Origin of the sequence: Pseudomonas sp. efr-133-TYG-103a (genome assembly GCF_030209235.1) — a bacterium.
Lineage (GTDB): Bacteria > Pseudomonadota > Gammaproteobacteria > Pseudomonadales > Pseudomonadaceae > Aquipseudomonas.
Genome location: NZ_JARVSK010000007.1, coordinates 1 through 56,965, shown reverse-complemented (window position 1 = coordinate 56,965; position 56,965 = coordinate 1). Strand labels below are relative to the sequence as shown.

Genomic DNA, 56,965 nt, shown 5'->3' with positions numbered 1-56,965 from the left:
GGCCGACCCTGGCCCGACTGCTCGACAGTCTGGAGAACCAAGGGCTGGTTCGTCGTCAGGCAGTGGTGGAAGACCGGCGTGCGAAAAAGATCGTGCTCAGTGATACCGCGCGGCCGCTGATCGAGAAGATCGAAACCATTGCTACCGCCCTGCGCCACGAGCTGTTCGTCGGCATTGATGAAGAGGATTTGCGTGTGTGCATGCGCGTTCACTCGAAAATTCTGGCCAATCTGGAAAAATCCTGACGCCGGCGCCGGGCGCCCGCGACAAATACGTTGAACCTGTCGAAACATCCTGTTCTATTTGCACCCATACTGATTCTGCCGGACACGCTGTCCGTGCGCGTAAACGAAAGTGCAGGGAAGCCTGCCTTGTTCTCTATAAGGGTTCGCATGCTGAAGAGTTTTCAGGCTGGTAGTCGGCGCGGGGCTTTTGCACCAGATCGCGTTCAGTCGGGTCTTCGCTCGGGGTTGCTGACACTGGCGATCGCCTCGGCTTCGCTGCTCCACAGTTCAATGGCCGCGGCATTGGGTCTGGGCGAGATCACGCTGCATTCGGCGCTGGGGCAGCCTTTCAATGCCGACATCGAACTCATCGAAGCAGGCAGTCTGACGTCGGACGAAATCGTTGTCAGCCTGGCCTCGCCCGAGGCGTTCGCCAAAGCGGGCGTCGAGCGGGTGTTCTTCCTTAACGATCTGCGTTTTACCCCCGTGGTGCGTGGCAACCGCAGCGTGATCCATGTCGAATCGCGCAAGGCGGTCACCGAGCCTTATCTGGATTTCGTCGTGCGACTGGTGCGCCCGAACGGCGACCAGCTGCACGAATACACCGTTCTCCTCGACCCGCCGACCTCGGCTTCCGGGCTCGCCGCGACGCGCAGCCGTACCCAATCGCCCGCCTCCGGGGCGAAGGACAGCGACTCGCGTTTGCCGGTCGCGCCGCCACAGGCCAGGCAAGGCAAGCGGTACACCGTGGTGTCCGGTGACACGCTGGCGGGCATTGCCCGGCAGATGCAGGCCCCCGGCAGCAAAGTCTCCTCCAGCGAGTTGATCAGCGGCATTCAGTCCCTCAATCCGCAGGCCTTTCCCAACGGCGAACGCAGTCAGCTGAAAGTCGGCCAGAGCCTGCTGTTGCCCGACAGTGCCGCCGAGCCCAAAGCCGCGAACAGCGCGCCAGCCGGTGGGCAGAACGCGTCGAACGTCGCGCCCGCCCCGACTGCATCCGGCTCGGGAGCGGCAAGCGCTCGACCCGGTGCCAACGAGCAACTGACGGCCACTGCGCTGGAAAACCAGCAGCTCAACACCTCGCTGGAAGATCTCAAGCAGCAGGTTCAGGAGGCGTCCGTCGAGGAGGCCGACAAGGACAAGCAGATCATCGAACTGCAAACGCAGCTGGCCGAACTCAAGGCACTGGCTTCACGGCCCGCTGCGGCACCGGTGACGCCGGCCTCGGGTGCGCCTGCTGGTACGGATGCCGCGCCCGCCCCGGAACCGGGCCTGGTCACGGCCGCGCCGGCGCCGACCCCAACCCCTGCCGCCGCGCCGACACCTGCACCTGCACCCGTCGTCGTTGCGCCGGCGCCCGTTCAACCGGTCGAAGACGAGGGTCTGCCGTGGACCACCCTGCTGGCCGGTCTGTTAGTGACTCTGCTGTTGCTGGCGTTGGCCTGGTCGGTCCGTCGCAACAAGCTCAAAGACCAGATGGCCCTGCAGCCGGAGCCGGTCGAGCCGATCATCAAGCCTGCCCAGGCCACCGTCACGCCGGTGTTCGAGGTGCCTGCGGTGACAGCGCCGCGTCCGGCCACCTCGGCGCCCGCCGGGCAGCGTCTGGCAGGTGCCGCCACCGACGCGCTGGATGGCGCGAGCATTTATATCGCCTATGGCCGGTTCGCCGAAGCCCTGGCGATCCTGCGCGACGCGCTGGACAAGCAGCCCCAGCGCACCGATGTGCGCTTGCGCGTCCTTGAATTGCTGGGCGAGCAGGGTGATCTCGAAGGCTTCGACCGCGAAGAGCAGATCCTGCTGAGTCAGGGCATCGAAGCGCAGAAACTCCAGGAGATCCGCAGCCGCTATCCGAAACTGCACGTCGAGACGGCCCCGGTTGCCGCGCCTCCTGGCGAAACTGCGTCGCCCGCCATGACCGCGCCGGTCGCTGCCGCAGTGGTCGCCGGTGCCGCGGCAGCAGCCGCCGCTCCGGAACCGCAGGCGCAGCTCGACGAGAATGCAGCGGCAGCGCTGAATCCTCAGCCTGCCGCCGACGATTTCCAGCTCAATCTGGATGACCTGTCGATGGACGCCGACTGGGATCTGGTCGATCCGTTCGAAAATACCCCGGCCCCGCGCAAACCGGCGCCGGAGGCCGAGCCTGAGCTGGATCCGTCATTCGCCTCTAACCTGACCGAGTTGCCGGAAGTCTTCGAGATGCCCGAAGAGCAGTTCCTCAGTGATTTTGCCGAAGAAGAAGCGCCTGCACAGATGGATGTCGAGTTCGAGGCTGAGCCGGTGGTGGTTCAGAGCAACAGTGACCTGATCGACGATGCCTTCCTGGACAGCTTCATGGACGACGAAGGCGGCTTCGATCTGCTGGATCTGGACGAAGCGCCGCTGAGCAAAATCAACGAAGCCCAGGTGCTGATCGATGAAGGCAACGTCGAAGAGGCGCGTCGGCTGCTGCAGGAGGTGATCGACGAGTCCGACGACGGCCCACAGCAAACCGCCCGCGATCTGCTCGCAGGACTCAATTGACCATGTCGACGAAACTGGAAATCGCCATCACCTATTGCACGCAGTGCCAGTGGCTGCTGCGTGCGGCGTGGCTGGCGCAGGAGTTGCTGAGTACGTTCTCTGACGATCTGGGCAAAGTCTCGCTGATCCCCGGCACCGGCGGCGTGTTCCGCATCACCTGCAACGACGTGCAGGTCTGGGAGCGCAAGGCCGATGGCGGGTTTCCCGAAGCCAAAGTCCTGAAACAGCGTGTGCGTGACCAGATCGACCCCGACCGCGATCTGGGGCACAACGATCGCAGCGCCGATCAGGACAGTTGATCGAGCGCGTCGATGACGGGGTTGCCAGTAGCGATTGGACGCTGCTGGCGTAACACGCCTATGCTCAGTTGCCTTCCCAGCGCTCGTCAGCCGTAGACCCTTCCATGATCGTCAGACCTCATCCCAACCTCGTCAATGTGCTGCTCGCGCTCAAGGGCTCGATTGCGCGGCGCATCGCCATGCGCAGCCTGCTGGTCACGTTGCTGGCGGCAGTCATCGTCCTGATCGAAAACCTGCACCCGGACTACTTTGCCAAGGTCAGCGCGACGCCGTTCACGCTGCTGGGGCTGTCGCTGTCGATCTTCATGAGTTTTCGCAACAACGCCTGCTACGACCGCTGGTACGAGGCGCGCAAGGCGCTGGGGGAAATGATCACCGAAACGCGGTCGATCATTCGCGAAACCCAGGTGATGAAGGATGACGGTGTGCGCGGACCGATCCTGCGTGACCTGTGTGGCTTTGCTCACGCACTGGGCGCCGTGCTCCGGCGTCAGGATGTCCAGCGAGCGGCCGGGCCGTGGCTCAGCCAGATGCCGCCGGCCGGTGCGGCCAATCCCTGTGACCGGATTCTGCGCGAAGTCGGGCGCCAGTGTTCGCAGGCCGCCGACAGCGGGCAGATCAACGAGTGGCGCTACACGTTGCTGGCCAGTCATCTCAGCGCGCTGAGCCGCGTGCTCACCACCTGTGACCGGATCAAGACCACGCCGCTGCCGTTTCCCTACACCTTGTTGCTGCATCGCACGATCTACCTGTTCTGCATCCTGCTGCCTTTCGCGATGGCGGAACCGCTGGGGTGGATGACGCCGTTTTTCATCGCCATCGTCAGCTATACCTTCTTTGGCCTTGATGCGATCAGCAACGAACTCGAAGACCCGTTCGGCTATGACGAGAACGACCTGCCGCTGGATGCGTTGGTGCGTGTCGTCGAGCGCGACGTGCTGGATGCCTTGGGCGTCGAGCCGCTGCCGCCGTTGCTTGAACCGGTGGAGTTCGTGTTGACGTAACGGCTGTGTGCACCTGCTGAGTCCTCTGGCTGGCGCTGCCTCGATCGATCGCGGCCTTGTCATCAAATTTCAACAGCCTCGTCATGTTCATTTCACTGACCCGGTCCACCCTTGGGGAAACCAGTGTGGAGGTCATCCATGAGCATTGCCGAGAACGTGAAACCCAGTCGTAAGCAACGTGTCCGGACCTTGTGGATATCTGATGTGCATCTGGGAACCCGGGACTGCCAGGCCGAGCATTTGTCCGGCTTCCTCAAGCAGTATCAGGCCGACAGGATTTATCTGGTCGGCGATATCATCGACGGCTGGAAACTGCGCGGCGGCATGTACTGGCCGCAAGCGCACACCAACGTCATCCGCCGCCTGCTGACCATGAGCAAGCGCGGCACCGAGGTGATCTATGTCACCGGCAATCACGATGAATTCCTGCGTCGCTATTCCAGACTGATTCTGGGCAACATCCAGCTGGTGGACGAGGCGGTGCACACCACCGCCGACGGTCGCCGGATGCTGGTGATCCATGGCGATCAGTTCGACGTGATCACGCGCTATCACCGCTGGCTGGCTTTTCTTGGCGACTCCGCCTACGAATTCACCCTGACCCTCAACCGCTGGCTCAACCACTGGCGGGCGAAATACGGCTACGGCTACTGGTCGCTTTCGGCTTACCTCAAGCACAAGGTCAAGACAGCCGTGAATTTCATCAGCGATTTTGAGGAAGCCATCGCTCACGAATGCGTGAAGCGCGGGCTAGATGGCGTGGTCTGCGGGCACATTCACCACGCGGAAATTCGTCAGGTGGGCGGCGTGGAATACCTCAATTGCGGCGACTGGGTCGAGTCGTGCACCGCGCTGATCGAGCACTGGGACGGCACGATCGAACTGTTCAGGCTCGCCGATGCTCACGTGAAGGCAAAAGCTGGCGTCATCGAGCCTGCCGTGGGCGAGACGGTCTGAAGCCTGCACTTGTTCAGCTCATGATCGGGGGCAACGCTCAGCTCAGGGCAGGCGCCTTCATCAGAAGGGCACTCTGCCGATCAGCATGTCTTTGTACATGACGAAATCGCCCAGCAGGCTGTAGAGCGGATGCTTGAACGTGGCAGGTCGATTCTTCTCGAAAAAGAAATGCCCGACCCAGGCAAAGGTGTATCCCGCCAACGGCAACACCCACAGCAACACCCAGTTCGCGCTCAATAACGCGATCGCCATAATCGCGATGACCAGACTGGTGCCCACGAAGTGCAGGCGACGGCAAGTGCTGTCGCGGTGCTCTTGCAGGTAGTACGGATAGAAATCGGCAAATCGCTCGAACGTTCTCAGGTTTTCCACGGGGCTTTGCTCGGCTGCGCTGTGTCGACTCAGTTTAGTCCAGCCCTCGCTGCAGGCAGTGACAATGGGTGCCAACGTAGTATCCTTCGGCTATCAGTCGCAGGGGGCGATTGAGCATAATAAGAAGACGTGAGCATGGAAAAAACGACTTCTTCGAGCTGGGCCCTGGGCATCGTCAGGTCTCTGGAGATGGACGGGCTCGACTGCCAGGCGCTGTTCCGCGAGCTGGGCCTGATCTACGCGGACCTCGAGAACCCTGACGCCCGATTTGCCCAGGACTCCATGACTCGCCTCTGGCAGCGTGCCGTCGAGCTGTCGGGTAATCCGGCGATCGGTCTGAACATGGCTCGCGTCGTCAGGCCGGCGTCTTTCAGCGTGGCCGGGTATGCGCTGATGTCCAGCCAGACCCTCAAAGAGGGGTTCGAGCGTCTGGTGCGCTATCAGCGCATCATTGCCGACAGCGCCGATCTGAGTTTTCGGCTGATCCCGGAAGGTTACGCCCTGATCCTTACCGTGCACGGCGATCGACTGCCGCCGACGCGGCAAAGCGCCGAGGCCTCGCTGGCCTTTGCACTGGCGTTTTGCGGCTGGCTGACGGGCCGTCCGTTGCACCCGCGTCAGGTACTGATTCAGGGTGACCAGCCCAAAAATGTCGAGCCGTACAAGAAGTTCTTCCACGCGCCGCTGACCTTCAATGCGCCATACGACGCTCTGGTGTTCGAGCGCGCCGACATGGAAGCCCCCTTGCCGACGGCCAATGCGGCGATGGCTGAACTGCATGACCGTTTCGCCGGGGAGTTCCTGGCCCGCTTTGCCAACAACCGCGTCACCCATCAAGCGCGCCAGGTGATTTGCAGGCTGCTGCCTCAGGGGGAGCCCAAACGTGAGGCGGTCGCCCAGAGCCTGCACTTGTCGCAACGTACCTTGCAGCGGCGTTTGCAGGAGGAGGGCACCAGTTTTCAGACGCTGCTCGATGACACTCGACGCGAACTGGCCGAGCAATACCTCGCGCAACCGCAGATGACCTTGCTGGAGATCGCTTACCTGTTGGGCTTCGCCGACCCGAGCAACTTCTTCCGTGCATTCAGACGATGGTTCGACGAGACGCCGGGCGAGTACCGGGTACGTAAGGCGATCGACTAGTCACCCTCGATCCCATGAACGCGCTGCAAGGACGTGCCGTGTTCTGTCCGGCGGCGTTGTATCAATGCCGCCAGAATGCAGGGATGCACAGCACCAGCACCGTGATGATTTCCAGCCGGCCAAGCAGCATGCCGACCGACAGAATCCACTTGGCGGCATCGGGCAGTGTCGAGAAGTTGCCCGCCGGACCGATGGTTTCCCCCAGCCCCGGCCCGACGCCAGACACCGTACTGGCCGCGCCGGTGAGTGCGGTCATCCAGTCCAGCCCCAGCAACGACAGCAGCAGTGCGATCAGGCAGATGGTGATCGTGAAGAAGAACGAAAACGTCAGAATCGAACGAACGATTTCGTCGTCCAGACGATGGCCGTTGTACTTCTGTTTGAGCACCGCCCGAGGATGAATCAACTGATGCAGGTTGGCCTTGAGCAGGATGTACGCAACCTGGAACCGGAACACTTTCACGCCGCCCGCGGTTGACCCCGAGCAGCCGCCGATGAAGCCCAGATAGAAGAACAGCATCAACGCGAAGTTGCCCCAGAGGCTGTAGTCGCCAAGCGCAAAACCGGTGGTGGTCACCACTGAGGTCACGTTCAGCGCGACATGGCGCAACGCGTCGTACCACGGCAGATCGGTGGTCGCCCAATACCAGACGCCCATCACCAGCCAGGTGACCAGCAGCAGGCCGATGAAGCCCTGCACTTGCTGGTCCCGGAACAGCGCCTGGCGATGGCCGCGCAAGGTGGCGACGTACAGGGTGAAGGGCAGGCTGCCGAGAATCATCACCACGATAGCCACCCAATGCACAGCCGGTTGCGGCCATTTGGCGAGAGACAGATCGGAGGTGGAAAAACCGCCGGTGGAAATCGCCGACATTGAATGGTTGATGGCGTCGAACAGGCTCATCCCTGCCCACCAGAACGCCAGACTGCCCAGTACGGTGATGCCGACGTAAACCAGCACGATGAACTTGGCGACCATGTGCGAGCGCGGCATGACCTTTTCCGAGCGGTCCGACGATTCGGTCTGGAACAACCGCATGCCACCGATGCGCAGCAAGGGCAGAATCGCCACGGCCATGCCGATGAAGCCGATGCCGCCGAGCCAGTGCAGCAGCGAGCGCCAGATGAGGATGCCCGGCGACATGCTGTCGAGCCCGCTGAGGACCGTGGAACCGGTGGCGGTGATGCCCGACATGCTTTCGAAAAAGGAGTCCGTGTAGCTGATGTGCTGGGTCAGCAGAAACGGCAGCGCGGCGAAAATGCACACCACGACCCAGCTGCTGACCGTGAGCAGGTACATGTCTCTGGGCCGCAGGTGGACGTGTTCCGGCCGCCCTTGACCCACCAGCGCAAGGCCGCAGATGAAGGTGATCATGCTGGACCAGAGGAACGAGGGCATGTCCGCCGTGCGGTTGAAGATCAGCAGCGTGGCCATTGGCACGACCATGGCGATGGCCAGGGTGATGAGAAAGATGCCGATAATGAAACCGATGATGCGAAGGGTCGGCAACGCCATGCAGTCGCTCTGATCTAGGTGATGGAAAGGCGCTCATTCTACCCGTGGGCAGAGCCAAGTAAACCGAGGCACTTTCTGCGTGTCTTGTAAGTAAATGCCACCGCTGTTCGTTATTGAAGTTCAAGAATGTGTTTGCAGCACTACAATGCCCCATCAAATTTCAGGAGACGATTCAATGGAAGCGCTTGATGTATTGCTTAATCGCGTGTCCGTCCCCCGGCTGATCGAGCCTGCACCCGATGCGGCGCAACGCGAAATCCTCTTCAGCGCCGCCTTGCGTGCTCCCGATCATGGACAGTTGCGGCCTTATCGGTTTCTCACCGTAGAAGGTGAAGCGCGTCAGCGAATGGGCAATCTGCTGGCCGAGGCGCTGATCGAAAGCGGCAGCGGTGCCGATGAAAAAGCGCTGGACAAGGCCCGCTCCGGCCCCTTGCGCGCACCGCTGGTGGTGGTCGTCATCGCCAGGCTGCAAGACCATTACAAGGTACCCAGGAGCGAACAGCTGATCACCGCGGGTTGCGCTGCCCACGGCGTGCTGCTGGCAGCCTATGCGCTGGGCGTTGGCGCGGTATGGCGCACCGGCGAGTTGTCCTACTCCCCGCATGTGGCCAAAGGCCTGGGCCTGGCTGCGGACGAAGAAGTCGTTGCGTTCCTGTATCTGGGCACGCCGCTGAACCCACCGCGCGAGGCGGCGAAGCCTGAAGTCGTGGACTTCGTCAGCGAGTGGCAGGGGTAGGGTGGCACTGCGCATTTCCGCAGTCGCAGGCGGGCTCGCGATTTCGGTCCGTTAGCCACCTCGTCACCACCGGCTGGACCTGTTCGCGAGCCAGCCGGGGCCGACCGTTAGCTGTGCACGGTCGCCAGATCGTGCGGTACGACAATGCTGGCGATGAAGCCGCCCTGCGGATGATTTTCCAGCAGCAGATGGCCTCCGTGCTTTTCCGCTGCGCGTTTGGCGATGGCCAGACCCAGACCATAGCCCGGAGCGGTCTGGCCCGGCGCACGGTAGAACGGTTCTCCCAGCTGAGCCAGGTGATCCGCGCTGACGCCAGGGCCGTGGTCACGCACGCTGATGAACAGCGTGTCATCTTCGCTGCGCGCGCTCAGTTCGATGGGCTGACCTGCAGGATTGAAACGCAGAGCGTTGCGCAGCAGGTTGTCCAGCGCCCGTTCGAGCACGTTCGGCCAACCCTGCAGTTGAACATCAGCCTGTACCTGAACGGCGACGGTCTGGTCTGTGCTGCCCAGCTCGGTTTCCGCTTTCAGGTGATGCAACAGCCCGGGAAGATCGATCGCCGTGGCGCTGCCCATGTCCGCATCCAGTCGCGCCAGAGCCAGGATTTCACCGATCAACTCCTCCAGCCGGTCGCATTCGCGCGTCAGACGCGGCCAGAGCTTTTCCCGCTCGGCAGGTTCGGCCCGTTCGGCCAGTGCCAATGCGATGCGCAGGCGTGCGAGGGGCGAGCGCAGCTCGTGGGAAACGTCGCGCAGCAACTGTCGCTGGCTGCCGATCAGGCTTTGCAGGCGCGCACCCATGCGGTTGAAATCGTTGGCCAGAACGCCGAATTCATCCCTGCGATTGGCCAGCTGGGCCAGGCTGTTCTGTTGATAGGTGGTTTGACCAAGGTCATGCACGGCGCCCCGCAGACGGCTCAGCGGACGCGTGATCGACAACGTCACCAGCAGACTGAACAAGGTCAGCACAACCAGCGCAATGCCCAGTGCGCTGAGCGGCCACAGCAGGCTTTCGCGGTGCCAGGCATCGAGTTCAGGATGTGGGATACGGTAGATCAGCAGGTAGGTTTCTTCGGTCTTGGGGCTGGTGTATTCACTGGTCAGACGACGCCATGGCAGTTGCCGGGGATCGTCCTTCTGACGGGCTTCGAAGGCGGCCGCACGTGGGGGAAATGTGCCGGGAATCACCGCTTCGCCGCTGTCGTTGAGCACCTGGACGTCGATGTGATACTTGCGTTTGAGGCCTTGCAGAAAGTCCTGAGCGGCGCCTTCACCTTCGTTCTCGTAAAGCTGAGTCCATTTTTCCGGCAGGTTATGCAGGCCGGGATGACGGCTGAGAATCCAGGCATCCTGATTGAGCATATGGCCCAACAGGATCGACAGACCCGCCACCAACGCGATCGCCAGCCAGAAGCTTGCGAGAATTCGCCAGAACAATGAACGCACTTGAAGCCCTCGGTCACGCCCCTCAATCAGAAAACCCGACACGCCGGGGAGAGCGTGTCGGGTCAGGGAGTGTAATGCCGCGCCAGCAGCGGTGACCGCGAATTACTGGGTTTTTTGCGCTTTCTGCGCTTTCCAGGCTTCGAACTCGGCACGATCGGCCCGGCGCTGAGCCTGATCCTTCTGGATCTGATCGAAGGTCTTCTGCTGCTCAGGCGTCAGCATGGCGCGGATGTCGGCCTGGGTTTTCGCATGTTTGGCAGCCAGCTCATCCTGCATCGCTTTCTGATCGGCCGGCGACAGCTTGGCCAGGTACTTGTGGGTGATCTCGGAGCGGCCGCGCCATTGGTCGCCCATCAGTTTGCCGACCTGCTGACGCTGTTCCGGGGTCAGGTTCAGCTTGTCGAACGGACCTTTACGGTGATGCATGCCCGGGCCATCGAAGCCAGGACCGCCGGGACCTGCCATCGGGCCGCCTTCCGGAGGCATTGCCATTGCAACGGTAGGCAGGGCAGCAGCGAACATCAAAGCCATCAGAGTCTTGCGCATGGTGTATCTCCTTGTCTCGAATCCGGCTCTGTGCCGGTTGTGGCCAGTTTAGGGAGATCAAGGTCAAGCGAGGTCAGGTGTGGGTAAAGCTTGGGTAAAGAGGATTCATGATGCGGCTGACAGATCGATGTCGGCGCAGTTACCTGCAGGGGCGGGCTTGCCCGCGATGGCGATTCGTCAGACATTGCAATGTGGCTGACACACCGCCATCGCGGGCAATCGTGCTCCTGCATTTATTTCGTATGAACTACACCGCGTAGTAATAACCCCGACTGCGCAGCGCGACGATGCGCGGGCGGCCGTCGGCGTGCGGTCCGATCTTCTTGCGCAGGTTACTGACGTGCATGTCCAGGCTGCGGTCGTAGAGGGTAAGTTTGCGACCCAGCGCCAGCTGCGCCAGCTCCTGCTTGTCCAGAGGTTCGCCCGGCTGGCCGAGCAAGGCTTCGAGCAAGCGGGCTTCGGAGACGGTCAGGGTGAATTCCTGGTCGTCGATGGTGACGACGCCACGGGCCGGGCTGAAGCACAGGTCGCCCAGTTCGATCTGCGAAGAGACTGCCGTGGGGTGGCTGCGGCGCAGGACGGCGCGCAGGCGTGCGGTCAGTTCCCGAGGGTCACAGGGCTTGGCAAGGTAATCATCGGCTCCAAGCTCCAGACCCAGAATGCGGTCCAGCGGCTCCCCGCGTGCGGACAGCATCAGGACCGGAAGGTCGGGGTGATCGGTGCGCAGTTGCTTGAGCAGTTCAAGACCGCTGCCATCGGGCAGCATCACGTCCAGAACCACGGCCGCCGGAGCGGATTCGGCCAGTGCCTTGCGGGCGCTCTGGCCATCGTGGCAAGCCCTGACCACAAACCCTTCCTGGGTCAGCCAACTGCTCAGAAGCTCGCAGAGCTCCTGGTCATCATCAATAAGTAACAGCTCGCTCATGACTCACTCAATTTAGCCATTGCCGACGCTGTCTACGCCAGCCGCTGGCAAAGATACCGCACAGAAGGGCCGACATTGCAACGCCAGCCCCAGTGACGAACCATTGTTGTTGCTCGGTCAGCACCCGTGGAGGCATGACCGACTGAGCTTCTTTGAGCTGCAGTTTAAGCCTTTGGTTCTCCTGACGCAGGCGACCGAGCTGGATACTTTCGCGTTCGGCATCGGCATTCTGCATCTGCCGCGTCAGTTCTTCGCGTTGTTTCTCGCTTTCCGCCAGACGCTGGCGCAGATCGGTCAACTGGCTCGCCGCGCTGGGCAGCGGCAGTGCGTGGCTGATGGTGTCGCTCGTTTCCTCCGCTTGCACATCGAAACTGATTGCCGAAACGGCCAGCGCGGCCGTCAGTACACACCACAGACGTGGACGCATCTGAACTCCTGACTTTTTTGCGGCGCCTGGCAACTGCACCGTTTTTATTGGGCATTTGGCAGGTTATCGGCAGCAGGATGCGAATAATGAGCAATCAGAAGCGGGCGTGCGCAATGCCCGGTCTCAAGGAGCCGGGCACGGTGCGGCAGGTTACGGCAGGACTTGTTTGAAAGGCTTGACCACGACGTGGTCGTAAACGCCGGCCTTGATGTAAGGGTCGGCATCAGCCCAGGCCTGCGCGGCGGCGAGCGATTCGAATTCGGCGACGATCAGGCTGCCGGTGAAACCCGCCGCGCCCGGGTCGTTGCTGTCGACGGCCGGGTTGGGGCCAGCGAGGATGATGCGGCCTTCGGCTTTGAGTGCCGTCAGGCGCTCCAGATGCGCGGGGCGCGCTTCCAGGCGTTTTTCCAGCGAGTTGGCGACGTCTGTTGCGACGATTGCGTAGAGCATTTCAGTCCTCGGTCTTTTTTGTTGAAGGCTGGGTGGACGCATCGGCGTCGTGGATGTGTCGGGCCAGGAAAATGCCTTGGCCGATCAGGAACAGCAGGGTCATGCCCAGGCTGCCGAAGACTTTGAAATCGACCCAGAAATCCTGATAAGTGAACGCCACATACAGGTTGGCGGCGCCGCAGAATAGAAAGAACACGATCCAGGCGATGTTCAGTCTGGTCCAGATCGCCTGCGGCAGGGTCAGCGCGTGGCCCATGATGCGCTGGATCAGCAGACGGTCACCGATGAAATGGCTGCCGGCAAAAATCAACGCGAACAGCCAGTTGACGACCGGCGCTTTCCACTTGAGAAAGGTTTCGCTGTGAAACGCCAGCGTCAGGCTGCCGAAGACCAGACAGGCGATCAGGGTCAGCCACTGGCTTTTTTCAAGCTTGCCTTGACGCACATAAAGGATGCCGTAGACCACGATGGAGCTGGCGATCAACATCGCGGTGGCGCTGAAAATTCCGCCTACCATGAAGCTGTGGCCAAGAATGTCGACGGCTTGGGGACTGATTTTGTAGACGACGAAAAACAGGATAAGCGGGATGAAGTCGATGAATTGTTTCACAGTGAGAGCCAGAAGCTGGATGTGACGGCATAATAACAAACATCAATGACTGCGAAAGCGCCCCTATGAATGTCGACCTGCACTGCCACAGCACCGCTTCCGATGGCGCGCTTGCGCCTGCGGCACTTGTCGCACGTGCTCACGAAAACGGCGTCAGAGTGCTTGCACTGACCGATCACGACACCATCGAAGGCCTCGAAGAAGCCCGTGCGGCGGCGCTTGCGCTGGATATGCAGCTCATCAATGGCATCGAGTTGTCCTGCACTTGGGGCGGTGCCACCATCCACGTGCTGGGCTACGGCTTCGATGTCGATGCCCGGCCTTTGCTCGATGCCATTGAGCAATTGCACACCGGGCGGTGGTTGCGCGCGGAAGAAATCAGTCGCAAATTGGCGATGAAAGGTATGCCTGGCGCGCTCGAAGGTGCGCGGGCCGTGCAGCAGGCCTTGGGTGACAGCGGCAATGCACCGGCCAGACCGCATTTCGCCGATTTCCTGATCAATGAAGGTTTCGTGAAAGATCGCGCCGAAGCGTTCCGCAAATGGCTGGGCGCAGGCAAGCTGGGCGACGTCAAACAGCACTGGCCGACGCTGGAAGACACCGTGGCGACCCTGCGCGCGGCGGGTGCATGGGTCAGCCTGGCCCATCCCTGGCATTACGATTTCACTCGCAGCAAACGTCGCAAACTGGTCGCCGACTTCATTCAGGCTGGCGGCCATGCGATCGAAGTAGTCAATGGTCTGCAGCCTGCCGATCAAGTCGGCAGCCTGGCTATTCTGGCCCGAGAGTTCGGTCTGCTGGTCAGTGCCGGCAGTGATTTTCATGCCCCGGGCGCCTGGTCCGAAATTGGCGTGTATCGCCCGTTGCCGGAGGATCTGCCGCCGCTTTGGTGTCGGTTCAAACAAAATGACCAGCCTACTGCCGTCTGAACAGGAAGATACCGTGAGTCAATTTTTTCAGGTCCATCCGGACAATCCGCAGGCGCGCCTGATCAAACAGGCCGTGGAAATCATCCGGGCCGGCGGTCTGGTGGTGTACCCCACCGATTCGTCCTACGCGCTGGGTTGCCAGATGGGCGACAAGACCGCGGTGGAGCGTATCCGCCGCCTGCGCCAGCTCGACGACAAGCACAATTTCACCCTGATGTGCTGCGACCTGTCGCAACTGGGGCTGTTCGCCAAGGTTGACACCGCCGCGTTCCGGGTGCTCAAGGCGCATACGCCGGGGCCCTACACCTTCATCCTCGGCGCCACGCGCGATGTGCCACGGCTGGTCTTGCATCCCAAGCGTCGCACCATCGGTCTGCGAGTGCCGCAGCATCCCATTGCCCAGGCACTGTTGCAGGAACTGGGCGAGCCGCTGATGAGTGTCAGCCTGATCATGCCCGGCGAAACACTGCCGATGAGTGATCCGCTGCAGATGCGCCAAGTCCTCGAGCATCAGGTGGACTTGATCATCGACGGGGGCGAGGGCGGTATCTCGGCGTCTACCGTGATCAATCTGGCCGAGGGCGATCCACAAGTCGTACGCGTCGGCTGTGGCGATCCGACACCGTTCGGGGTCGAAGTCGAGTGACCGACGCGCAATCTCTGGATCCTCAGGCCGACGCTCAGCAGGAATTGCCGTTTGCGATGGTCTACGGTCAGGCCGTCACGCAGATGCCGGTCGACCTGTACATTCCTCCGGACGCGCTGGAAGTCTTCCTCGAGGCGTTCGAAGGTCCGCTGGACTTGCTGCTCTACCTGATCCGCAAGCAGAACATCAACATCCTCGACATCCCGGTGGCGGAAATCACTCGCCAGTACATGGGCTATGTGGAGCTGATGAAAACCGTCCGCCTGGAGCTGGCCGCCGAATATCTGGTGATGGCCGCCATGCTTGCCGAAATCAAGTCGCGGATGCTGTTGCCGCGCTCCGAGACGGCTGAGGAGGAAGAGGACGATCCGCGCGCCGAGCTGATTCGTCGTCTGCAGGAATACGAACGCTTCAAGGCCGCGGCGGAGGGCATCGACGGTTTGTCCCGTGTCGGCCGGGACGTCGTGGTGCCCAGGCTGGATGCGCCTGAAGCGCGGGCGCGCAAGCTGCTGCCGGACGTTGCGCTCGAAGAATTGCTGATGTCCATGGCCGAGGTCCTGCGGCGCGCCGACATGTTCGAGAGCCATCAGGTCAGCCGTGAAGCGCTGTCCACCCGCGAGCGCATGAGTGATGTGCTGGAGCGCCTGAAGGGCGCGGGTTTCGTGCCGTTTGCCGAGTTGTTCACGGCAGAGGAGGGGCGGCTGGGCGTGGTCGTCACGTTCATGGCGGTGCTTGAGCTGGTCAAGGAGCAGTTGGTGGAACTGGTGCAGAACGAACCCTTCGCTGTCATTCATGTGCGCGCGCGAGCCGAATAAAGAGCTGATCGATGAACCTGAACGAACCCCGCGAACTCGCGCCGCTGCTCGAAGCGTTCCTGCTGGCCTCCGGAAAACCGCAATCGCTGGAGCGGCTCTATGAGCTGTTCGAAGAAGGTGAGCGTCCGGAGCCTGCGGTATTCAAGAAGGCGCTGACCTTGCTGGGCAAGTCGTGCGATAACCGTGCGTTCGAGCTCAAGGAGGTGGCGACCGGCTACCGCCTGCAGATCCGCGAGAAGTTCGCGCCGTGGGTCGGTCGCTTGTGGGAAGAGCGCCCGCAGCGTTACTCGCGGGCGCTGCTGGAAACCATGGCGCTGATCGCCTATCGCCAGCCGATCACCCGCGGCGAGATTGAAGATGTGCGCGGCGTTGCGGTCAACAGCAACATCGTCAAGACCTTGCTGGAGCGCGAGTGGATCAGGATCGTCGGCTACCGCGATGTGCCGGGCAAGCCGGCGATGTTCGCGACCACCAAGGCGTTCCTCGATCACTTCAACCTCAAGAGCCTCGACGAACTGCCGCCGTTGGCCGATCTGCGGGAAATGGAGGCCGAGCCTGTCCTTGATTTCGATGACGCGCCCGTGCCGGCGCATCTGCAGGCGCTGGCCGATGCCAGCCTTGCGGACGAAACGGAGCAGGAGCCGGAAGCGCCGCGCGACGAAACCAGCTTCCGCAGCCTGCTGGCCGAGCTGGACACGATGGAACACGGCCTGAAAATCGACTTCGACGATTTATTGCTCGATGACGCCGATAAAGAGTCTGAATTGGAAGATGAGCGAACGGACGACGAAGATCCCCGGTGACGCGGCAAGGCTCAATTTGCCGTAGACCTGTAGGAGCGCGCTCGCCCGCGATACGGTTGGTCGCCACAGAACTGTCTCGGATGTTCATCCGCAGCCCATTGCAGGAGTGAGCTTGCTCGCGATTGGGGCGTGTCGGCCAGTACAAGGGTGACGGGCATGCCGCCCTCGCGGGAAAGCGCGCTCCTACAACGGATAAATCCACTCTTCAGGGCTTTTCATGAGCAGCAAAAACCCCTGCATCAGCATCTGCAAATTCGACGACGACATCTGCATCGGTTGTGGGCGCAGCAAGCGCGAAATAAAGTCGTGGAAGAAGATGGACAAGGACGAAAGACGCGCGGTATTGGCCGAGTCGGTGGCCCGCCTGAGTAAGCTCAAGCGTGCCGGTCGACGGAAAAAGAAGTGATCGCGATCATGCGGTCAGGGTTTTCGTCTAGTCTGTGATGCGCAACGCGTGACATGAGCGTATGATTCGCGACCTTTTGGCGATCCGCACTCGCCACTGGTTCCAGTTTTCAGCCCCGTTTCGCAACCGAGCGTCGCTTCGGTCAGCGAGCAGGGCAACAGGCCGTGCCCACTCCGCACGGTCTGATCGACACACCGGGAGGTGCCCAGATGAGTGAACAAGACAAGCAGGACAAAGAGATCGGCCCAGCAGGCGAGAAACTGCAAAAGGTCCTCGCCCGTATTGGCGTCGGCTCGCGCCGTGACGTCGAAGCGTGGATCGGCGAAGGCCGCATCAAGGTCAACGGCGTTCAGGCAAGCCTGGGTCAGCGCGTGGACCTGCACGACGCCATCAGCGTCGACGGTCGCGTGATCAAGCGCGAAGAAGCGGCCGAAACGGTCCGTCGCGTCATCATGTACAACAAGCCCGATGGCGAAATCTGCACCCGCGACGACCCTGAAGGCCGTCCGACCGTGTTCGACCGCCTGCCTCGTCCTAAAGAAGGTCGCTGGATCAATATCGGTCGCCTGGACATCAACACCACCGGTCTGCTGATGTTCACCACCGACGGTGAACTGGCCAACCGCCTGATGCACCCCTCGTTCGAAATGGACCGCGAGTACGCAGTGCGCGTCCGTGGCGAGGTCGACGACGACATGCTGCTGCGCCTCAAGAACGGCGTGATTCTGGAAGACGGTCCGGCGCGTTTCACCGACATCCAGCAAGCGCCGGGCGGTGAAGGCTTCAACCATTGGTATCACTGCGTGGTGATGGAAGGCCGTAACCGCGAAGTGCGTCGCCTGTGGGAATCCCAGGGTCTGGTGGTCAGCCGCCTGAAGCGCGTGCGCTTCGGTCCGGTGTTCCTGAACTCGGATCTGCCGATGGGCCGCTGGCGCGAAATGACCCAGCAGGAAGTCGATATCCTCAGCGCCGAAGTGGGCCTCAAACCTGTCGCCATGCCGCAGATGAACGCCAAGACCAAGGACAAACTGGAGCGCTTGCAGCGCCAGTCGTCGCGTCCGTTGGGCAAAGGCGAGCGCGTTCGTCAGTTGCGTCCGGCCAAGGACGCAGCGCCTGCCGAACGTCCGGCCCGTGAGCCGCGCATGGCCGATGGCGAACGTCCAGCCCGCAAGCCGGCTGACAGCAGTCGCCCAGCGCGCTCGCCTCGTCCGGCCGCCGGTGGTCGCAGCGACAGCCGCACGGACAGCAGCCGTGGCACGCCAGTGGCGGAACGTCCGAGCGAGATGAACAAGCGCCCGGCGAAACCAAAAACCACGCGTCCTGGCATCAAGCTGGCTGACGACAAAACGCCTTCGGGCAAGCGTCGTGGCGCACCGGCCGGCTCTGGCCAGCGTCCGGGCTTCGGTCGTCGCAAGCCCGAGTAAGGTTGGGGTGAACATGAAAGCGCCAGTCGAACGACTGGCGTTTTTCTTTGCGCGCGGTTTACAGATTCACGTATTGGGTGCCGTCGAATACGACCCTGCGATCGACCGCGAGCGCGCCATCGTTGAAGATCAGATCAAGGTGATGACTGCCTTTGGCGCCGCCGCCCAGCCCCAGGTGCAGGCCACAGTGACGCTCTTCGAAGCCGGCATTGCGCGCGTATAACTGTCTGACGCCCTCATTGGTGCCGATGCCCAACTCCTCGACCCGCCGGTTCGACGGATTGGCATCCAGATACTTGTTGAAGTCCTTCTCAAGCCCCGGCACTTGTGTTGCGACGCGCGTGATCGTCGAGTTTTCGATCCACAGTTCCAGTGGCGAGTCGATGACCCCGTACTTACGCGCGAACGGAATCGTGCTGAGGAAGGTACCGACGAACTTCACCTGGCCGTTGATCGAGTCGCTGTGAGTGGCAATCTCACCGGGTGCCAGGTCGTAATTGCCGACGCCGTTGATATTGGTCCACTTCTTCAGCTCACGCAGCGGTGCGTCGAAATGCGAGCCGCGTGCATCGCTGAAGGTCAAGGTCTGGCCCTGATTCATGGTGTCGATGAGCGCGGCGTTCAACTGGGCGATCCGCTCAGGTTTGATGCTGAAGGTGTCGTAGAAATAAAGGCCGTAATCCTTGAACAGCAATGATTTTTTCCACTGTTCCGACATCACGGTCTGCAAGGAACGGATGAACGCCGGGCCTTCCGCGCTCGGGTTGGGCAGGGTCGAGGCATCGTAGAACAGGACGTACAGGTCGGCGCGGGTGATGGCTTGCGTCAGCTCCTCGATGGGAGAATTGTCCAGAGGCATCGTGCTGAAGTGAAAGCTGTCGCGAGCCGTCGGGCTTTCGACGATGGCGCCGACCATGGCGCTGTACGCTTCGGTGTGGGCAAGCAGCACATTGGGCGAAGGCATGCCGGCGACTGCTGGATGATGGTGCAGGTAATAAAGAAAATGCTCGATGGCGCTGCTCTGTTCCGTCATGGGGCGCTCCCTTGCGAAGGCTGAAAACAAAAAAGGGCGAGCGCGTCAGCCGCGCTCGCCCCCGGTTGCCTTAGAACGGCCACATCGCGGTGCCGAACGCCACCACGGCGTCAGCTTGCATCATCTCCACAGCAGCATCATGAGTGGGTGCTTCAAACCAGTCGTCCAGTTGCAGTTCTTCTTCCAGAGTGTTTTCCACAGATTGCATAGGTGAATCTCCTGAGAATGACGTACTTGCCGAATGCGACGAGAACAGTCTGGCCGGCGCCTGCGACTGACTCGTCTAGGAAGCACGCTGACCTTCGTGGCCAGCAAGCGAGGAAAAAGCTAGTTCAATAGTCTGACTGTTGCAAAAGCGAATTTGCCCTGAAAATGCTGGCAATTGGCCTGTGAAAACAAAAACTTGCAGAAAAAACAACGCCTGAGCTGAAGCGTTTCTGCTGAAATTTTTTTTCCGTCGGTTTTGTGTCGGTTTTTGTACATTTCTCCTTCAGCGCATCCTTTCGAATAGTCGGACATTGACTTCCGAGCCCCGTATTCAACCGGCCCTGGCCTGACCGAATGCGCAGGTTTTCACGGCCAGCGGCGGCGCTGAGGGTGTACAATGCGCCGCGTTTTTTCTGTGATCCATCGGCGCATGGCCGCCAACCAGACTCGGGGTTTACCCACCCTGTCTTCCATTCCGGCGCGTCATGAGCGCGTCGGGTTCGATTCCGTCACAGACAAGAACAACAAGGTGACTATGCAATGAGTGAACACATGTCCCATTCGGGTGACTTGAAACGTGGTCTTAAAAACCGTCATATCCAGCTGATCGCCCTGGGTGGCGCCATCGGCACGGGATTGTTCCTGGGGTCGGCGGGCGTTCTCAAATCGGCGGGTCCGTCGATGATCCTCGGCTATGCCCTGTGTGGTTTCATCGCCTTCATGATCATGCGTCAATTGGGCGAGATGATCGTCGAAGAGCCGGTTGCCGGCTCGTTCAGCCATTTCGCACACAAGTATTGGGGCGGTTTCGCGGGCTTCCTGTCGGGCTGGAACTGCTGGGTTCTGTACATTCTGGTGGGCATGTCCGAGCTCACCGCGGTCGGCAAATACGTGCAGTACTGGTGGCCGGAAATTCCTGCATGGGCGTCGGCGGCCGCGTTTTTCGTGATGATCAACGTCATCAACCTGGCCAACGTCAAGGTGTTCGGCGAGGCCGAGTTCTGGTTCGCCATTATCAAGGTCGTCGCCATATTGGGCATGATCGCGCTGGGCAGTTACATGCTGGTCAGCGGCAACGGCGGACCTCAGGCGTCGGTCAGTAACCTGTGGGATCACGGCGGCTTCTTCCCTAACGGCGCCGGCGGGCTGGTGATGGCGTTGGCGTTCATCATGTTTTCCTTCGGCGGCCTGGAAATGCTCGGCTTCACAGCGGCAGAAGCGGACCAGCCGCGGACCATCATCCCCAAGGCCATCAATCAGGTTATCTATCGCATCCTGATTTTCTACATCGGTTCGCTGGTGGTGCTGCTGTCGCTGACACCGTGGGATGCCTTGCTCGCCGACCTCAACGCCTCTGGTGACGCTTACAGCGGCAGCCCGTTCGTGCATGTGTTTTCAATGCTGGGCAGTACGGTGGCTGCACACATCCTCAACTTTGTCGTGCTGACTGCGGCGCTGTCGGTTTACAACAGTGGCACGTATTGCAACGCACGGATGCTGTTCGGCATGGCCGAGCAGGGCGATGCACCCCAGTCGCTGGCGCGGGTAGACGGACGCGGCGTGCCGGTACGGGCCATTCTGGTGTCGGCCGCGGTGACGCTGATTGCCGTGCTGCTCAACTACCTGATGCCGCAGAATGCGTTGGAACTGTTGATGTCGCTGGTAGTGGCGACCCTGGTGATCAACTGGGCGATGATCAGCTATTCGCACCTCAAATTCCGTCAGCATCTGGCTCGCAAAGACCAGCAACCGCTGTTCAAGGCGCTCTGGTATCCGTACGGCAACTACATTTGTCTGGCCTTCGTGGTGCTGATTCTGGGCATCATGCTGATGATTCCGGGCATCCGGGTTTCGGTCTTTGCGATTCCGGTCTGGCTGGTGGTGATGTGGGTGTTTTACGTGATCAAGAACAAACGCCTGCCCAGCGGCGAGTCCATGGCGCAGCGCACGTCGATCATCAAATAGCTGAACGCGGCGCAGGGTGCGCCGCGATTTTCAGCAGGCTGCAACGTTTGTGGGCGAGCTTGCTCGCGAAGGCGTAACGTCAGGCTCATCAGTATCATTCGACCGGACGCATTCGTGAGCAGGCTCGCTCCCACAGGTTTGATAGTCGCCCCTCATAGGCTCAGGCAAGTCCCATGCTGATCATTTCCAACAACGTGCACCTGCCAGACAACGAAGTCGAACTGACCGCCATTCGCGCACAAGGCGCGGGCGGCCAGAACGTCAACAAGGTGTCCAGCGCGGTGCACCTGCGATTCGACATCAACGCATCGTCCCTGCCGCCGTTTTACAAAGAACGTTTGCTGGCGCTGCGTGACAGCCGCATCACCGGCGACGGCGTGGTGATCATCAAGGCTCAGCAATACCGGACGCAGGAGCAGAATCGCGCGGACGCGCTGGAGCGGCTGAGCGAATTGATCGTCAGTGCCGCGAAGGTTGAGAAAAAGCGCCGGCCGACCAAGCCGACACTGGGCTCGAAGACGCGCAGACTCGAATCCAAATCCAAGCGCGGGTCGATCAAGGCAGGGCGGGGCAAAGTCGATTTTTGAGCGTGTTGACAGGACTGCTTCGACCGACGGTCTGGCAGTCCTGCGTGGTCACACCGCCGCTGGTTTTTCCCGCATGACCTTGGCCTGCTTATACAGGTAGATGCTCAACCCCAGCCCGCCCAGCGATGCCAGGGCCGCGAACAGGAAAATCGACGCGAAGCCAAAGCCTGACGCCACCAGACCCGCAACCGGGCCCGTGATCCCCAGCGACAGGTCGATGAACAGTGAGTAAGCCCCCACCGCCGCGCCCCGACTGGCCGCAGGCACCAGATTGACCGCTTCGACCCCCAGCGCCGGGAACACCAGCGAAAAGCCGAATCCGGTCAGCGCTGCACCTGCCAGCGCGAGGTTAGGGTTGGGTGCCAGCCACAGCAATAACAGGCCAAGCGCCTCCACCGACAGACAGGCGATCGCCACGCGGAAGCCGCCGATGCGGTTGATCATGTTGCCGAACAGCAGACGCGCACCAATGAAACAGGCGCCGAACAGGCTCAGGCACAGCACCGCGTTGGGCCATGCATGGCTTGCGTAATAAAGCGTGATGAACGTTGCGATTGTGCCAAATCCGATCGAGCCCAATGCCAGCCCGGTGCCGTGAGGCAGGACACGGCCAAGCACATGCAGAAACGGCATCCGTTCACCGTGCACGATAGGCGCCGGGGTCTTTTTCCACGCCAGCGAAATACCCAGCGCGGCGAGCAGCATGATGCTTACACCCATGCTCCACAGGCCCATGGCATTGACCAGCAACACGCCCAGTGGCGCGCCGATTGCCAGTGCGCCATAACTGGCGATGCCGTTCCAGGAAATCACTTTGGCGGTATTGGCCGCCCCCACGCGGCCGATGCCCCAGCCAATGGAGCCCGAGCCTACGAGGCTCTCCGCACTGCCCAGTACCAACCTACCGATGAACAGGCTGATCAGACTGAGCATTGGCCATGCGTCCAGCCATCCCGCCAGCAGCATGAATACGCCGCTCAGGCCGCAGCCGAACAGGCCGATGATGACTGCCTTCTTGGGGCCTTTGTTGTCGATGATTTTGCCGGCATAGGGCCGACTGAGCAGTGTCGCGAGGTATTGAACACTGATCACGAGCCCGGCTGCGACGGCGCCGAAGCCCAGGTCGGTGTGGACGTAGCCAGGCAATACGGCCAAGGGAATGCCGATGTTCAGATAACCGATAAAGGTGAACAGCACAATGGAAACGACTTGCAGTGTCACGGCCATTGGGCGTTGAGGGGAGGCGCTCGAAGCGTCTGGCATGGGCATCTAATCCACGATTACGACAGAAGGGGAACAGCGGGGGTGAAACAGAATGAAGCGTAGACGCTTGAAGCCAAGCGATAGATCACATGATAACGAGGCAAGCCCGCTCATGGCAGCAGAAGGTTGAATCGGGACTGAATCAGGCGGCTTTATTGTGTGTCGTGTGGACTGACCTTGATCGAACAATTCAGCCCTTATGGAAGTACGCCTCAAAGACGCTCTTGCATAGGGGCTGAAAATCAGCCTTCAGCGTGGGCGTTGGGCTTTCTTGCTGTCATCACGTTTCCCGCTGGCTTGCATCTCGATCGGCTGACCGAGTTCCTGACGGGCTGCTGCGCTTTGCTGCGATTGGCTTGGGAAGGGGAAGTTTGGGATTTCATGCATAGCGTCGCTCCTCACAAGTTTTTCTGCTGATTTGAACAGCGCGTCCAAAAACGCTCAGGGAGGATACAGCACGCGACATGACAATCAGACTTTTAATGCTGGCCGTTGGTCATGTAGTGAGGACAGGGCGCTACAACAGGCGCGCGCCGGGTAGGTAGATGCCTGGCAGGACCGGCCTTCCCGGCTAAAGCCGGTCCTACGAGATTGTGAGTCGCTCCGGTAGGACCGGCTTCAGCCGGGAAGAGGCCGGTATGTGCAACATCAGTTTCGCGGTATGGCGACTGACGCCTTCCCGGCTAAAGCCGGTCCTACGGATTGTGCGTTGCTACGGTAGGACCGGCTTCAGCCGGGAAGAGGCCGGTATGTGCAACATCAGTTTCGCGGTGAGGCGACTGACGCCTTCCCGGCTAAAGCCGGTCCTACGGATTGTGCGTTGCTCCGGTAGGACCGGCTTCAGCCGGGAAGAGGCCATTTGGATGTCCTGATTATTCGTCCGTGCACACCGCCGCGAACGCTGCGGCCAGTGCGTCGAGCCGGGTTGCATCGATGCCTGCCACGTTGGCTCGTCCGGCCGCGACCATGTACACGCTGTGTTCCTTGCGCAGGCGTTCGACTTGATGGTCGTTCATGCCGGTGTAGGAAAACATGCCGCGTTGCACGCCGATGTGAGCGAAACGTTCGCCCAGACCCAGCGGCGTCAGTGCCTCCACCAGACCCTGACGCAGTTGCGCGATACGGCTGCGCATTTCTTCCACTTCGTCGGCCCACAAGGCTTTGAGTTCTGGATCGCCGAGGATTTCAGCCACCACTGCGGCGCCATGATCCGGCGGATTCGACCACAGGTTGCGCGCCGTCGCCGAGAGCTGGCTGCGCACGTCCGCGAGTTTTTCGCTGTTGTCGGCACAGACCAGCAATGCGCCGGTACGCTCCCGATACAGGCCAAAGTTCTTCGAGCAGGAGCTGGTGATCAGCAGCTCCGGCAGCTCGGCCGCGAACAGGCGCACGGCCCAGGCGTCCGCCTCCAGTCCGTCGCCGAAGCCCTGGTAGGCGAAGTCGATCAATGGCAGGAGGTTGCGGCGCTTGACGATTTTCAACACCTGTTGCCAGTCCTCATGAGACAGGTCGAAACCGGTCGGGTTGTGGCAGCAAGCGTGCAGCAGCACCACGTCGCCTTCCGGCACGGTGTTCAGCGTTTCGAGCATGGCCGCCACGTTGAGCGTGTTGTCGCGACCTACGTACGGGTAGTGACTGACCTTCAGGCCCGCTGCCGCATAGATGGTTTCATGGATCGGCCAGGTCGGATCGCTTAACCAGATGCCCTTGCCCGGCAGGCAATTGGCGATGAAGTCGGCGCTCAGGCGCAGGGCACCGGTGCCGCCCGGGGTCTGCGTGGCGCCCACGCGTTTGCTTGAAATCAACGGCGAGTCGGCGCCCATCACCAGTTCACAGATCAGCGTACCGAAGCGAGGCTCGCCATGGCCGCCGATGTAGGTCTTGGTCGGCTGCGAGTCCACCAGACGCTGCTCGGCCAGCTTGACCGCGCGCGGAATGGTGGTCAGGCCTTGCGCGTCCTTGTACACGCCAACGCCCAGATCGAACTTGTGCGGATTCGGGTCTTTGGCGTAAGCCTGAATCAAGCCCAGGATCGGATCATCGGGTACGCGCTGAATCTGTGAAAAGTGCATTTACTTACGGCCCTCGGCGCCTTTCGCCACCTCGTCGGTGCGGGCGGCCATGATGAAGTCGTTGCGGTGCAGCCCTTTGATCGAGTGGCTCCACCAGGTCACGGTCACTTTGCCCCATTCGGTCAGAAGACCCGGGTGATGACCTTCGGCTTCGGCAATTTCGCCGACCGCGTTGGTAAACGCCAGCGCAAATTTGAAATTCTTGAAGGGATACACCTTTTCAAGCTGCATCACGCCGTCGCGAACCTCGATATTCCAGTCCGGGATCTGGCGCAGCAGTTCTGGCAATTCGGCTTCGCTGACCTGCGGGGCGTCAGCGCGGCAGGCTTCACAGTGAGCCTGATTCAATGAAGGGTTAAACGTGGTCATAAAGGATGTCCTTGTTCAGGCAGCTTCTGGTTTAGGTGCAAAACGCGGCGCGTGCAGGCCGAGGCGGGTGGCGGTCTGGACCATGTCCATGATGTCTTCATGGGCGAGGTCGAACAGGCGCTTGAGGTCTGGCAGCACGAAATACAGGGGTTGCAGGATGTCGATTCGATAGGGCGTGCGCATGGCCTCGATCGGGTCGAAAGCCTGGTGCGTCGGCGCGGTCGAGAGGCTGTACACCGTTTCCTTGGGCGAGGACAGGATCCCCCCGCCGTATATCTTGCGCCCTTGTGGCGTTTCCATCAGCCCGAATTCGATCGTCATCCAGTAGAGGCGGGCAAGATACACGCGTTGTTCTTTGCTGGCTGCAAGACCGAGCTTGCCGTACGCGTGGGTAAATTCTGCAAACCAGGGGTTCGTGAGCAGCGGGCAGTGTCCGAATATCTCGTGGAAGATGTCAGGCTCTTGCAGGTAGTCCAGTTCTTCTTCGCTGCGTATGAAGGTCGCCACTGGAAATCGTTTACTGGCGAGCAGCTCGAAGAACGTCTGAAAGGGAATGAGTGCAGGAACCCGCGCGACTTGCCAGCCCGTGGTGGCCTCCAGAACCCGGTTGATTTCGCTCAGTTGCGGGATGCGATCATGGGGCAGATTCAGCTTCTCGATGCCGTCGAGGTACTCCTGACAGGCGCGGCCTTCGATGACTTTCAACTGACGGGTGATCAGCGTGTTCCACACGGCGTGATCAGCCTGCGGATAATCGATAAACCCTGTTGCGTCCGGCTCACGGGCAACGTACTTCGTACTCATGCTGCTCTCCTGAATGGCTTTTGTTTTCTGGAGCGATGGGTGCAGATCGACTGCTTGTGGCTATTGATAACCGATCCCTGGCCCTCAAACCGAGCCTGTGGGAGCTGAGCCGGGTGGCTGACAGGCGCCGGCTGTAAAGAAATCCTGACGGTTGCATGGAATTCGTCGCCAATCTGCGTGCGGGAAGGCCGGAACGTCGCTGGGCTGTCACGTATTCTTGACGGTAAAATCTGCGCAACTATAAAAATCGCCTGATCAGAGAGCCGAATCTTCATGCGCATCAAAGTGCACTGCCAGAACCGCGTCGGGATTCTGCGCGACATCCTCGAATTGCTTGTTGCTTACGGCGTCAATGTGTCGGGAGGCGAAGTCGGGGGTGAGCATGGCGATGCCATCTATTTACGCTGTCCGAACCTGATCAACCTTCAGTTTCAGGCGCTCGTTCCGAAATTCGAGACGATTCCCGGCGTATTCGGCGTGAAGCGCGTGGGATTGATGCCCAGCGAGCGCAGGCACATGGAGCTCAATGCGCTGCTGGGCGCGCTGGAATTTCCGGTGCTGTCCATCGACATGGGCGGCTCCATCGTCGCCGCCAACCGCGCCGCGGCGCAGCTGCTCGGCGTACGTGTCGACGAGGTGCCGGGAATTCCGCTGGCGCGTTATGCCGAGGACTTCGATCTGCCGCAACTGGTGCGCGCCAATCGCTCGCGGATCAACGGGCTGCGAGTTCAGATAAGAGGGGCAATTTTTCTCGCCGACATCGCGCCTTTGCAGTCCGAGCACGAAGACAGCGAGGCCATGGCCGGCGCAGTCTTGACCCTGCACCGAGCCGACCGTGTCGGCGAGCATATCTACAACGTGCGCAAGCAGGAGCTGCGAGGCTTCGACAGCATTTTCCAGAGCTCGAAGGTCATGGCGGCCGTGGTGCGCGAGGCCAGGCGCATGGCGCCGCTGGACGCGCCGCTATTAATAGAAGGGGAAACCGGCACAGGCAAGGAATTGCTGGCGCGCGCTTGTCATCTGGCCAGTCCTCGCGGGCAGTCGCCGATGATGGCGCTCAATTGCGCCGGGCTGTCCGAATCCATGGCCGAGACCGAACTGTTCGGCTACGGTCCGGGCGCGTTCGAAGGCGCGCGGGCCGAGGGCAAGCTGGGCCTGCTGGAGCTGACGGCAGGCGGTACGTTGTTTCTCGACGGCGTGGCGGAAATGAGCGCGCGCTTGCAGGCGAAACTGTTGCGTTATCTGCAGGACGGCTGCTTTCGCCGTGTAGGCAGCGACGAAGAAGTGTATCTGGACGTACGCGTTATCTGCGCGACGCAGGTGGACCTGTCCGAGTTGTGCAGTCGCGGGGAGTTTCGCCAGGACCTCTATCATCGTCTGAACGTCCTGTCGCTGCACATTCCACCGCTGCGCGAATGCCTGGACGGACTGGCGCCGCTGATCGAGCACTTTCTCGATCAGGCCAGCCGGCAGATCGGCTGTCCGCTTCCGAAGATCGGCCCCGAGGCGCTGGACCGGCTGCGCCGATACCATTGGCCCGGCAATGTCCGGCAACTGGAGAACGTATTGTTTCAGGCGGTTTCTTTGTGCGAGGGCGGGGTGGTCACTGCGCAGCACATCCGTTTCCCCGACTATGGTGAGCGTCAGCCCTTGGACGGTTTTTCTCTCGACGGGAGCCTGGAAGACATTGTCGGACGTTTTGAGAAAGCGCTGCTCGAGCGGCTCCATGCCGAGCACCCGAGCAGCCGCTTGCTGGGCAAACGCTTAGGGGTGTCACACACCACCATTGCCAACAAGCTGCGTCAGTACCATCTGGGCCCTAAGTCAGATCTTTCGTAGCGGCCCGCCGAAACAGGCTGAACCCGCGAACCTCAAGCATTGGCTTGAGATTCGCGGATCAACCTGGTCAACGCTCGGTGCTCAGCTCGGCGCGGTATAGGGCAAGATGTAACTGACCGAAAAATCGGCCTGTGGGTAGTCGAGTTTCAGACGCGGCAGAACGAATCCTCCGCACGAGTTGCAGGTATCCATCAGGGTGAAGAAGTGGATTTTGCTGATCGCCGTGTCCGCCGGCATGTCCCGTTTGAACGCCGTGACGATCAGGCGCTCGGCATCCAGGTAGCGGTCATGCTCGCGTATCTGGAGTTTTTTGGCAGTGCGCAGGACCGGCAGGCTGGTGAACGCCGGGTCCGGAGCCTGACCGCGCATACGTTCGCGCGCATCCACGAACCTGACCGGGGCGTCTTCACGAGGTTCGGGGGCTCGCAGCGTCAGGCCCTTGCCCCGTTTGCCGCCCGCCAGTGCGTAGAAGACGTGGTGTTTGCCGTCAGAAGTCTGAGCCAGAAGGAACGCCAGGTTGGTCGTGTTCAGATGTTTGCGGATCATCTCGCCGGTCGCTATCAAGCCGATGTCGGCGGCAGGCACTGGAGCCCAAAGGTGCCTGGAGGTGGAGGCGGGCAGAAGCCGATCGAGCACGACCGTGATGTGTTGACGCATTAACGGATCAGTCTCGGCCAGCTGCTTGAAGTTTGCGATGCTGCTCTTGGTCAGCGCGACGAAGTTCTCAAGCGCACGCGCCTGAGTGAGGATGTTTCGCGCGTAGCCCTCCATGATTGAGCTGTAGGAGCGATAACTGTGCTGCACGTCAACGCCGGGCCTTTCCAGCTCGAACAGCATGCGGGCAATGTTATCCATGTCCTGATCAAGGGTGCGTCGGCCCGCGCCAAGGCGGTAGCCCTCGCTCAGGGACAGATAGGCGTCAATTTCCTCATCGCAGATGATGCGCTCAAAGGTGAGTGGCGTGCTTTCCGGTCGCACCGTGGCTTTATAGAACTGGCCGGTGTCGGCCTCAACGGCCAGATACTCAACCTCCTCGAACGTCAGCCTGATCGCGCGCAGTTCACGCTGATCGTTGACCGTCCTGCAGATCGAATCCAGTTGCACTACGGGCAGTTCCTGATTGATCCGTACCCGCCAGTCGGCATCGAGGTTGTCCGGCAGGCCCAGGGTCTGGTCCTTCAGCAGTCGGCCCTGGACGGTTGGGCGGTACTGCAGCGGCGTGGCGATGCCCATGCGGAGGGCTGTTTCCTCGGCCAAGGGCGCGAGCTTTTTGCGCCCGGCGGTTTTCGCCCTGGATGCGCCTGCTCCCCCGGGCACGTCGTCGACCCAAGTGCCGACCTTGCCGTCGTCTACCAACAGGTGAGTCTCTTGAGGAGTCGTCTGCCCGCGCACTGGCGTAAACCGCAGTGCAGGTCTGAAGCGGCGGGTCATGAATGCGTGACTGGCCTGTTCGCCGAGCTTGAACGGCTCGAGCGCCGGATCGATCGCCGGGCGCGTCGTCGAAAGCAAGACCAGTGCGCCGGAGCAGCTTGCCTGCTCCAGCCCCCTGCGGACGACGCAGTGCGCGGGCACTTTTTCCCACTGTCTGAGCCCCGCATCGGTGGGTTCCAGTTCGACTTTGCGTAACAAGCCGGAAGGCTTCTGCTCGTCGAAGCGGTAGCTGACATCATCAATGATCAAGTCAGTAATCGTTTGCTCCCGACGTGCCACACGTATGTTTCGGCCACTGGTTACGGATAAGTCGTACCCATGCCCGGCGATTTCGTTCAGGTGCACGGCGCCCGGAAACTGACCTGGCAGCAAGTGCTTCTGGGTCGTGATGAAGACCGCTGGATCATTCATGCCGGTCGCTGGCTCCAGGTAGAGCCGGGGGCCGTAAGGCTTCAGATCGTGGGGATTGCACCAGCGGTAGTCCGGGCTCTGGGCGTCGGAGATGTTTCGGACGAGGACCTGATTGACGTTATCCACCTTTGCCAGCATCAAGGCTGAGTCGGCCGTTGCCTCGGTGTCAGGGATGCGCTGGAACATGCCGCTGCGCTGGGTGAATTTGCCAGTGACCACCGAGGCGCGGGCAGCATGCACCCGTTGCTCGAAGCTCACGCGCTCGGCTTCCAGACCGGCAAACCACTTGGCGGTCTGCTGGCGCGGACGGGCCGGCGAAGGCGGATGAGGCGACCACAGACGCATTTTATTGCCCAGCTTGATCAGCGGGCTGAGTGTGCGTCCGGCGATGTTCATCACCGTGCCGACCTCTCCGACAACGTCGGTCACGCAGGAGAAAGCCTCGCCACCGGTATTGACGTCAACGCACCCGACGAGGGGGATCACCGATTTGATCAGATTCCAGGCATATGAGGCGTCGGAGGTCGACTCGCGGTGCCGCTTGTAAGCTTCCCAACGGGTGGCGCCTTTGCAGGTGTCGCGCAATGCCTGGCTGTGGTGCAAGAAAATCCCTTCAACGAAACCCTGTACCAGATACGTCAGATTGTCGGTGTCCGGGGCTCGGTGCAGCGGCACGGCGTTTGGCAGGCCGGATTTCACATAGGGCAGAGGCACGCCGTTGTAGTGCTCATGATCCGGGTCGAGTAAAGCGTTCAGCGCTGCGGCGGCGAGGCTCGAATCATCAAGCCGCGTGGCCCAACTGGCATCGACAGCCATGCACTCAAATGTGTGGCGCTCCGGGAACAGTTCGTACACCCAATGTTCGCCCCGTCGAGCGACATGGACCAACCCGCCATGCCCGCCCCGGCAGGCCTGCCAGTCACTCGCAGGACTGTTGTCGACCGAGGGAACCGCGCCCTCCACCGGGCCGACGTACTGTCGCCATTCGACCGCGTAACAGACGATGTCCGCACTTGACAGACGATCGCGGTGAAGCGCGGGCAGTTCGTCCAGAAAAAGCGTCATCAGGTCCGTGTAGGTGCGGCGGGCCTCCTGTAAATACCGATCGAAGGCCAGATTGAATTGCAATGTGGCATCGGGCAGTGGCTGTGTCAGCGGATGTGGAGGGCGATACGCAGTGCCATTGTCCAGATAAGCTTCAAGTTCGGTGCTCTTTTCATGGGGCGACGTGCTGGCAGCGTCCGGGTCGATGCCCGCCTTGATCAGCAATCGTCGAGCCTCATTAAGACGGTCGGGAAGATCATTGAGGGCCTGTCGACCACATGCGGACTCGAAGTATCGGGTCATGCGAGCGATTTCATCGGCCGTGTACCGGGGATGTTCGCTGACGTTGTTCTGATAAACATTCCACACGAGGATGGCCTCAACTTGCGTCGTGGCGACGTGCAGCTTTTCCTCCGTCGTGACGGCCTGCGCAGCAAGACCGGCTGGCAGCGCTTCCCATTCAGCGAATGTGCGGGTGTCCGGCGCGGCGCGGTCCAGCGTCATGGCGTGGCGCAGGTTGGCCCAGCGCAGGTCGGGTTGGTAGCGGAAATCGTCGGGTGCGTCGGTCAGCAGCAGCTCCGGCGCAAAGCGCGCCGCCAGCAACTGCATGATGATCTGGGCGTCGGCGTGACGGCAGCCCAGCGTGCTGCGCAGGCTGTTGGTCAAATTGATGCGTATGTCGTACAGCGAACAGTCGGCGTTGTCTTCGGCAAACAGGTCAAAGTCCAGCACGTAGCCGATGCGTCGTTGACGGATGGGATAAATGCAGTCGATCAATGCCTGGATCGTCAGCTGCCGCGCCATCGAGTCCGACGCCTGACGTTTGTCCTGCGGGTTGTACCACTCCAGCGCCTCAATCAGCTGGTTTTGCAAGGCAGCAAACGGCGCGCAGTTGAGCACGGCATCAAGGGCGAGGTTCGCCGGGTGGGTCAAGGTAGCACCGGGGAAAAACGCCATTCTGTCCTGTCTGCCAGCAACCAGGTCCGCGCCTGCTGCGATTTCCTGGAGGCTGGCACAGCGAAATTCACCGCTGGCCACCCTCAGCAGGTCCATCGGCAGCAGGTTCAGGAGCTTGTCGCAGAGCGAGTCTCCAGGCGCCTCGGTCAGCAGGTGGCTCATCAATGCATGCAGGTCCTGATAACCGTGCAGATCGAGGGGCGGGGGTAGGGCTGGCGTCTCGGTTGTCGGCACACCATGGTTTAACTCGTCGTACAGCAGTAACGCCGCGGCCCATAAAGCGCCAACGCGGCGCAACTGCGGCAACGTTTTCCACAACCGGTCAGCCAGGGAAAACGTCTTGTACGTGCAAGCGCTCTCGCGAATCTCGGTCAAGGCCGCATCCAGTGTGCCCGGCACGCTATGCTCAATGACCAGGCGGCAGACAGTGCGGAAAAATGTCACACGGCTTTGCGGGTCAACAGGTTTGTCTGTATCGCCGTCGTACAGCACGCTACTGATATAACGGCCTGTCTCGTCGGCGGCGAGCCCGCGATTGATCAACGTCAGGTAGTCACGGTCGTGCAGCGTCTGCTCAACGACGTGATCGGCCGCCAGATACTGTTTGAATACATCGGCAAGAGAGACAGTGATGGATTGAGGGCCGGTGATGTCGTTGAGCACAACGATGTCCTCAGCCTTGAGACGTTGCAGTCTCGCGCTGATGTCGGCGGATGTATCGCGGGGGATGTTGGAACTCATGTATTGCGCTTCCTGTTTAATCTCGAACCTTCTGTCCCCAGTGACGACTGGCGACTGATGTCAGAAGATGTTCGTTATTTCAAGAAGCGCCGGGTATTACATATATATATTTAAAATAAACGTTAATGGGCAATCGCCACGCATCAAGCCTCGCGACGATTGTCTGCGAGGCATGAGGGTTGATGCGTCGGTCAGCCGTTGCTGCAGCCGTTGCCCATCACTTGGTATTCGAGGACGTGGCGTTTGCCAGCAGAGTCTTCGTAAGTCATGCGTTGCGGGACCACGGCGCAGACGTTGGGCACTTCGTCAACGGAGATGACTTTCGCGATGTCCAGATGAGTCGAGTAAGTGTATTGCTCGACCGGTTGTGCCTGGCTGGAGACTTCATTCGGTCCGTCCTGCGCCATTGCGGCGACGCTGAAACCACAAAGAGCCATTACAACCACTGCAGCTTTCATTACATGTTTCCTCTAAGTTGCTTCATCAACTCCGCGATGCAGGAAGTGCGATCGTCAGGGTGCACAGAACCCTTGTGGGGCTCTGCGTGAAGCCAGTTGATTACCAGGTTTGATGACATGATTGGCAAGCCGGTGTGGGGGGCTGTTAGTTGTCAATCATTTGCCGTGTTGGCGGAATGAATTCTATGCCGCTGCCCAAAGGTTATATAGAAACCATTCTGATAAAGACTATTGAGTGAATCGGCAACAATCGGTGTTTTCGCGGCGGATGGTTACAATCGTCTAGTTCTTTGGTCGTAGTGCCTGCATGAAGATTTGCTGAAAACCGGGCACTTCAGCGGAATTCGGCGTTATGCTCTGATCCGGTAAGACCATCGTCGAATGGCTTTTACGGCCATCGGCGGATACAACGGCGCTATACAAAAACAACATTTCCACCGAGGTAAGAAAGATGAGTGCGGCTTCCCTGTACCCCGTCCGCCCTGAAGTGGCAGCCCAGACGCTGACTGACGAGGCGACCTACAAGGCCATGTACCAGCAGTCGGTGGTCAACCCCGATGGCTTCTGGCGTGAACAAGCCCAGCGCCTTGACTGGATCAAGCCTTTCACCACCGTCAAACAGACCTCCTTCGACGACCATCGCGTCGACATCAAGTGGTTCGCCGATGGCACCTTGAACGTTTCCTACAATTGTCTTGACCGCCATCTGGCAGAACGTGGCGATCAGGTTGCGATCATCTGGGAAGGCGACGACCCTTCCGAAAGCCGCAATATCACCTACCGCGAACTGCATGAAGAAGTCTGCAAGTTCGCCAACGCCCTGCGAGGTCAGGACGTGCACCGTGGTGACGTGGTCACCCTCTATATGCCGATGATTCCTGAAGCCGTGGTCGCCATGCTGGCCTGCGCGCGCATCGGCGCGATTCACTCGGTGGTGTTCGGTGGCTTCTCGCCCGAGGCGCTGGCCGGCCGCATCATCGACTGCAAATCCAAAGTGGTGATCACCGCTGACGAGGGGCTGCGGGGCGGCAAGAAAACCGCGCTCAAGGCCAACGTCGATCGCGCGTTGACCAACCCTGAAACCAGCAGTGTGCAGAAAGTCATCGTGTGCAAGCGCACCGGTGGCGAGATCGAGTGGAACCGTCACCGCGACATCTGGTACCACGCGCTGCTGGAAGTGGCATCGACCACCTGCGCGCCAAAAGAGATGGGCGCCGAGGAGTCGCTGTTCATTCTTTACACCTCGGGTTCGACGGGTAAGCCAAAAGGCGTTTTGCACACCACCGCCGGTTACCTGCTGTACGCGGCGCTGACCCACGAGCGCGTGTTCGACTACAAGCCGGGCGAAGTTTACTGGTGCACTGCCGACGTCGGCTGGGTCACCGGCCACAGCTACATCGTCTACGGTCCGCTGGCCAACGGTGCGACCACGCTGCTGTTCGAGGGCATCCCGAACTACCCGGACATCACGCGCATGTCGAAAGTCATCGACAAGCACAAGGTCAACATCCTCTACACCGCGCCGACCGCCATCCGCGCGATGATGGCCGAAGGCACCAAGGCTGTCGAAGGCGCAGACGGTTCCAGCCTGCGTCTGTTGGGTTCGGTGGGTGAGCCGATCAACCCGGAGGCCTGGAACTGGTACTACAACACGGTCGGCAACCAGAAATGCCCGATCGTCGACACCTGGTGGCAGACCGAAACCGGCGGCATCCTGATCAGCCCGCTGCCGGGTGCCACTGCGCTCAAGCCCGGTTCGGCGACCCGGCCGTTCTTCGGCGTGATTCCGGCGCTGGTGGATAACCTGGGCAACCTGATCGAAGGCGCGGCGGAAGGCAATCTGGTGATTCTCGATTCCTGGCCAGGTCAGTCGCGCACGCTGTACGGCGATCATGATCGCTTCGTCGACACCTACTTCAAGACCTTCCGTGGCATGTACTTCACCGGCGATGGCGCACGCCGCGATGAAGATGGCTACTACTGGATCACCGGCCGGGTGGATGACGTTCTCAACGTTTCCGGTCACCGCATGGGCACCGCCGAGATCGAGAGCGCGATGGTTGCGCACCCGAAAGTGGCCGAGGCCGCAGTGGTCGGCGTGCCGCACGATCTGAAGGGGCAGGGCATTTACGTCTACGTCACGCTCAACGGCGGTGAAGTACCGGACGAGGCGCTGCGCATCGAGCTGCGCAACTGGGTGCGCAAGGAGATTGGCCCGATTGCCTCGCCGGACGTCATTCAATGGGCGCCGGGTCTGCCGAAAACGCGCTCCGGCAAGATCATGCGCCGCATCCTGCGCAAGATCGCCACCGGCGAGTACGACGCCTTGGGCGACATCTCGACGCTGGCTGATCCGGGCGTAGTCGCGCATCTGGTCGAGACCCACAAGACCATGACCGCCGCCTGACGTCATCGGGTTCACAACGCCCCGTTCGGTGAAAACCGGGCGGGGCGTTTTTGTGTGTACGATCTTTGTAGGTGATATCGGGATATATCGAATGTTACCGGACACCCCTACCTCTGTAACGCGTTGCGCGAAGGTGAGGCGAATCACCCCTGCGATTGAGCGGTTCATCGGTCCGTGGGCCTCTCCCGCCACGCTAGACTTGCCGGATTAGAAGGCTTTGCCAATAATGGGCGCGTTACTTGCTTCGTTGATAGGTTTGTCGTTCGCGGTCCTTGCATAAACCTTTTGGGCTGTCAATCAGGCTGATCGCGTTTCTCTGTGCTTCTGTAACTTGTTGTCGCATTGAAGAAATATCGACTTTCAGCCTGCCGCTAAAATGCCGATCACTCGCCGAAGGCCTGTCGGGCGCTGAGCTCGAACGGCACCTCGCGTCGCAATTCAGATATTCCTTCTGCACATTGGGCGTTTCGCTCACTGCCATTTGTCGCGTTTTACCGATGGAGTTCCAAGAATGAAAAAGCTCATGCTGCTGGGTGCGCTGGCGCTGTCCGTATTGGCTCAGCCGACCTTCGCCGATGAAAAGCCTCTGAAAATCGGCATCGAGGCAGCCTACCCTCCATTCGCCTCCAAGGCCCCGGACGGCAGCATCGTCGGATTCGACTACGACATCGGCAACGCCCTGTGCGAAGAAATGAAGGTCAAGTGCGTCTGGGTCGAGCAAGAGTTCGACGGCCTGATCCCGGCGCTCAAAGTGCGCAAGATCGACGCCATCCTGTCCTCGATGTCCATCACCGAAGACCGCAAGAAATCCGTCGACTTCACCAACAAGTACTACAACACGCCGGCCCGTCTGGTCATGAAGCAGGGCACCGTCGTCAGCGACGGCCTGACCGAGCTCAAGGGCAAGAACATCGGCGTGCAGCGCGGCTCGATCCACGAGCGGTTCGCCAAGGAAGTGCTGGCTCCGCTGGGTGCTGAAGTCAAGCCATACAGTTCCCAGAACGAAATCTACCTGGACATCGGCGCCGGTCGTCTCGATGGCACCGTGGCCGACGCCACCCTGCTGCAGGACGGCTTCCTGAACACTGATTCGGGCAAGGGCTACGCGTTCGTCGGCCCGGCTTTCACAGACGTCAACTACTTCGGCGACGGCGTCGGCATCGCCGTACGCAAGGGCGACAAAGCGGATCTGGACAAGATCAACGCGGCCATTGCAGCCATTCGCGCCAACGGTAAATACAAAGCCATCCAGGACAAATACTTCAATTTCGACATCTACGGTCAGTAAATCGATCTGATGTCGCCAATGGCGCAGGCAGTGGGTTCTCAAACCTCCTGAATGCGCCATTTTTCTATCCCGCGCTCGAGGGCCAAACAACATGTTGAAAGGCTACGGAGCCGTCATCCTCGACGGTGCATGGCTGACGTTGCAGCTCGCGCTGTGCTCGATGGCGCTGGCGATCGTGCTCGGCCTGATCGGCGTGGCATTGCGGCTGTCGCCGGTACGCTGGCTGGCCTGGCTGGGCGACCTGTATTCCACCGTCATTCGTGGCATTCCCGACCTGGTGCTGATTCTGCTGATCTTCTACGGCGGTCAGGACCTGCTCAACCGCGTCGCCCCTTTGCTGGGCCATGACGACTACATCGACCTGAACCCGCTGATGGCCGGCATCGGCACGCTGGGCTTCATTTTCGGTGCCTACCTTTCCGAAACATTTCGTGGCGCCTTCATGGCCATTCCCAAAGGGCAGGCTGAAGCCGGCATGGCCTATGGCATGAGCAGCTCGCGCGTATTCTTTCGCATCCTGGTGCCGCAGATGATTCGTCTGGCGATTCCGGGATTCACCAACAACTGGCTGGTGCTGACCAAGGCGACCGCGCTGATTTCCGTCGTCGGCCTGCAAGACATGATGTTCAAGGCCAAGCAGGCAGCCGACGCCACCCGCGAACCCTTCACGTTCTTCCTCGCAGTCGCGGCCATGTACCTGGTGATCACCAGCGTCTCGCTGCTGATCCTGCGCCGCATCGAAAAACGCTATTCGGCCGGCGTAAGGGTGGCAGAGCTATGATTTTCGATTACAACGTCGTCTGGGAAAACCTGCCGCTGTATTTCGGCGGTCTGTTGATCACCCTGAAACTGCTCGCGCTGTCACTGTTCTTCGGTCTACTGGCCGCTCTGCCGCTCGGGCTGATGCGGGTGTCGAAAGTCGCCTGGGTCAACCTGCTCGCCTGGAGCTACACCTACGTGATTCGCGGCACGCCGATGCTGGTGCAGCTGTTCCTTATCTACTACGGTCTGGCGCAGTTCGAGGCCGTGCGCGAAAGCATTCTCTGGCCGTGGCTGTCGAGTGCCACCTTCTGCGCGTGCCTGGCCTTTGCCATCAATACCAGCGCCTACACCGCCGAAATCATCGCCGGCAGCCTGAAATCCACGCCGCCCGGCGAGATCGAAGCCGCCCGCGCGATGGGCATGTCGAAAGCCAAGATGTATCGCCGCATCCTGCTGCCGTCGGCCCTGCGCCGGGCGCTGCCGCAGTACAGCAACGAAGTGATCATGATGCTGCAGACCACCAGTCTGGCGTCCATCGTCACGCTGATCGACATCACCGGCGCGGCGCGCACCGTCAACGCGCAGTTTTACCTGCCGTTCGAGGCGTACATTACCGCGGGGGTGTTCTACCTGTGCCTGACATTCATTCTGGTGAAACTGTTCAAGCTGGCTGAGCGCCGCTGGCTCAGCTATCTCGCGCCGAGGAAGCACTGATATGCAACGCATCGATCACAGCCTGCCGTGGGGCAACCTGGGTACGCAGCGCACGCTGACGGTCTTCCGCTTCGGCCATGGCGAGCGCAAAGCCTATATTCAGGCCAGCCTGCACGCCGACGAACTGCCGGGCATGCGCACCGCCTGGGCCTTGAAACAGCGGCTGGTGCAGCTCGAAGAACAGGGCTTGCTCAAGGGTGTCGTCGAGCTGGTGCCGGTGGCCAATCCGATCGGTCTGGGCCAGTTGCTGCAAGGCAATCACCAGGGGCGATTCGAGTACGGCAGCGGCAAGAACTTCAATCGCGATTTCACCGAATTGAGCGGTCCCGTCGCAGACAGGCTTGCAGGCAAGCTGGGCGATGATCCGCACGCCAACGTCAGGCTGATTCGTCAGGCGATGGCCGATGTGCTCGCGCAGTTGCCAGCCGCGGGCAGCGAGTTGGCGGGTATGCAGCGCGTGCTGCTGAGCCACGCCTGCAACGCTGACATCGTGCTCGATCTGCATTGCGACACCGACGCCTCGCTGCACATGTACGCCTTGCCCCAGCACTGGCCGCAGTGGCGCTCGCTGTCGGCCCACCTGGGCGTGAGTGTCGGTCTGCTGGCCGAGGATTCCGGTGGCAGCTCGTTCGACGAGGCCTGTTCGCTGCCGTGGTTGCGTCTGGCCAAGCAGTTTCCCGATGCCCAAATTCCTCTGGCCTGCATGTCCACGACGCTGGAGCTGGGCGGTCAGTCCAACACCGGCAAGGACGAGGCCGAAGCCTACGCCGAGGGCATTCTCGCGTTCCTCGCCGAGCAGGGCCTGATCAGTGGCGAGTGGCCGCAGCCGGGCCATGAAGCCTGTGAAGGTATGCCGTTCGAAGGCACCGAAATGATCTACGCGCCGCATCCTGGCGTGCTGACCTTCCTGCGACCTGCGGGCGCCTGGGTCGAGCCCGGCGAGCCGCTGTTCGAGGTCATCGACCCGCTGAACGATCGCGCGACCACGGTGTGCGCCGGTACCGCAGGCGTGCTGTTCGCCATCGAAAAACTGCGTTACGCCCAGCCGGGTTTCTGGATGGCCAAAGTGGCAGGCCGCACCCCGTTGCGCAGCGGCCGCCTGCTCAGTGACTGATTACTTGTGAGAACCCAAACCATGAACAAACTGGAAGTCCAGGACCTGCACAAGTGCTACGGCAGTCACGAGGTGCTCAAAGGCGTCTCGCTGACCGCCAAAGCTGGCGATGTGATCAGCATCATCGGCTCCAGCGGCTCGGGCAAAAGTACGTTCCTGCGCTGCATCAATCTGCTGGAACAACCGAAGTCAGGCCGCATTCTGCTCAACAACGAGGAGCTCAAACTGGTCGCCAACAAGGACGGCGGGCTCAAGGCTGCCGACCCGAAACAGCTGCAGCGCATGCGCTCGCGTCTGTCGATGGTGTTCCAGCATTTCAATCTGTGGTCGCACATGACCGCGCTGGAAAACGTCATCGAGGCGCCGGTTCATGTGCTGGGCGTGCCGAAGAAAGAAGCGCTGGAAAAGGCCGAGCATTACTTGAGCAAGGTCGGCGTCGCGCATCGCAAGGACGCCTTTCCAGGGCACATGTCCGGCGGCGAGCAGCAGCGCGTGGCGATTGCCCGGGCATTGGCGATGGAGCCTGAGGTGATGCTGTTCGACGAGCCGACTTCGGCGCTCGACCCCGAACTGGTTGGCGACGTGTTGAAGGTCATGCAGGCGTTGGCCCAGGAAGGCCGCACGATGGTCGTCGTCACCCACGAAATGGGCTTCGCCCGCGAGGTGTCGAACCAGTTGATCTTCCTGCACAAGGGGTTGGTGGAAGAGAGCGGCGACCCGCGCCAGGTGCTGGTCAATCCGAAATCGGAGCGTCTCCAGCAGTTCTTGTCCGGCAGCTTGAAGTAAAGATTGCTGCCGTCACCAACGGTGCGTTTTGTGTCAGAACAGTTCATGCTGCGCGTCATTCAAAGCGCCGCCATGAACTGAATGCAACAGATTCACTTCGCACGCCCGAGCGTGTGACCCATAACAGCGACACGTTTCGGATTGCACGCCATGACTGCCCATCGAATCGGATTTCTCATCTGGCCCGGCACCAAAGCCTTGACTCTGGCGCTGGCCGAGGAAGCCCTGCGTGTCGCTCAGCGCGTTCATCCCGACGTGGTCTACGAGCTGTCGTTCATGCAGGCCGAACCGCCGGTCGAAGGCGCCAGCTGGCAGTTGCCGGGCGAGCCGTGGACGGGGCGCCTGGAGGGGTGTCAGAAAGTTTTCCTGCTGGCCGACGAGCCGCCCGCGCCCATGTCTTCGGCACTGGGTGGCGCGCTCAAGCAATTGGTGCGAGCAGGGTGCGTGATCGGCGGTCTTTCGGCGGGCGTTTATCCGCTTGCGCAGTTGGGGCTGCTCGACGGTTACCGTGCCGCCGTGCATTGGCGCTGGCAGGACGATTTCGCAGAGCGCTTCCCCAAGGTCATTGCCACCAGTCATCTGTTCGACTGGGACCGCGATCGTCTGACCGCCTGCGGTGGCATGTCGGTGCTGGATCTGCTGCTGGCGGTGCTGGCCCGTGACCATGGCGCGGAGCTCGCCGGGGCGGTTTCCGAAGAACTGGTGGTCGAGCGCATTCGTGAAGGCGGCGAGCGCCAGCGCATCCCGCTGCAGAACCGTCTGGGTTCCAGTCATCCGAAGTTGACCCAGGCCGTGTTGCTGATGGAAGCCAACATCGAAGAGCCATTGACCACTGACGAGATCGCCCAGCATGTCTGCGTCTCGCGACGACAGCTGGAGCGGATCTTCAAGCAGTACCTCAATCGCGTTCCCAGTCAGTATTACCTTGAGCTGCGTCTTAACAAGGCCCGACAGATGCTGATGCAGACCAGCAAGTCGATCATCCAGATCGGCCTGTCGTGCGGCTTCTCTTCCGGTCCGCATTTCTCCAGCGCCTACCGCAACTTCTTCGGCGCAACCCCGCGCGAAGACCGCAACCAGCGTCGCAGCAGCAGCCCGTTCGAACTGTCCTCCGTGCCTGCCGAGCGCGGGTGATCTCAAGCCTCGCCGGATCTCTCCTGTCGGAGTGAGCTTGCTCGCGATGACGTCGCGTCAGACAACACTGATGTATCTGACGCATTGCTATCGCGAGCAAGCTCACTCCTACAGGGTGCTGTTGTCAGTGCAGTTTCTGAAGTGATGCAATTCAAATCGACAGGACGCTGCTACATCGGGCCGCCAACGTTTAAACTGCGCCTTTCCGACGCAATTTGTCGCATTGCCGAAAACCGCGGAAAAAGCCGGTTTGGCGCTATAAGAAGTTGTCGCTTGGCGGCAAGGCCGGACCGAAATCAGTCCTTACAATCCTTCCATCGCTCGCCAGTCCAGGCAGGCGTTCCTCTTCAGGAGACTCCGATGTCCGTTGAGCAAGTACCGGTGCAACGTGCCGATTTTGACCAGGTGATGGTCCCCAACTATGCCCCCGCAGCGTTCATTCCCGTGCGTGGCCAGGGTTCCCGCGTCTGGGATCAGTCGGGGCGTGAACTGGTCGATTTCTCGGGCGGCATCGCGGTCAACGTACTGGGCCACGCACACCCGGCTCTGGTCGGCGCATTGACCGAGCAGGCCAACAGGCTGTGGCATGTTTCCAACGTTTTCACCAACGAGCCTGCGCTGCGTCTGGCCAAAAAGCTGGTCGACGCCACCTTCGCCGAGCGCGTGTTCTTCTGTAACTCCGGGGCTGAGGCCAACGAGGCGGCGTTCAAACTGGCCCGTCGCGTTGCCCACGACCTGTACGGCACCGAGAAGTACGAAATCATCGCGGCGCTCAACAGCTTCCACGGGCGTACCTTGTTCACCGTCAGCGTGGGCGGTCAGCCGAAGTACTCCGACGGCTTCGGTCCGAAGATCACCGGCATCACGCACGTGCCGTACAACGACCTCGACGCGCTGAAAGCCGCCGTCAGCGACAAGACCTGCGCCGTCGTGCTTGAGCCGATTCAGGGTGAAGGCGGCGTGCTGCCGGCCGAACTCGAATACCTGCAAGGCGCGCGCAAGCTGTGCGACGACCACAATGCGCTGCTGATTTTCGATGAAGTGCAGAGCGGCATGGGCCGTAGCGGCCACCTGTTCGCCTACATGCACTACGGCGTGACGCCGGACATTCTGTCCAGCGCCAAGAGCATTGGCGGCGGTTTCCCGATGGCAGCCATGCTGACCACCGAAAAGCTCGCCAAGCACCTGTCGGTCGGCGTGCACGGCACCACTTACGGCGGCAACCCGCTGGCCTGTGCGGTCGGCGAAGCGGTCATCGACGTGGTCAACACCCCGCAAGTGCTGGCAGGCGTCAACGCCAAACATGACCTGTTCAGAGCGCGCCTGGAAAAAATCGGCGAGCAGTACGGCGTGTTCAGCCAGGTCCGGGGCATGGGCCTGCTGATCGGCTGTGTCCTGACCGACGCCTGGAAAGGCAAGGCCAAGGATTTCTTCAACGCGGCCGAGCACGAAGGCGTGATGATTCTGCAAGCCGGTCCTGACGTCGTGCGTTTTGCGCCAAGCCTGGTGATCGACGATGCCGACATCACCGAAGGCCTGAACCGTTTCGAGCGTGCTGTAGCCAGGTTGACCCAAGCCTGATAGACGCCATAGATCTCCTGTAGGAGTGAGCTTGCTCGCGATAGCGGTTTGTCAGATACATCAATGTTGTCTGATACAGAGTCATCGCGAGCAAGCTCACTCCTACAAGGGCGAGCAATCTCGGGATTTGTTTTTTTCTTCTCCATGCCGGATTTCCCCGGCCTGTTTTTCTCAAGGAGTGACACCATGCTGGTGATGCGCCCCGCGCAAATGGCTGATCTGAGCGAGGTTCAACGACTCGCCGCGGACAGCCCGATTGGTGTCACGTCCTTGCCGGACGATGCTGGACGCCTCGGTGACAAGATCGCCGCGTCCGAAGCGTCCTTCGCCGCCGAGGTCAGTTTCAATGGCGAAGAAACCTATTTCTTCGTGCTCGAAGACACCGAATCCGGGCGTCTGGTGGGCTGCTCGGGCATCGTCGCATCGGCGGGATACTCCGAGCCGTTCTACAGCTTCCGCAACGAAACCTTCGTTCACGCCTCCCGCGAGCTGAAGATTCACAACAAGATTCACGTGCTCTCGCAGTGCCACGATCTGACCGGAAACAGCCTGCTGACCAGTTTCTACGTGTTGCCCGAGCTGGTTGGCACGCTGTGGTCCGAGCTCAACTCCCGGGCTCGCCTGCTGTTCGTCGCCAGTCACCCCGAGCGCTTCGCCGATTCGGTCGTCACCGAAATCGTCGGTTACAGCGATGACAACGGCGACTCGCCATTCTGGGACGCCATCGGTCGCAACTTCTTCGACATCAACTACGCCGAAGCCGAACGCCTGTGCGGCCTGAAAAGCCGGACTTTCCTCGCCGAGCTGATGCCGCATTACCCGATCTATGTGCCGCTGCTGCCCGACGAAGCCCAAGAGGCCATGGGGCAAGTGCATCCGCGCGCGCAGATCACCTTCGACATCCTCATGCGCGAGGGCTTCGAGACCGATCATTACATCGACATCTTCGACGGCGGCCCGACGCTGCATGCTCGTGTTTCTGGCATCCGCTCCATCGCTCAGAGCCGCGTGGTGCCGGTGAAAGTCGATACCGTCGACAGCGGCGATGCGGTGAAGGGCGGACGCCCGTATCTGGTCGCCAATGGCCAGTTGCAGGACTACCGCGCGGTGATGCTGGAACTGGACTGGGTGCCGGGCAAGCCTGTGACCCTCAGCCTGGCCGCCGCCGAGGCACTGGGTGTCGGCGAGGGTGCCAGCGTCCGTATCGTCGCGGTTTGACCGTTGAGTGGCGGCGACCCCAGGCGTTCAGCGCCTGACGCCGTATCGCAGATTAGCGAGTTCGCCGGCTTCTGACCGAAGCCGGCTCGAGGAGAAAGCATGATTGTTCGTCCCGTACGCAGCAGTGACCTACCGGCACTCATTGATCTGGCGCGTAGCACAGGCGCTGGCCTGACCACGCTGCCGGCCAATGAAGAGCGTCTGGCGCATCGGGTCGGCTGGGCCGAAAAGACCTTCCGTGGCGAAGCCGAGCGGGGCGACACCGATTACCTGTTCGTGCTCGAGGACGACGACGGCCGCGTGGTGGGCATTTCCGCCATCGCAGGCGCTGTGGGCCTGCGCGAGCCCTGGTACAACTACCGCGTCGGGCTGACTGTCAGCGCCTCACAGGAACTGAATATCTATCGCGAGATTCCGACGCTGTTTCTGGCGAACGATCTGACCGGCAACTCGGAATTGTGCTCGCTGTTCCTGCACAACGACTTCCGTAATGGCCTGAACGGACGACTGTTGTCCAAGGCGCGGATGCTGTTCATCGCTGAATTTCCGGAGCTGTTCGGCGCCAAGATCATCGCCGAAATGCGCGGCATGTCTGACGACCAAGGCCATTCGCCGTTCTGGGAGAGCCTGGGGCGGCACTTTTTCAAGATGGAATTCAGCCAGGCCGATTACCTGACCGGCGTTGGCAATCGCGCGTTCATCGCCGAGCTGATGCCGAAATTCCCGCTCTACAGCTGCTTCCTGTCCGAGGCGGCGCGCAACGTCATCGGTCGTGTGCACACCAGCACCGAGCCTGCGTTGACCATGCTCAAGGCCGAGGGCTTCAGCTATCAGGGCTACGTCGATATTTTCGACGCGGGACCGGCGATCGAGTGCGAAACGACCAAGATCCGCGCCGTTCGTGACAGCCAGGCGCTGGTGCTGGCGGTCGGCACGCCCGGCGATGACGCCACGCCGTTTCTCATTCACAACCGCAAGCGCGAAGATTGCCGCATCACCGCGGCCCCTGCGCGCTTTGCCGCCGGCACTTTGGTGGTCGATCCGAAGACCGCCAAGCGCCTGCGCCTGAACGCCGGCGATCAAGTGCGCGCCGTGCCGCTGTCTCCGGCTCGGGAGGGCATTTGATGACGACTTTGTATATCGCAGGTGCCTGGCAGGCCGGGCAGGGTGAAGCGTTCGATTCGCTGAATCCGGTCACGCAAAACGTGGTCTGGTCGGGCAACGGCGCGTCCGCCGTGCAAGTGGACGCGGCTGTCGAAGCGGCGCGCGGGGCGTTTCCTGCCTGGGCCAGCCGTTCGCTGGAAGATCGCATTGCGGTCCTCGAGGCGTTTGCCGCCACGCTGAAAAACCGCGCCGATGAAATCGCCCGCTGCATCGGTGAAGAAACCGGCAAGCCGCTGTGGGAATCGGCCACGGAAGTGACCAGCATGGCCAACAAGGTCGCCATCTCGATCCAGAGTTATCGTGAACGGACCGGCGAGAAGAGCGGCCCGCTGGGTGATGCGACGGCTGTCCTGCGCCACAAGCCCCATGGCGTCGTCGCGGTGTTCGGTCCCTACAACTTCCCCGGGCATCTGCCTAACGGGCATATCGTTCCCGCGTTGCTGGCCGGTAACAGCGTGGTGTTCAAGCCCAGCGAACTGACCCCCAAGGTCGCCGAGCTGACCGTGCAATGCTGGATTGAAGCCGGGCTGCCGGCGGGCGTTCTCAATCTGGTGCAAGGCGGGCGCGAGACCGGAATCGCCCTGGCGGCCAACGCCGGTATCGACGGTTTGTTCTTCACCGGCTCAAGCCGCACCGGCAACTCGCTGCATCAGCAGTTTGCCGGGCGTCCGGACAAAATCCTTGCGCTGGAGATGGGCGGCAATAACCCCCTGATCGTCGATCAGGTCGCCGACGTCGATGCTGCGGTGTACACCGTCATTCAGTCAGCGTTCATCTCTGCCGGCCAGCGCTGCACCTGCGCCCGGCGCCTGCTGGTGCCACAAGGCGCGTGGGGCGATGCATTCCTGGCGCGGCTGGTTGAAGTGACGTCGACGATCGAGGTCGGTGCGTTCGATCAACAGCCCGCGCCGTTCATGGGCTCGGTGATTTCTCTGGCGGCGGCCCGTGCGCTGCTCGAGGCTCAGGAACAGTTGCTCGCAACGGGCGCGGTGGCGTTGCTGGAGATGACCCAGCCGCAGGCGCAGTCGGCGTTGCTGACCCCCGGTATTCTGGATGTCAGTGATGTCAGCGACCGGCCTGACGAGGAGTTGTTCGGCCCGCTGCTGCAAGTGATTCGCTACGCTGATTTCGATGCCGCCATCGACGAGGCCAACGCCACGCAGTACGGCCTGGCCGCGGGTTTGTTGTCCGATTCTCAGGCGCGCTATCAGCAGTTCTGGCTGCTCAGCCGTGCCGGGATCGTCAACTGGAACAAGCAACTGACCGGCGCGGCGAGCACGGCACCGTTTGGTGGCGTGGGCGCGTCGGGCAACCATCGCGCCAGCGCTTATTACGCGGCGGATTACTGCGCGTATCCGGTGGCGTCGCTGGAAAGCGAGACGCTGGCGCTGCCTGCGAGCCTAACGCCGGGTATTACGTTGAGTCGAAACAGCTGAATTGGACTGTGGGAGCGTGGCTTGTCCCGCGATCGGCGGGGAACCCGTCGTAAACCCAGAGGTTGCGGTCTGCATGAAACACCGCATTCGTCCATTTAGCTGTCGCTTCGCGACACATCGCGGGACAAGCCACGCTCCTACAGGCGCCATGGTGTAACTGAACATAGATGTTTATAAAAACAGATCCACGGAGCCTCACCGATGAAATCCTGTGAAGTCAACTTTGACGGTCTAGTGGGGCCAACCCACAACTACGGTGGGCTGTCCTACGGCAACGTCGCGTCGCAGAGCAATTGCCAGCAGTCTTCCAACCCGCGTGAGGCGGCGCTGCAAGGTCTGGCAAAAATGAAGGCCCTGACCGACATGGGTTTCACCCAGGGTGTGCTGGCGCCGCAGGAGCGTCCGGACATCGCAGGCCTGCGCAAGCTGGGCTTCGATGGCACCGATGCACAGGTCATCGAGCGCGCCGCGAAGCAGGCCATGCCGTTATTGGTCGCCAGTTGCTCGGCGTCGAGCATGTGGGTCGCGAACGCAGCGACGGTCAGCCCCAGCGCCGACACCGCCGATGGACGCGTGCATTTCACGGCTGCCAACCTCAACTGCAAATACCATCGCAGCATCGAACACCCGACCACCAGTCGTGTATTGGGGGCGATGTTCGCCGATCAGCAACACTTCGCCCATCACGCTGCCTTGCCCGCCGTCGCTCAGTTCGGTGATGAAGGCGCGGCCAACCACACGCGTTTCTGCCGCAGTTATGGCGAGGCCGGCGTCGAGTTCTTCGTGTTCGGCCGCTCGGCCTTCGACACCCGCTATCCCGCGCCGCAGAAGTACCCGGCCCGGCAGACGCTGGAAGCTTCGCAGGCCGTTGCGCGCCTGCATGGCCTGAGCGATGACGGCGTGGTGTTCGCCCAGCAGAATCCCGCAGTGATCGATCAGGGCGTGTTTCATAACGACGTGATCGCCGTGGGTAATGGCGAAGTGCTCTTCTACCACGAGGACGCGTTCCTCAACACCGAGCACATGCTGAGCGAATTGCACGACAAGCTCGGGCAGCGCGGCGGGCGTTTCCAGGCCATTTGCGTGCCGCGCAGCGAAGTGGGCGTGGAAGACGCCGTTCGCTCTTATCTGTTCAACAGCCAGCTGCTCTCGCGCCCTGACGGCTCGATGTTGTTGATCGTGCCGGAAGAATGCCGGGGCAACGAGCGCGTGTGGAACTACCTGCAGCGCCTGATCGCCGACGAAAGCCCGGTTCGTGAAGTGAAAGTGTTCGACCTCAAGCAGAGCATGCAGAACGGCGGTGGCCCGGCCTGCCTGCGTTTGCGCGTGGCACTCAATGAAACGGAACTGGCGGCGGTCAACCCAGGGGTTATCATGACGGCGCCGCTGTACGACACGCTGACGCAATGGGTCGACAAGCATTACCGCGACCGCATCAGCGAGAACGACCTCGCCGACCCGCGGCTGTTGGACGAATGCCGAACGGCACTGGATGAACTGACCCGGCACCTGAAGCTCGGTGCTGTCTATCCTTTCCAGATCAATTGACGTATCCGAAGCATCGCGCCGGGGCTGACCCAGGGTCAGCCAGCGCGGCTTTTGCCTTTTATAGAGAGAGCTTTTGAAATGACCGACGCCCTGCGTTTGATCCTTGAAGACACCGACGGCACCCAGCTGGAAACTTCCTGCACACGTTTTGCCGTTATCTGGCAGGGCAAAGAAGTCTGGATTCAGCAGGACGGTCGCGGGCAACTGTTGATCGGTGTTGACGTTGAAGAAGGCGATGCCGAATACGCCAACCTGTTGCTGCGCCCGCTGGCGACCAACCTCGTCAGCCTGCAGCTGGAAATGGAACCGGCTGACATGAGCGGCGACGACGAAGACGGTCACGTCCACGGTCCTGACTGCAATCACTGATCAGGAGCTCGTCCCATGCTCGCCCTCGGCAAACTGCTTGAACTGACCCTGGCGGGTCGTGAACCCGCGGAAAAGACTCAACTGACCGTCGACGGCGTGCGCCTGCGCTGGCTCGCCGAAGGGGCGCTGGAAGTCCGCCCGCCCGAGGCTCGGGACAACGGCACCGATCTGCTGCTGTCTGCCGGCATTCATGGCAACGAAACAGCACCGATCGAGCTGCTCGACGAACTGATCCACGCCATCGCGCGCGGTGAACTCAAGCCGCGCGCGCGCATCCTGTTCCTGTTCGGCAACCCGGAAGCGATGCGTCGCGGCGAGCGGTACATCGAGCAGGACATCAATCGGCTGTTCAATGGTCGTCACGAGCAAAGCAGTGGAAATGAAGCGCTGCGGGCCTGCGAGCTGGAGCGTCTGGCCGCGAGCTTTTTCAGCTTGCCGGACCGTTATCGACTGCATTACGACCTGCACACTGCCATTCGCGGCTCGAAGATCGAACAGTTCGCCCTGTATCCGTGGAAAGAAGGGCGCCAGCATTCGCGCCGTGAGTTGGTGCGGATACACCGGGCGGGCATGGAAGCGGTGCTGTTGCAGAACAAACCGTCGATTGTGTTCAGCGCCTATACCTACGACAAGCTGGAGGCCGAGGCTTTCACCCTGGAGCTGGGCAAGGCGCGGCCTTTCGGGCAGAACCAGCAGGTCAACCTCTCGCCGTTGAAGGCCGCGCTGGAACACCTGATTCGGGGCACCGAGCCGCTGGTGGGGGATCAGATCGACGGGCTCAAGCTGTTCAGCGTCGCCCGCGAAATCATCAAGCACAGTGACGCCTTTCGCCTGAACCTGCCGGCCGACATCGAGAACTTCACCAAGCTGGACAAGGGGTTCGTGCTGGCCGAGGACCTGGCCGACTCACGCTGGGTGGTGGAAGAGGAGGGCGCGCGAATCATCTTCCCCAACCCGAAGGTCAAGAATGGTTTGCGAGCAGGGATTCTGATCGTGCCGACGACCGGGGATGGGCTGGTGTGAGCCATGCCTCGGGTTGACGCGATCCCTTTTAGGAGCGCGCTTGCCCGCGATTGCAGTGTGTCAGCCAGATATCTGTCACTGACCCACCGCATTCGCGGGCAAGCGCGCTCCTACACAGTCATGCCGGCGTCCTGAGGGACGCCGCCATTCCCTCAGCCCACCGCTTTCTGCGATTCACCCAAACGGCGCACTGCGCGCAGCTTGCTCAGGGTGTCGGCGCAGGTCTTGGCCGCTTCCTGGCCCTTGTGCACGAAGTGGTTGAAGAAATAGTTGTGGTGCTCTTCACCGGCATGGAAGTGGTGAGGGGTCAGCACCACCGAGAACACCGGCACTTCGGTTTCCAGCTGAACCTGCATCAACGCGCTGATCACCGATTGCGCAACGAATTCGTGTCGATAGATCCCGCCATCGACCACCAGACCCGCCGCCACGACGCCGCCGTAGCGACCGCTTTTGGCCAGCAGTTTGGCATGCAAGGGGATTTCAAAGGCGCCGCCGACTTCGAAGAAATCGATATCGCTCTCGGCATAGCCATGGTTGGCCATTTCCGCGACAAAGCCCTTACGCGCCTGGTCGACGATATCTTTATGCCAGCAGGCTTGAATGAACGCGATGCGCTCGTGAGCGTGGATAGCGGTGGGTTGCATATGTTCTGACTCCTGTTTAATAAAAAAACAGGGCGTTTTGGATCGAAGGGGATGCCAGGGTACGGGTCGTCAGCGGTCCGGGCAAAATGCCCACGCGACCATGCTGCGAGACGATCCTGTGGTGCCAATCCCGTTCTCTCTTCATCCGGACTATGACCGTCGGCTCTGGGATCGCACCAGATCTGCTGACCTCACACCAGCTCGGCACCAAAAGTGGCTGCGCTCGGTCATGCTGCGTTAAAAAGCAGCTCGCAATGCTCATTGAGGCCCCTCAACTCCGCTTGCTCGCTGCTTTTTGCCTTGCCTGACCTTCGCTCGCCGACTTCTGGAGCCGACCTAAAACATGAGCGCTCGCGGGCTAGACGCTTTGCGCGCCATTACCGCCGGTGGGGAATCGCACCCCGCCCTGAGAACGTTGCCGACGGCACATTGCGTCGGCGTGCAGTTTGTAACACAGATTTTCAGAATGTGCATGGAGCCTTTTTGATGGTTCTGATCAGCTTTTCTTATAAGCAGAACTTGGAATTGCTGGCCGAAGCCTTGATTATCGAGGGTCTAAGCCTCAGAACTGAGGATCGACCACTTTCCAGGGAGCTCGACCGTGACCGTTATCGATCTGCGCAGCGACACCGTGACTCAACCCACTGCAGGCATGCGCGAAGCAATGGCCCGTGCGCCGCTGGGCGATGACGTGTATGGCGAGGACCCGACCGTCAACCACCTGGAGTCCTGGCTGGCCGAGCATCTGGGCTTCGCAGCTGCCCTGTTCGTCCCCACCGGCACGATGAGTAACCTGCTCGGCCTGATGGCGCATTGCGAGCGGGGTGATGAATACATCGTCGGTCAACAGGCGCATACCTATAAATACGAAGGCGGTGGCGCGGCAGTGCTGGGCTCCATTCAGCCCCAGCCGCTGGACAATCAGCCCGATGGCTCGCTGGACCTGGAGCAGGTCGTCGCGGCGATCAAGGCCGACGACTTCCATTTCGCGCGCACCCGCCTGCTGGCGCTGGAGAACACCATGCAGGGCAAGGTGTTGTCGCTGGATTACCTGGCCGCTGCCCGCAGGGTGACCCGCGAGAACGGTCTGGGCCTGCACCTGGACGGCGCTCGACTCTACAACGCCGCGGTCAAACTGGGCGTCGATGCCCGCGAGATCACGCAGCATTTCGATTCGGTGTCAGTGTGTCTGTCCAAAGGTCTGGGCGCGCCGATCGGCTCGGTGCTGTGTGGTTCCGATGAGTTCATCGCCAAGGCCCGTCGGCTGCGCAAAATGGTCGGTGGCGGCATGCGTCAGGCCGGTCTGCTGGCAGCCGCAGGGCTCTATGCGCTGCAGCATCAGGTCGAGCGCCTGGCCGAGGATCACGCGCACGCAGCGTTCCTGGGTAAAGCATTGGGCGAGTTGGGTTTCGACGTCGAGCCTGTGCACACCAACATGGTGTACGTGCAGATCGGCAAGCGTGCAGAGCTGCTCAAGGCCTTCTGTGCCGAGCGTGGAATCGTCCTGAGCGCGGCCCCGCGCCTGCGCATGGTCACGCATCTGGATGTTTCAGCTGCGCAACTGGAGAAGGTGGTGACGGCATTTGCCGAATTTGGCGCGCGATGACCGGACACGCAGACGACCGATAATCCAATTGCCTGTTTCTATCGAATAAACACGCTGTACCGCACGTACAACGCCTATATAATGCGGCCCTTTGCCGTCGCTACGTCGAATGACGTTATGCATTTGCCTCAGGCCGCAGTTCCCGTGGAAGAACCTATGAAAAGCGCAGAAATCCGTGAAGCCTTCCTTCGCTTCTTCGAAGAGCAAGGCCACACCCGTGTAGCCTCCAGCTCCTTGATTCCGGGCAATGACCCAACCCTGCTGTTCACCAACGCAGGCATGAACCAGTTCAAGGATTGCTTCCTGGGCCAGGAAAAACGGGCCTATACGCGAGCCGTCAGCAGCCAGAAGTGCGTGCGCGCCGGTGGCAAGCACAACGACCTGGAGAACGTCGGTTACACCGCACGTCACCACACGTTCTTCGAAATGCTAGGCAACTTCAGTTTCGGCGACTACTTCAAGCGCGATGCGATCACCTACGCGTGGACCTTCCTGACGTCCGACAAATGGCTGAACCTGCCCAAGGAAAAACTCTGGGTCACGGTCTACGCCTCGGACGACGAAGCCTACGATATCTGGACCAAAGAAGTTGGCGTGCCGGCCGAACGCATGGTCCGCATCGGCGACAACAAGGGCGCACCGTACGCGTCCGACAACTTCTGGACCATGGGCGACACTGGCCCGTGCGGTCCCTGCACCGAGATTTTCTACGATCACGGCGCCGACATCTGGGGTGGCCCACCGGGCTCGCCTGAAGAAGACGGCGATCGCTACATCGAGATCTGGAACAACGTATTCATGCAGTTCAACCGCACCGCCGATGGCGTGCTGCACCCGTTGCCAGCGCCGTCGGTCGACACCGGCATGGGCCTGGAGCGGATCAGCGCCGTGCTCCAGCACGTGCACTCGAACTATGAAATCGACCTGTTCCAGAGCCTGCTCGCCGCAGCGGCCAAGGCCATCGGCTGCAGCAACGAAGAGCAACCATCGCTCAAAGTGGTGGCTGACCACATTCGTTCCTGCGGCTTCCTGATCGCCGATGGCGTTCTGCCGTCCAACGAAGGCCGTGGCTACGTGCTGCGTCGCATCATTCGTCGCGCCTGCCGTCACGGCAACAAGCTAGGCGCCAAGGGCAGTTTCTTCTACCAGATCGTTGCGGCACTGGTCGCCGAGATGGGCGAAGCCTTCCCTGAGCTGAAGTCCCAGCAGGCGCACATCGAGCGCGTGCTCAAAGCAGAAGAAGAGCAGTTCGCCAAGACCCTGGAGCAGGGCCTGAAGATTCTCGAGCAGGATCTGGCCGAGCTCAAAGGCACCGTCGTGCCTGGCGATGTCGTCTTCAAGCTCTATGACACTTACGGTTTCCCGATGGACCTGACCGGTGACATCGCCCGCGAGCGCAACCTGACCCTCGACGAGGCCGGTTTCGAGCGCGAGATGGACGCCCAGCGTGAGCGCGCGCGTTCGGCCAGCTCCTTCGGCATGGACTACAACAGTCTGGTCAAGGTCGATGTGGCGACCGAGTTCACCGGCTACAGCGCCACCGCGGGCGACGCGAAAGTCGTTGCTCTCTATAAGGAAGGCGTGGCGGTCGAGCAGTTGAGCGAAGGCGAAGATGGCGTGGTCATTCTCGATCGCACCCCGTTCTACGCCGAGTCCGGCGGCCAGATCGGCGACAGCGGTTACCTCACGTCTGGCGACGTGCGTTTCGACGTGAGCGACACCACCAAGACCGGCGGCGCATTCCTGCACCACGGTGTTCAGGTGTCCGGCAGCCTGAAGGTCGGCGCGACTGTCAGCACTCAAGTCGCCGCCGAAGTGCGTCAGGCCACGTCGCTGAACCACTCCGCGACCCACTTGCTGCACGCTGCGCTGCGCCAGGTGCTGGGCGATCACGTTCAGCAGAAGGGCTCGCTGGTCGACAGTCAGCGCCTGCGCTTTGACTTCAGCCACTTCGAAGCGATCAAGCCTGAGCAGATCAAGGCGCTGGAAGAGATCGTCAACGCCGAGGTGCGCAAGAACACCGCGGTTGAAACCGAAGAAACCGATATCGACACCGCCAAGAAGAAGGGCGCCATGGCGCTGTTCGGCGAGAAGTACGGCGACACCGTTCGCGTGCTGAGCATGGGCGGTGATTTCTCGGTCGAGCTGTGCGGCGGTATCCACGCCAACCGCACCGGCGACATCGCGCTGTTCAAGATCGTCAGCGAAGGTGGCGTCGCTGCGGGCGTACGCCGTATCGAAGCGGTGACCGGTGCGGTGGCGCTGGCCTACCTCAACGGTGCCGAAGAACAACTCAAGGAAGCCGCGAACCTGGTCAAAGGTAATCGCGACAACCTGCTGGACAAGCTTTCCGCTGTCCTGGAACGCAATCGCCTGTTGGAAAAACAGCTGGAACAACTTCAGGCCAAGGCGGCCAGCGCGGCGGGCGACGATCTGTCGGCCCAGGCGGTGGACGTCAAGGGCGCCAAAGTCCTCGCTGCCCGTCTCGACGGTCAGGATGGCAAGGCGCTGCTGGCGCTGGTTGATCAGCTGAAAAACAAACTCGGTCGCGCAGTGATCCTGCTCGGCGGGGTGCATGAGGAAAAGGTCGTGCTGGTGGCAGGCGTCACCAAAGACCTGACTGGCCAACTCAAAGCCGGTGATTTGATGAAGCAAGCGGCCGCCGCCGTAGGTGGTAAAGGTGGTGGTCGTCCTGATATGGCGCAAGGCGGCGGCGTCGACGCCGCAGGCCTGGACGCGGCGCTTGCGCTGGCCGTTCCATTCGCCGAACAGGGAATTTAAGTCGACCCACCGCAGCCCGCTATCCCGCGGGCTGCGGCGCTTCGCGGTTTGAATGTTTAACGGGCGCCCTTCACGGGCTGAGGCGGCTTTGAGATGGCTTTAATCGTACAGAAATTTGGAGGCACCTCCGTGGGCTCGGTAGAGCGCATCGAGCAGGTGGCCGACAAAGTCAAAAAATTCCGCGATGCGGGTGATGATCTGGTGGTCGTTCTGTCGGCCATGAGCGGCGAAACCAATCGCCTGATCGACCTGGCGAAGCAGATCAGCGATCAACCGGTTCCACGCGAACTGGACGTGATCGTTTCCACCGGTGAGCAGGTGACCATTGCCTTGCTGGCGATGGCTTTGATCAAACGCGGTGTGCCGGCAGTTTCCTACACTGGCAATCAGGTTCGCATTCTGACCGACAGCGCGCACAACAAGGCGCGTATCCTGCAGATCGACGATCAGAAAATTCGCACCGACCTGAAGGCCGGTCGTGTTGTCGTCGTCGCCGGTTTCCAGGGCGTCGATGAAAACGGCAACATCACCACCCTCGGTCGCGGTGGCTCCGACACGACAGGCGTCGCACTGGCCGCTGCCTTGAAGGCAGACGAGTGCCAGATCTACACCGATGTCGATGGCGTCTACACCACCGATCCGCGCGTTGTGTCCCAGGCTCAGCGTCTGGACAAGATCACTTTCGAAGAAATGCTGGAAATGGCCAGCCTCGGTTCCAAAGTGCTGCAGATCCGCGCGGTCGAGTTCGCCGGCAAGTACAACGTCCCGCTGCGCGTACTGCACAGCTTCAAGGAGGGTCCAGGCACCCTCATTACCATTGATGAAGAGGAATCCATGGAACAGCCGATCATTTCTGGCATCGCCTTCAACCGCGACGAAGCCAAGCTGACGATCCGTGGCGTGCCAGACACCCCGGGCGTTGCGTTCAAGATTCTGGGCCCGATCAGCGGCGCGAACATCGAAGTCGACATGATCGTGCAGAACGTTGCGCACGATAACACCACCGACTTCACCTTCACCGTGCACCGCAACGACTACCAGGCCGCGTTGACCGTCCTGGAAAACACCGCGAAAGAAATCGGCGCCCGTGAAGTCGTTGGCGACACCAAGATCGCCAAGGTTTCCATCGTCGGTGTCGGCATGCGTTCGCACGCCGGCGTTGCCAGCCGCATGTTCGAGGCGCTGGCCAAGGAAAGCATCAATATCCAGATGATCTCCACCTCCGAAATCAAAGTGTCGGTGGTGATCGAAGAGAAGTACCTGGAGCTGGCCGTGCGCGCCCTGCACACCGCCTTCGAACTCGACGCTCCCCGCCAGGGCGAGTAAGGGTTTTGAAAGGGGCGCGGTCGACACTGCGCCCTTTTTGTTTGTGATCTGCGCCAGAAACCTGTTTTTTTCCCGGCGCTAGTCAATACTCAGGCACAGGCTTGATGCCGTCATGGCCGGGCTGGTGCCTTTTGGTTGTGCAGACTGTAGTCCCTTGAATGTAAGGCGTGAGGAGATAGTTATGCTGATTCTGACTCGTCGGTGCGCAGAGAGCCTGATAATTGGTGATGGTGAAATCACCGTGACGGTGCTCGGCGTAAAAGGCAATCAAGTCCGAATTGGGGTCAACGCCCCCAAGGAAGTGGCTGTCCATCGTGAAGAGATTTACCTGCGCATCAAGAAAGAGAAGGACCAGGAACCAAGCCATTAATTTTTATTGAATTTTTGGTTTGCAAACGGGGAAAAGGGTGGTTATTATACGCCCCGTGTTGCGGAGAGCTGGCCGAGTGGCCGAAGGCGCTCCCCTGCTAAGGGAGTACACCTCAAAAGGGTGTCGGGGGTTCGAATCCCCCGTTCTCCGCCATTATTTGCGTAGTACGTTGTAATCTGGCTTGATCGGTAAGTTGTTGAATTTACTAGAAAAAGTTCTTGACCAAAAGATTTGACGGCCTATAATGCGCGGCAACAAATGCACTCGTAGCTCAGCTGGATAGAGTACTCGGCTACGAACCGAGCGGTCACAG

51 protein-coding genes, 1 tRNA gene and 1 riboswitch (1 of these 53 cut by a window edge) are annotated in these 56,965 nt (G+C 60.9%); of the genes, 35 read left to right on the top strand and 17 right to left on the bottom strand.

The window, feature by feature from the left end; translation table 11 throughout:
• The 5 genes from QRN36_RS06660 to QRN36_RS06640 all read left to right on the top strand — a co-directional run.
• Window positions 1–245, top strand: partial view of a MarR family transcriptional regulator gene (locus QRN36_RS06660; protein ID WP_093463877.1) — the 3' portion only. Its footprint begins 190 nt before the window's first position; only the last 245 of its 435 coding nucleotides appear in the window; the start codon falls outside the window, past its left edge; the stop codon is at window positions 243–245.
• A gap of 147 nt (window positions 246–392) precedes the next feature.
• Complete coding sequence (locus tag QRN36_RS06655) at window positions 393–2,744, top strand: FimV/HubP family polar landmark protein (RefSeq protein WP_373568708.1); 2,352 nt, start codon at window positions 393–395, stop codon at window positions 2,742–2,744.
• A 2-nt stretch (window positions 2,745–2,746) separates the two neighbouring features.
• Window positions 2,747–3,043 carry a SelT/SelW/SelH family protein gene (locus tag QRN36_RS06650; RefSeq protein WP_285423320.1) on the top strand — a complete coding sequence of 99 codons (297 nt, stop codon included), beginning with the start codon at window positions 2,747–2,749 and terminating at the stop codon, window positions 3,041–3,043.
• 104 nt (window positions 3,044–3,147) lie between these two features.
• Entirely contained in the window at window positions 3,148–4,047 is a 900-nt protein-coding gene (locus QRN36_RS06645; RefSeq protein ID WP_285423319.1) for a bestrophin family protein, read from the top strand.
• A gap of 138 nt (window positions 4,048–4,185) precedes the next feature.
• Window positions 4,186–5,004 (top strand): UDP-2,3-diacylglucosamine diphosphatase, encoded by an 819-nt coding sequence (locus tag QRN36_RS06640; RefSeq protein ID WP_285423318.1) that lies wholly within the window; start codon window positions 4,186–4,188, stop codon window positions 5,002–5,004.
• A gap of 60 nt (window positions 5,005–5,064) precedes the next feature.
• Here QRN36_RS06640 and QRN36_RS06635 read toward each other — a convergent pair whose 3' ends face one another.
• On the bottom strand, window positions 5,065–5,376 hold the full coding sequence (locus tag QRN36_RS06635) for a DUF962 domain-containing protein (protein WP_285423330.1): 312 nt from the start codon (window positions 5,374–5,376) through the stop codon (window positions 5,065–5,067).
• Window positions 5,377–5,511: 135 nt separating this feature from the next.
• Between QRN36_RS06635 and QRN36_RS06630 the strand changes: the two genes are divergently transcribed.
• Window positions 5,512–6,519, top strand: coding sequence for an AraC family transcriptional regulator (locus QRN36_RS06630; protein WP_285423317.1), 1,008 nt, complete (start codon window positions 5,512–5,514; stop codon window positions 6,517–6,519).
• Between the two features lie 61 nt (window positions 6,520–6,580).
• On the opposite strand, the gene QRN36_RS06625 is transcribed toward QRN36_RS06630, so the two are convergent.
• The gene (locus tag QRN36_RS06625; protein ID WP_285423316.1) at window positions 6,581–8,035 is read right to left on the bottom strand and encodes a TrkH family potassium uptake protein; all 1,455 of its coding nucleotides are present in this window, start codon (window positions 8,033–8,035) and stop codon (window positions 6,581–6,583) included.
• A gap of 175 nt (window positions 8,036–8,210) precedes the next feature.
• Between QRN36_RS06625 and QRN36_RS06620 the strand changes: the two genes are divergently transcribed.
• The gene (locus QRN36_RS06620; RefSeq protein ID WP_285423315.1) at window positions 8,211–8,771 is read left to right on the top strand and encodes a nitroreductase family protein; all 561 of its coding nucleotides are present in this window, start codon (window positions 8,211–8,213) and stop codon (window positions 8,769–8,771) included.
• A 107-nt stretch (window positions 8,772–8,878) separates the two neighbouring features.
• Here the strand turns inward: QRN36_RS06620 and QRN36_RS06615 are convergent, their stop codons facing one another.
• From QRN36_RS06615 to QRN36_RS06590, 6 genes are all read right to left on the bottom strand, one after another.
• On the bottom strand, window positions 8,879–10,216 hold the full coding sequence (locus tag QRN36_RS06615; protein ID WP_285423314.1) for a HAMP domain-containing sensor histidine kinase: 1,338 nt from the start codon (window positions 10,214–10,216) through the stop codon (window positions 8,879–8,881).
• A gap of 102 nt (window positions 10,217–10,318) precedes the next feature.
• Window positions 10,319–10,762 (bottom strand): Spy/CpxP family protein refolding chaperone, encoded by a 444-nt coding sequence (locus QRN36_RS06610; protein ID WP_285423313.1) that lies wholly within the window; start codon window positions 10,760–10,762, stop codon window positions 10,319–10,321.
• A 247-nt stretch (window positions 10,763–11,009) separates the two neighbouring features.
• Window positions 11,010–11,687 (bottom strand): response regulator transcription factor, encoded by a 678-nt coding sequence (locus QRN36_RS06605; RefSeq protein WP_285423312.1) that lies wholly within the window; start codon window positions 11,685–11,687, stop codon window positions 11,010–11,012.
• Window positions 11,688–11,694: 7 nt separating this feature from the next.
• The gene (locus QRN36_RS06600) at window positions 11,695–12,114 is read right to left on the bottom strand and encodes a translation initiation factor 2 (RefSeq protein WP_285423311.1); all 420 of its coding nucleotides are present in this window, start codon (window positions 12,112–12,114) and stop codon (window positions 11,695–11,697) included.
• Between the two features lie 150 nt (window positions 12,115–12,264).
• The gene (locus QRN36_RS06595) at window positions 12,265–12,564 is read right to left on the bottom strand and encodes a YciI family protein (RefSeq protein ID WP_285423310.1); all 300 of its coding nucleotides are present in this window, start codon (window positions 12,562–12,564) and stop codon (window positions 12,265–12,267) included.
• Window position 12,565: 1 nt separating this feature from the next.
• A complete protein-coding gene (locus QRN36_RS06590; RefSeq protein ID WP_285423309.1) occupies window positions 12,566–13,174 on the bottom strand; it encodes a septation protein A in 609 nt (202 codons plus the stop codon).
• 65 nt (window positions 13,175–13,239) lie between these two features.
• Here QRN36_RS06590 and QRN36_RS06585 point away from each other — a divergent pair, with 65 nt between their 5' ends.
• From QRN36_RS06585 to rluB, 6 genes are all read left to right on the top strand, one after another.
• Window positions 13,240–14,103, top strand: coding sequence for a PHP domain-containing protein (locus QRN36_RS06585; RefSeq protein WP_285423308.1), 864 nt, complete (start codon window positions 13,240–13,242; stop codon window positions 14,101–14,103).
• Window positions 14,104–14,116: 13 nt separating this feature from the next.
• Window positions 14,117–14,749 (top strand): L-threonylcarbamoyladenylate synthase, encoded by a 633-nt coding sequence (locus QRN36_RS06580; RefSeq protein ID WP_285423307.1) that lies wholly within the window; start codon window positions 14,117–14,119, stop codon window positions 14,747–14,749.
• 116 nt (window positions 14,750–14,865) lie between these two features.
• Window positions 14,866–15,564 carry a ScpA family protein gene (locus tag QRN36_RS06575; RefSeq protein WP_177182143.1) on the top strand — a complete coding sequence of 233 codons (699 nt, stop codon included), beginning with the start codon at window positions 14,866–14,868 and terminating at the stop codon, window positions 15,562–15,564.
• A gap of 11 nt (window positions 15,565–15,575) precedes the next feature.
• On the top strand, window positions 15,576–16,367 hold the full coding sequence (scpB, locus tag QRN36_RS06570; protein WP_285423306.1) for an SMC-Scp complex subunit ScpB: 792 nt from the start codon (window positions 15,576–15,578) through the stop codon (window positions 16,365–16,367).
• A 217-nt stretch (window positions 16,368–16,584) separates the two neighbouring features.
• Window positions 16,585–16,773, top strand: coding sequence for a DUF1289 domain-containing protein (locus tag QRN36_RS06565; protein WP_285423305.1), 189 nt, complete (start codon window positions 16,585–16,587; stop codon window positions 16,771–16,773).
• Window positions 16,774–16,982: 209 nt separating this feature from the next.
• Entirely contained in the window at window positions 16,983–18,197 is a 1,215-nt protein-coding gene (gene rluB, locus QRN36_RS06560) for a 23S rRNA pseudouridine(2605) synthase RluB (protein ID WP_285423304.1), read from the top strand.
• A 58-nt stretch (window positions 18,198–18,255) separates the two neighbouring features.
• On the opposite strand, the gene QRN36_RS06555 is transcribed toward rluB, so the two are convergent.
• Together QRN36_RS06555 and QRN36_RS06550 are read right to left on the bottom strand one after the other, a co-directional pair.
• Window positions 18,256–19,230, bottom strand: coding sequence for a leucyl aminopeptidase (locus tag QRN36_RS06555; protein ID WP_285423303.1), 975 nt, complete (start codon window positions 19,228–19,230; stop codon window positions 18,256–18,258).
• A gap of 70 nt (window positions 19,231–19,300) precedes the next feature.
• A complete protein-coding gene (locus QRN36_RS06550) occupies window positions 19,301–19,438 on the bottom strand; it encodes a hypothetical protein (protein ID WP_177182133.1) in 138 nt (45 codons plus the stop codon).
• A 539-nt stretch (window positions 19,439–19,977) separates the two neighbouring features.
• Here QRN36_RS06550 and QRN36_RS06545 point away from each other — a divergent pair.
• Both QRN36_RS06545 and arfB read left to right on the top strand, forming a co-directional pair.
• Entirely contained in the window at window positions 19,978–21,402 is a 1,425-nt protein-coding gene (locus QRN36_RS06545; protein ID WP_285423302.1) for an amino acid permease, read from the top strand.
• 173 nt (window positions 21,403–21,575) lie between these two features.
• The gene (arfB, locus tag QRN36_RS06540; protein WP_285423301.1) at window positions 21,576–21,989 is read left to right on the top strand and encodes an alternative ribosome rescue aminoacyl-tRNA hydrolase ArfB; all 414 of its coding nucleotides are present in this window, start codon (window positions 21,576–21,578) and stop codon (window positions 21,987–21,989) included.
• A 48-nt stretch (window positions 21,990–22,037) separates the two neighbouring features.
• Here the strand turns inward: arfB and QRN36_RS06535 are convergent, their stop codons facing one another.
• The 4 genes from QRN36_RS06535 to phhA form a co-directional block, all read right to left on the bottom strand.
• Entirely contained in the window at window positions 22,038–23,252 is a 1,215-nt protein-coding gene (locus tag QRN36_RS06535) for an MFS transporter (protein ID WP_285423300.1), read from the bottom strand.
• 872 nt (window positions 23,253–24,124) lie between these two features.
• Window positions 24,125–25,324, bottom strand: a complete 1,200-nt coding sequence (locus QRN36_RS06530; RefSeq protein ID WP_285423299.1) for an amino acid aminotransferase — start codon at window positions 25,322–25,324, stop codon at window positions 24,125–24,127.
• Window positions 25,325–25,693, bottom strand: a complete 369-nt coding sequence (locus QRN36_RS06525; RefSeq protein ID WP_285423298.1) for a 4a-hydroxytetrahydrobiopterin dehydratase — start codon at window positions 25,691–25,693, stop codon at window positions 25,325–25,327.
• Between the two features lie 15 nt (window positions 25,694–25,708).
• Window positions 25,709–26,497 (bottom strand): phenylalanine 4-monooxygenase, encoded by a 789-nt coding sequence (phhA, locus tag QRN36_RS06520; protein ID WP_285423297.1) that lies wholly within the window; start codon window positions 26,495–26,497, stop codon window positions 25,709–25,711.
• A 273-nt stretch (window positions 26,498–26,770) separates the two neighbouring features.
• Between phhA and QRN36_RS06515 the strand changes: the two genes are divergently transcribed.
• Complete coding sequence (locus QRN36_RS06515) at window positions 26,771–28,336, top strand: sigma-54-dependent transcriptional regulator (RefSeq protein WP_285423296.1); 1,566 nt, start codon at window positions 26,771–26,773, stop codon at window positions 28,334–28,336.
• An 81-nt stretch (window positions 28,337–28,417) separates the two neighbouring features.
• Here the strand turns inward: QRN36_RS06515 and QRN36_RS06510 are convergent, their stop codons facing one another.
• Together QRN36_RS06510 and QRN36_RS06505 are read right to left on the bottom strand one after the other, a co-directional pair.
• A complete protein-coding gene (locus QRN36_RS06510) occupies window positions 28,418–32,920 on the bottom strand; it encodes a deaminase domain-containing protein (protein ID WP_285423295.1) in 4,503 nt (1,500 codons plus the stop codon).
• Between the two features lie 191 nt (window positions 32,921–33,111).
• Complete coding sequence (locus tag QRN36_RS06505; protein ID WP_093463948.1) at window positions 33,112–33,378, bottom strand: DUF2790 domain-containing protein; 267 nt, start codon at window positions 33,376–33,378, stop codon at window positions 33,112–33,114.
• Between the two features lie 451 nt (window positions 33,379–33,829).
• Between QRN36_RS06505 and acs the strand changes: the two genes are divergently transcribed.
• The 14 genes from acs (at window position 33,830) to astE (ending at window position 49,922) form a co-directional block, all read left to right on the top strand.
• Window positions 33,830–35,785, top strand: coding sequence for an acetate--CoA ligase (gene acs, locus QRN36_RS06500; RefSeq protein WP_285423294.1), 1,956 nt, complete (start codon window positions 33,830–33,832; stop codon window positions 35,783–35,785).
• A gap of 511 nt (window positions 35,786–36,296) precedes the next feature.
• A complete protein-coding gene (locus tag QRN36_RS06495; RefSeq protein WP_285423293.1) occupies window positions 36,297–37,073 on the top strand; it encodes an ABC transporter substrate-binding protein in 777 nt (258 codons plus the stop codon).
• Between the two features lie 91 nt (window positions 37,074–37,164).
• Window positions 37,165–37,854, top strand: coding sequence for an ABC transporter permease (locus QRN36_RS06490; RefSeq protein WP_285423292.1), 690 nt, complete (start codon window positions 37,165–37,167; stop codon window positions 37,852–37,854).
• Window positions 37,851–38,549, top strand: coding sequence for an ABC transporter permease (locus QRN36_RS06485; protein WP_093463963.1), 699 nt, complete (start codon window positions 37,851–37,853; stop codon window positions 38,547–38,549). The genes QRN36_RS06490 and QRN36_RS06485 overlap by 4 nt, the downstream gene beginning before the upstream one ends.
• 1 nt (window position 38,550) lies before the next feature.
• Window positions 38,551–39,663: a succinylglutamate desuccinylase/aspartoacylase family protein gene (locus tag QRN36_RS06480; RefSeq protein WP_285423291.1), complete on the top strand. Its 1,113-nt coding sequence runs from the start codon at window positions 38,551–38,553 to the stop codon at window positions 39,661–39,663.
• A 21-nt stretch (window positions 39,664–39,684) separates the two neighbouring features.
• A complete protein-coding gene (locus tag QRN36_RS06475; RefSeq protein WP_093463969.1) occupies window positions 39,685–40,449 on the top strand; it encodes an ABC transporter ATP-binding protein in 765 nt (254 codons plus the stop codon).
• 150 nt (window positions 40,450–40,599) lie between these two features.
• Window positions 40,600–41,583 (top strand): transcriptional regulator ArgR, encoded by a 984-nt coding sequence (gene argR / locus QRN36_RS06470; protein WP_285423290.1) that lies wholly within the window; start codon window positions 40,600–40,602, stop codon window positions 41,581–41,583.
• Between the two features lie 360 nt (window positions 41,584–41,943).
• Window positions 41,944–43,164 (top strand): aspartate aminotransferase family protein, encoded by a 1,221-nt coding sequence (locus tag QRN36_RS06465; protein WP_285423289.1) that lies wholly within the window; start codon window positions 41,944–41,946, stop codon window positions 43,162–43,164.
• Between the two features lie 186 nt (window positions 43,165–43,350).
• Window positions 43,351–44,382, top strand: a complete 1,032-nt coding sequence (gene aruF / locus QRN36_RS06460) for an arginine/ornithine succinyltransferase subunit alpha (protein ID WP_285423288.1) — start codon at window positions 43,351–43,353, stop codon at window positions 44,380–44,382.
• 99 nt (window positions 44,383–44,481) lie between these two features.
• The gene (gene astA, locus QRN36_RS06455) at window positions 44,482–45,507 is read left to right on the top strand and encodes an arginine N-succinyltransferase (RefSeq protein ID WP_285423287.1); all 1,026 of its coding nucleotides are present in this window, start codon (window positions 44,482–44,484) and stop codon (window positions 45,505–45,507) included.
• Complete coding sequence (astD, locus tag QRN36_RS06450; protein WP_285423286.1) at window positions 45,504–46,982, top strand: succinylglutamate-semialdehyde dehydrogenase; 1,479 nt, start codon at window positions 45,504–45,506, stop codon at window positions 46,980–46,982. The genes astA and astD overlap by 4 nt, the downstream gene beginning before the upstream one ends.
• 201 nt (window positions 46,983–47,183) lie before the next feature.
• The gene (gene astB / locus QRN36_RS06445; protein WP_285423285.1) at window positions 47,184–48,530 is read left to right on the top strand and encodes an N-succinylarginine dihydrolase; all 1,347 of its coding nucleotides are present in this window, start codon (window positions 47,184–47,186) and stop codon (window positions 48,528–48,530) included.
• A 78-nt stretch (window positions 48,531–48,608) separates the two neighbouring features.
• Entirely contained in the window at window positions 48,609–48,899 is a 291-nt protein-coding gene (locus QRN36_RS06440) for a topoisomerase II (protein WP_093463991.1), read from the top strand.
• A gap of 15 nt (window positions 48,900–48,914) precedes the next feature.
• Window positions 48,915–49,922 carry a succinylglutamate desuccinylase gene (astE, locus tag QRN36_RS06435; protein WP_285423284.1) on the top strand — a complete coding sequence of 336 codons (1,008 nt, stop codon included), beginning with the start codon at window positions 48,915–48,917 and terminating at the stop codon, window positions 49,920–49,922.
• Between the two features lie 152 nt (window positions 49,923–50,074).
• Here the strand turns inward: astE and QRN36_RS06430 are convergent, their stop codons facing one another.
• On the bottom strand, window positions 50,075–50,569 hold the full coding sequence (locus tag QRN36_RS06430) for a 6,7-dimethyl-8-ribityllumazine synthase (protein WP_285423283.1): 495 nt from the start codon (window positions 50,567–50,569) through the stop codon (window positions 50,075–50,077).
• 128 nt (window positions 50,570–50,697) lie between these two features.
• Window positions 50,698–50,987, bottom strand: a riboswitch (FMN riboswitch).
• 183 nt (window positions 50,988–51,170) lie between these two features.
• Between QRN36_RS06430 and ltaE the strand changes: the two genes are divergently transcribed.
• The 5 genes from ltaE to QRN36_RS06405 all read left to right on the top strand — a co-directional run bounded on the left by ltaE (window position 51,171) and on the right by QRN36_RS06405 (window position 56,805).
• Complete coding sequence (ltaE, locus tag QRN36_RS06425) at window positions 51,171–52,175, top strand: low-specificity L-threonine aldolase (RefSeq protein ID WP_285423282.1); 1,005 nt, start codon at window positions 51,171–51,173, stop codon at window positions 52,173–52,175.
• 156 nt (window positions 52,176–52,331) lie between these two features.
• Window positions 52,332–54,956 (top strand): alanine--tRNA ligase, encoded by a 2,625-nt coding sequence (gene alaS / locus QRN36_RS06420; RefSeq protein ID WP_285423281.1) that lies wholly within the window; start codon window positions 52,332–52,334, stop codon window positions 54,954–54,956.
• Between the two features lie 93 nt (window positions 54,957–55,049).
• Window positions 55,050–56,282: an aspartate kinase gene (locus QRN36_RS06415; protein ID WP_093464006.1), complete on the top strand. Its 1,233-nt coding sequence runs from the start codon at window positions 55,050–55,052 to the stop codon at window positions 56,280–56,282.
• Between the two features lie 181 nt (window positions 56,283–56,463).
• Window positions 56,464–56,652, top strand: a complete 189-nt coding sequence (gene csrA / locus QRN36_RS06410; protein WP_020290522.1) for a carbon storage regulator CsrA — start codon at window positions 56,464–56,466, stop codon at window positions 56,650–56,652.
• A 62-nt stretch (window positions 56,653–56,714) separates the two neighbouring features.
• Window positions 56,715–56,805: transfer RNA gene (locus tag QRN36_RS06405), tRNA-Ser, on the top strand.
• Window positions 56,806–56,965 lie beyond the last annotated feature (160 nt).

What these genes read in the sequence shown, in the direction of transcription:
- QRN36_RS06655 (WP_373568708.1), top strand. Translation starts at nt 393, where the DNA reads ATGCTGAAGAGTTTTCAGGCTGGTAGTCGGCGCGGGGCTTTTGCACCA.
- QRN36_RS06650 (WP_285423320.1), top strand. Translation starts at nt 2,747, where the DNA reads ATGTCGACGAAACTGGAAATCGCCATCACCTATTGCACGCAGTGCCAG.
- QRN36_RS06645 (WP_285423319.1), top strand. Translation starts at nt 3,148, where the DNA reads ATGATCGTCAGACCTCATCCCAACCTCGTCAATGTGCTGCTCGCGCTC.
- QRN36_RS06640 (WP_285423318.1), top strand. Translation starts at nt 4,186, where the DNA reads ATGAGCATTGCCGAGAACGTGAAACCCAGTCGTAAGCAACGTGTCCGG.
- QRN36_RS06630 (WP_285423317.1), top strand. Translation starts at nt 5,512, where the DNA reads ATGGAAAAAACGACTTCTTCGAGCTGGGCCCTGGGCATCGTCAGGTCT.
- QRN36_RS06625 (WP_285423316.1), bottom strand. Translation starts at nt 8,035, where the DNA reads ATGGCGTTGCCGACCCTTCGCATCATCGGTTTCATTATCGGCATCTTT.
- QRN36_RS06620 (WP_285423315.1), top strand. Translation starts at nt 8,211, where the DNA reads ATGGAAGCGCTTGATGTATTGCTTAATCGCGTGTCCGTCCCCCGGCTG.
- QRN36_RS06610 (WP_285423313.1), bottom strand. Translation starts at nt 10,762, where the DNA reads ATGCGCAAGACTCTGATGGCTTTGATGTTCGCTGCTGCCCTGCCTACC.
- QRN36_RS06605 (WP_285423312.1), bottom strand. Translation starts at nt 11,687, where the DNA reads ATGAGCGAGCTGTTACTTATTGATGATGACCAGGAGCTCTGCGAGCTT.
- QRN36_RS06600 (WP_285423311.1), bottom strand. Translation starts at nt 12,114, where the DNA reads ATGCGTCCACGTCTGTGGTGTGTACTGACGGCCGCGCTGGCCGTTTCG.
- QRN36_RS06595 (WP_285423310.1), bottom strand. Translation starts at nt 12,564, where the DNA reads ATGCTCTACGCAATCGTCGCAACAGACGTCGCCAACTCGCTGGAAAAA.
- QRN36_RS06585 (WP_285423308.1), top strand. Translation starts at nt 13,240, where the DNA reads ATGAATGTCGACCTGCACTGCCACAGCACCGCTTCCGATGGCGCGCTT.
- scpB (WP_285423306.1), top strand. Translation starts at nt 15,576, where the DNA reads ATGAACCTGAACGAACCCCGCGAACTCGCGCCGCTGCTCGAAGCGTTC.
- QRN36_RS06565 (WP_285423305.1), top strand. Translation starts at nt 16,585, where the DNA reads ATGAGCAGCAAAAACCCCTGCATCAGCATCTGCAAATTCGACGACGAC.
- rluB (WP_285423304.1), top strand. Translation starts at nt 16,983, where the DNA reads ATGAGTGAACAAGACAAGCAGGACAAAGAGATCGGCCCAGCAGGCGAG.
- QRN36_RS06555 (WP_285423303.1), bottom strand. Translation starts at nt 19,230, where the DNA reads ATGACGGAACAGAGCAGCGCCATCGAGCATTTTCTTTATTACCTGCAC.
- QRN36_RS06550 (WP_177182133.1), bottom strand. Translation starts at nt 19,438, where the DNA reads ATGCAATCTGTGGAAAACACTCTGGAAGAAGAACTGCAACTGGACGAC.
- QRN36_RS06545 (WP_285423302.1), top strand. Translation starts at nt 19,978, where the DNA reads ATGAGTGAACACATGTCCCATTCGGGTGACTTGAAACGTGGTCTTAAA.
- arfB (WP_285423301.1), top strand. Translation starts at nt 21,576, where the DNA reads ATGCTGATCATTTCCAACAACGTGCACCTGCCAGACAACGAAGTCGAA.
- QRN36_RS06535 (WP_285423300.1), bottom strand. Translation starts at nt 23,252, where the DNA reads ATGCCAGACGCTTCGAGCGCCTCCCCTCAACGCCCAATGGCCGTGACA.
- QRN36_RS06530 (WP_285423299.1), bottom strand. Translation starts at nt 25,324, where the DNA reads ATGCACTTTTCACAGATTCAGCGCGTACCCGATGATCCGATCCTGGGC.
- QRN36_RS06525 (WP_285423298.1), bottom strand. Translation starts at nt 25,693, where the DNA reads ATGACCACGTTTAACCCTTCATTGAATCAGGCTCACTGTGAAGCCTGC.
- phhA (WP_285423297.1), bottom strand. Translation starts at nt 26,497, where the DNA reads ATGAGTACGAAGTACGTTGCCCGTGAGCCGGACGCAACAGGGTTTATC.
- QRN36_RS06515 (WP_285423296.1), top strand. Translation starts at nt 26,771, where the DNA reads ATGCGCATCAAAGTGCACTGCCAGAACCGCGTCGGGATTCTGCGCGAC.
- QRN36_RS06510 (WP_285423295.1), bottom strand. Translation starts at nt 32,920, where the DNA reads ATGAGTTCCAACATCCCCCGCGATACATCCGCCGACATCAGCGCGAGA.
- QRN36_RS06505 (WP_093463948.1), bottom strand. Translation starts at nt 33,378, where the DNA reads ATGAAAGCTGCAGTGGTTGTAATGGCTCTTTGTGGTTTCAGCGTCGCC.
- acs (WP_285423294.1), top strand. Translation starts at nt 33,830, where the DNA reads ATGAGTGCGGCTTCCCTGTACCCCGTCCGCCCTGAAGTGGCAGCCCAG.
- QRN36_RS06495 (WP_285423293.1), top strand. Translation starts at nt 36,297, where the DNA reads ATGAAAAAGCTCATGCTGCTGGGTGCGCTGGCGCTGTCCGTATTGGCT.
- QRN36_RS06490 (WP_285423292.1), top strand. Translation starts at nt 37,165, where the DNA reads ATGTTGAAAGGCTACGGAGCCGTCATCCTCGACGGTGCATGGCTGACG.
- QRN36_RS06485 (WP_093463963.1), top strand. Translation starts at nt 37,851, where the DNA reads ATGATTTTCGATTACAACGTCGTCTGGGAAAACCTGCCGCTGTATTTC.
- QRN36_RS06480 (WP_285423291.1), top strand. Translation starts at nt 38,551, where the DNA reads ATGCAACGCATCGATCACAGCCTGCCGTGGGGCAACCTGGGTACGCAG.
- QRN36_RS06475 (WP_093463969.1), top strand. Translation starts at nt 39,685, where the DNA reads ATGAACAAACTGGAAGTCCAGGACCTGCACAAGTGCTACGGCAGTCAC.
- argR (WP_285423290.1), top strand. Translation starts at nt 40,600, where the DNA reads ATGACTGCCCATCGAATCGGATTTCTCATCTGGCCCGGCACCAAAGCC.
- QRN36_RS06465 (WP_285423289.1), top strand. Translation starts at nt 41,944, where the DNA reads ATGTCCGTTGAGCAAGTACCGGTGCAACGTGCCGATTTTGACCAGGTG.
- aruF (WP_285423288.1), top strand. Translation starts at nt 43,351, where the DNA reads ATGCTGGTGATGCGCCCCGCGCAAATGGCTGATCTGAGCGAGGTTCAA.
- astA (WP_285423287.1), top strand. Translation starts at nt 44,482, where the DNA reads ATGATTGTTCGTCCCGTACGCAGCAGTGACCTACCGGCACTCATTGAT.
- astB (WP_285423285.1), top strand. Translation starts at nt 47,184, where the DNA reads ATGAAATCCTGTGAAGTCAACTTTGACGGTCTAGTGGGGCCAACCCAC.
- QRN36_RS06440 (WP_093463991.1), top strand. Translation starts at nt 48,609, where the DNA reads ATGACCGACGCCCTGCGTTTGATCCTTGAAGACACCGACGGCACCCAG.
- astE (WP_285423284.1), top strand. Translation starts at nt 48,915, where the DNA reads ATGCTCGCCCTCGGCAAACTGCTTGAACTGACCCTGGCGGGTCGTGAA.
- QRN36_RS06430 (WP_285423283.1), bottom strand. Translation starts at nt 50,569, where the DNA reads ATGCAACCCACCGCTATCCACGCTCACGAGCGCATCGCGTTCATTCAA.
- alaS (WP_285423281.1), top strand. Translation starts at nt 52,332, where the DNA reads ATGAAAAGCGCAGAAATCCGTGAAGCCTTCCTTCGCTTCTTCGAAGAG.
- QRN36_RS06415 (WP_093464006.1), top strand. Translation starts at nt 55,050, where the DNA reads ATGGCTTTAATCGTACAGAAATTTGGAGGCACCTCCGTGGGCTCGGTA.
- csrA (WP_020290522.1), top strand. Translation starts at nt 56,464, where the DNA reads ATGCTGATTCTGACTCGTCGGTGCGCAGAGAGCCTGATAATTGGTGAT.